This is a genomic window from Pseudomonas sp. L13 (assembly GCF_009935965.1).
In the GTDB taxonomy this organism is placed as follows: Bacteria; Pseudomonadota; Gammaproteobacteria; order Pseudomonadales; family Pseudomonadaceae; genus Aquipseudomonas; species Aquipseudomonas lactis.
On the sequence record NZ_QODJ01000046.1, the window covers coordinates 1 to 52,357 of the forward strand.

43 protein-coding genes and 5 pseudogenes are annotated in these 52,357 nt (G+C 60.5%); 18 read left to right on the forward strand and 30 right to left on the reverse strand.

What is annotated here, in order from left to right; translation table 11 throughout:
• Positions 1–324: pseudogene (locus DK871_RS28780) on the forward strand (IS4 family transposase); the annotation flags it as partial.
• Positions 325–331: 7 nt separating this feature from the next.
• Here the strand turns inward: DK871_RS28780 and DK871_RS20700 are convergent.
• A complete protein-coding gene (locus DK871_RS20700; RefSeq protein WP_218581485.1) occupies positions 332–562 on the reverse strand; it encodes a DUF6124 family protein in 231 nt (76 codons plus the stop codon).
• A gap of 458 nt (positions 563–1,020) precedes the next feature.
• Here DK871_RS20700 and DK871_RS29765 point away from each other — a divergent pair.
• A pseudogene (locus tag DK871_RS29765) lies at positions 1,021–1,125 on the forward strand (hypothetical protein); the annotation flags it as partial.
• A 206-nt stretch (positions 1,126–1,331) separates the two neighbouring features.
• On the opposite strand, the gene DK871_RS20710 reads toward DK871_RS29765, so the two are convergent.
• Both DK871_RS20710 and DK871_RS20715 read right to left on the reverse strand, forming a co-directional pair.
• Positions 1,332–1,886: a hypothetical protein gene (locus DK871_RS20710; protein WP_161906434.1), complete on the reverse strand. Its 555-nt coding sequence runs from the start codon at positions 1,884–1,886 to the stop codon at positions 1,332–1,334.
• An 80-nt stretch (positions 1,887–1,966) separates the two neighbouring features.
• Complete coding sequence (locus DK871_RS20715; RefSeq protein WP_056791376.1) at positions 1,967–3,355, reverse strand: lipid II-degrading bacteriocin; 1,389 nt, start codon at positions 3,353–3,355, stop codon at positions 1,967–1,969.
• Between the two features lie 319 nt (positions 3,356–3,674).
• Between DK871_RS20715 and DK871_RS20720 the strand changes: the two are divergent.
• Positions 3,675–4,415, forward strand: a pseudogene (locus DK871_RS20720) (helix-turn-helix transcriptional regulator).
• A gap of 226 nt (positions 4,416–4,641) precedes the next feature.
• Here DK871_RS20720 and DK871_RS29275 read toward each other — a convergent pair.
• Entirely contained in the window at positions 4,642–4,794 is a 153-nt protein-coding gene (locus DK871_RS29275; RefSeq protein WP_256677497.1) for a hypothetical protein, read from the reverse strand.
• A gap of 91 nt (positions 4,795–4,885) precedes the next feature.
• Between DK871_RS29275 and DK871_RS29280 the strand changes: the two are divergent.
• The 3 genes and pseudogenes from DK871_RS29280 to DK871_RS20735 form a co-directional block, all read left to right on the forward strand.
• Positions 4,886–5,395 (forward strand): annotated as a pseudogene (locus tag DK871_RS29280) (TolC family protein); the annotation flags it as partial.
• A gap of 130 nt (positions 5,396–5,525) precedes the next feature.
• Positions 5,526–6,833 (forward strand): annotated as a pseudogene (locus DK871_RS20730) (DHA2 family efflux MFS transporter permease subunit); the annotation flags it as partial.
• Positions 6,834–6,919: 86 nt separating this feature from the next.
• On the forward strand, positions 6,920–7,381 hold the full coding sequence (locus DK871_RS20735) for an SRPBCC family protein (RefSeq protein ID WP_161906435.1): 462 nt from the start codon (positions 6,920–6,922) through the stop codon (positions 7,379–7,381).
• 121 nt (positions 7,382–7,502) lie between these two features.
• Here DK871_RS20735 and DK871_RS20740 read toward each other — a convergent pair whose 3' ends face one another.
• Positions 7,503–12,458 carry a hemagglutinin repeat-containing protein gene (locus tag DK871_RS20740; protein WP_161906436.1) on the reverse strand — a complete coding sequence of 1,652 codons (4,956 nt, stop codon included), beginning with the start codon at positions 12,456–12,458 and terminating at the stop codon, positions 7,503–7,505.
• 106 nt (positions 12,459–12,564) lie between these two features.
• Positions 12,565–14,280 carry a ShlB/FhaC/HecB family hemolysin secretion/activation protein gene (locus tag DK871_RS20745; protein ID WP_161906437.1) on the reverse strand — a complete coding sequence of 572 codons (1,716 nt, stop codon included), beginning with the start codon at positions 14,278–14,280 and terminating at the stop codon, positions 12,565–12,567.
• A gap of 471 nt (positions 14,281–14,751) precedes the next feature.
• Between DK871_RS20745 and nadA the strand changes: the two genes are divergently transcribed.
• On the forward strand, positions 14,752–15,810 hold the full coding sequence (gene nadA / locus DK871_RS20750; RefSeq protein WP_161906438.1) for a quinolinate synthase NadA: 1,059 nt from the start codon (positions 14,752–14,754) through the stop codon (positions 15,808–15,810).
• Between the two features lie 156 nt (positions 15,811–15,966).
• Here the strand turns inward: nadA and DK871_RS20755 are convergent, their stop codons facing one another.
• The 12 genes from DK871_RS20755 to arcD (DK871_RS20810) form a co-directional block, all read right to left on the reverse strand.
• Positions 15,967–16,455 carry an RDD family protein gene (locus DK871_RS20755; RefSeq protein ID WP_003193838.1) on the reverse strand — a complete coding sequence of 163 codons (489 nt, stop codon included), beginning with the start codon at positions 16,453–16,455 and terminating at the stop codon, positions 15,967–15,969.
• A 95-nt stretch (positions 16,456–16,550) separates the two neighbouring features.
• Positions 16,551–16,763: a cold-shock protein gene (locus tag DK871_RS20760; RefSeq protein WP_027902257.1), complete on the reverse strand. Its 213-nt coding sequence runs from the start codon at positions 16,761–16,763 to the stop codon at positions 16,551–16,553.
• A gap of 393 nt (positions 16,764–17,156) precedes the next feature.
• Entirely contained in the window at positions 17,157–18,281 is a 1,125-nt protein-coding gene (gene gcvT, locus DK871_RS20765; RefSeq protein ID WP_161906439.1) for a glycine cleavage system aminomethyltransferase GcvT, read from the reverse strand.
• 39 nt (positions 18,282–18,320) lie between these two features.
• A complete protein-coding gene (locus tag DK871_RS20770; RefSeq protein WP_161906440.1) occupies positions 18,321–19,697 on the reverse strand; it encodes an L-serine ammonia-lyase in 1,377 nt (458 codons plus the stop codon).
• A gap of 114 nt (positions 19,698–19,811) precedes the next feature.
• A complete protein-coding gene (gcvP, locus tag DK871_RS20775; RefSeq protein WP_161906441.1) occupies positions 19,812–22,649 on the reverse strand; it encodes an aminomethyl-transferring glycine dehydrogenase in 2,838 nt (945 codons plus the stop codon).
• 10 nt (positions 22,650–22,659) lie between these two features.
• Complete coding sequence (gcvH, locus tag DK871_RS20780) at positions 22,660–23,043, reverse strand: glycine cleavage system protein GcvH (RefSeq protein ID WP_014719698.1); 384 nt, start codon at positions 23,041–23,043, stop codon at positions 22,660–22,662.
• Positions 23,044–23,447: 404 nt separating this feature from the next.
• Entirely contained in the window at positions 23,448–24,956 is a 1,509-nt protein-coding gene (locus DK871_RS20785) for a sigma-54-dependent transcriptional regulator (protein WP_161906442.1), read from the reverse strand.
• 172 nt (positions 24,957–25,128) lie between these two features.
• Positions 25,129–25,491 carry a DUF5064 family protein gene (locus DK871_RS20790; protein ID WP_161906443.1) on the reverse strand — a complete coding sequence of 121 codons (363 nt, stop codon included), beginning with the start codon at positions 25,489–25,491 and terminating at the stop codon, positions 25,129–25,131.
• Positions 25,492–25,509: 18 nt separating this feature from the next.
• The gene (gene arcC / locus DK871_RS20795) at positions 25,510–26,439 is read right to left on the reverse strand and encodes a carbamate kinase (RefSeq protein WP_161906444.1); all 930 of its coding nucleotides are present in this window, start codon (positions 26,437–26,439) and stop codon (positions 25,510–25,512) included.
• Positions 26,440–26,587: 148 nt separating this feature from the next.
• Positions 26,588–27,598: an ornithine carbamoyltransferase gene (locus DK871_RS20800; RefSeq protein ID WP_124412969.1), complete on the reverse strand. Its 1,011-nt coding sequence runs from the start codon at positions 27,596–27,598 to the stop codon at positions 26,588–26,590.
• Between the two features lie 12 nt (positions 27,599–27,610).
• Entirely contained in the window at positions 27,611–28,867 is a 1,257-nt protein-coding gene (arcA, locus tag DK871_RS20805) for an arginine deiminase (protein WP_014719694.1), read from the reverse strand.
• Between the two features lie 24 nt (positions 28,868–28,891).
• Complete coding sequence (arcD, locus tag DK871_RS20810) at positions 28,892–30,319, reverse strand: arginine-ornithine antiporter (protein WP_032895542.1); 1,428 nt, start codon at positions 30,317–30,319, stop codon at positions 28,892–28,894.
• A gap of 396 nt (positions 30,320–30,715) precedes the next feature.
• On the opposite strand from arcD (DK871_RS20810), the gene arcD (DK871_RS20815) reads away from it, so the two are divergent.
• Both arcD (DK871_RS20815) and DK871_RS20820 read left to right on the forward strand, forming a co-directional pair.
• Positions 30,716–32,143, forward strand: coding sequence for an arginine-ornithine antiporter (gene arcD / locus DK871_RS20815; RefSeq protein WP_161906445.1), 1,428 nt, complete (start codon positions 30,716–30,718; stop codon positions 32,141–32,143).
• Entirely contained in the window at positions 32,140–32,991 is an 852-nt protein-coding gene (locus DK871_RS20820) for a DNA-3-methyladenine glycosylase (protein WP_161906446.1), read from the forward strand. The genes arcD (DK871_RS20815) and DK871_RS20820 overlap by 4 nt, the downstream gene beginning before the upstream one ends.
• 98 nt (positions 32,992–33,089) lie before the next feature.
• Here DK871_RS20820 and DK871_RS20825 read toward each other — a convergent pair whose 3' ends face one another.
• From DK871_RS20825 to DK871_RS20850, 6 genes are all read right to left on the reverse strand, one after another.
• Complete coding sequence (locus DK871_RS20825; RefSeq protein WP_161906447.1) at positions 33,090–34,439, reverse strand: CoA transferase; 1,350 nt, start codon at positions 34,437–34,439, stop codon at positions 33,090–33,092.
• A 37-nt stretch (positions 34,440–34,476) separates the two neighbouring features.
• Positions 34,477–35,823 carry a HAMP domain-containing sensor histidine kinase gene (locus DK871_RS20830; RefSeq protein ID WP_161906448.1) on the reverse strand — a complete coding sequence of 449 codons (1,347 nt, stop codon included), beginning with the start codon at positions 35,821–35,823 and terminating at the stop codon, positions 34,477–34,479.
• A 65-nt stretch (positions 35,824–35,888) separates the two neighbouring features.
• A complete protein-coding gene (locus DK871_RS20835) occupies positions 35,889–36,347 on the reverse strand; it encodes an LTXXQ domain protein (protein ID WP_032895550.1) in 459 nt (152 codons plus the stop codon).
• 183 nt (positions 36,348–36,530) lie between these two features.
• Positions 36,531–37,208 carry a response regulator transcription factor gene (locus DK871_RS20840; RefSeq protein WP_003193803.1) on the reverse strand — a complete coding sequence of 226 codons (678 nt, stop codon included), beginning with the start codon at positions 37,206–37,208 and terminating at the stop codon, positions 36,531–36,533.
• Positions 37,209–37,308: 100 nt separating this feature from the next.
• Entirely contained in the window at positions 37,309–37,608 is a 300-nt protein-coding gene (locus tag DK871_RS20845; RefSeq protein ID WP_161906449.1) for a YciI family protein, read from the reverse strand.
• 1 nt (position 37,609) lies between these two features.
• Positions 37,610–38,206 (reverse strand): septation protein A, encoded by a 597-nt coding sequence (locus DK871_RS20850; RefSeq protein WP_161906450.1) that lies wholly within the window; start codon positions 38,204–38,206, stop codon positions 37,610–37,612.
• 87 nt (positions 38,207–38,293) lie between these two features.
• Between DK871_RS20850 and DK871_RS20855 the strand changes: the two genes are divergently transcribed.
• The 6 genes from DK871_RS20855 to rluB all read left to right on the forward strand — a co-directional run bounded on the left by DK871_RS20855 (position 38,294) and on the right by rluB (position 43,212).
• The gene (locus tag DK871_RS20855; RefSeq protein ID WP_161906451.1) at positions 38,294–39,157 is read left to right on the forward strand and encodes a PHP domain-containing protein; all 864 of its coding nucleotides are present in this window, start codon (positions 38,294–38,296) and stop codon (positions 39,155–39,157) included.
• Between the two features lie 13 nt (positions 39,158–39,170).
• Positions 39,171–39,800: an L-threonylcarbamoyladenylate synthase gene (locus DK871_RS20860; protein WP_003193796.1), complete on the forward strand. Its 630-nt coding sequence runs from the start codon at positions 39,171–39,173 to the stop codon at positions 39,798–39,800.
• Positions 39,801–39,920: 120 nt separating this feature from the next.
• Positions 39,921–40,619, forward strand: a complete 699-nt coding sequence (locus DK871_RS20865) for a ScpA family protein (RefSeq protein WP_164365898.1) — start codon at positions 39,921–39,923, stop codon at positions 40,617–40,619.
• Between the two features lie 12 nt (positions 40,620–40,631).
• Positions 40,632–41,552 carry an SMC-Scp complex subunit ScpB gene (scpB, locus tag DK871_RS20870; RefSeq protein ID WP_161906452.1) on the forward strand — a complete coding sequence of 307 codons (921 nt, stop codon included), beginning with the start codon at positions 40,632–40,634 and terminating at the stop codon, positions 41,550–41,552.
• A 121-nt stretch (positions 41,553–41,673) separates the two neighbouring features.
• On the forward strand, positions 41,674–41,865 hold the full coding sequence (locus tag DK871_RS20875; protein ID WP_034128540.1) for a DUF1289 domain-containing protein: 192 nt from the start codon (positions 41,674–41,676) through the stop codon (positions 41,863–41,865).
• Positions 41,866–42,009: 144 nt separating this feature from the next.
• A complete protein-coding gene (rluB, locus tag DK871_RS20880; protein ID WP_161906453.1) occupies positions 42,010–43,212 on the forward strand; it encodes a 23S rRNA pseudouridine(2605) synthase RluB in 1,203 nt (400 codons plus the stop codon).
• Positions 43,213–43,319: 107 nt separating this feature from the next.
• Here the strand turns inward: rluB and DK871_RS20885 are convergent, their stop codons facing one another.
• Positions 43,320–44,279 (reverse strand): leucyl aminopeptidase, encoded by a 960-nt coding sequence (locus DK871_RS20885; protein ID WP_161906454.1) that lies wholly within the window; start codon positions 44,277–44,279, stop codon positions 43,320–43,322.
• 73 nt (positions 44,280–44,352) lie between these two features.
• A complete protein-coding gene (locus DK871_RS28665) occupies positions 44,353–44,490 on the reverse strand; it encodes a hypothetical protein (RefSeq protein WP_003175756.1) in 138 nt (45 codons plus the stop codon).
• A 647-nt stretch (positions 44,491–45,137) separates the two neighbouring features.
• On the opposite strand from DK871_RS28665, the gene DK871_RS20890 reads away from it, so the two are divergent.
• Together DK871_RS20890 and arfB are read left to right on the forward strand one after the other, a co-directional pair.
• Positions 45,138–46,556, forward strand: coding sequence for an amino acid permease (locus DK871_RS20890; protein WP_161906455.1), 1,419 nt, complete (start codon positions 45,138–45,140; stop codon positions 46,554–46,556).
• Between the two features lie 205 nt (positions 46,557–46,761).
• Positions 46,762–47,175 (forward strand): alternative ribosome rescue aminoacyl-tRNA hydrolase ArfB, encoded by a 414-nt coding sequence (arfB, locus tag DK871_RS20895; RefSeq protein WP_161906456.1) that lies wholly within the window; start codon positions 46,762–46,764, stop codon positions 47,173–47,175.
• On the opposite strand, the gene DK871_RS20900 is transcribed toward arfB, so the two are convergent.
• The 3 genes from DK871_RS20900 to DK871_RS20910 form a co-directional block, all read right to left on the reverse strand.
• The gene (locus tag DK871_RS20900; RefSeq protein ID WP_047711654.1) at positions 47,172–48,368 is read right to left on the reverse strand and encodes an MFS transporter; all 1,197 of its coding nucleotides are present in this window, start codon (positions 48,366–48,368) and stop codon (positions 47,172–47,174) included. The two genes, arfB and DK871_RS20900, sit on opposite strands and share 4 nt — an antisense overlap.
• A 103-nt stretch (positions 48,369–48,471) precedes the next feature.
• Complete coding sequence (locus DK871_RS20905) at positions 48,472–48,654, reverse strand: hypothetical protein (protein WP_161906457.1); 183 nt, start codon at positions 48,652–48,654, stop codon at positions 48,472–48,474.
• A gap of 447 nt (positions 48,655–49,101) precedes the next feature.
• Positions 49,102–49,413 carry a DUF962 domain-containing protein gene (locus DK871_RS20910; RefSeq protein ID WP_161906461.1) on the reverse strand — a complete coding sequence of 104 codons (312 nt, stop codon included), beginning with the start codon at positions 49,411–49,413 and terminating at the stop codon, positions 49,102–49,104.
• 160 nt (positions 49,414–49,573) lie between these two features.
• Between DK871_RS20910 and DK871_RS20915 the strand changes: the two genes are divergently transcribed.
• Positions 49,574–50,632, forward strand: coding sequence for an AraC family transcriptional regulator (locus tag DK871_RS20915; RefSeq protein ID WP_161906458.1), 1,059 nt, complete (start codon positions 49,574–49,576; stop codon positions 50,630–50,632).
• Here the strand turns inward: DK871_RS20915 and DK871_RS20920 are convergent.
• Positions 50,589–52,043 carry a TrkH family potassium uptake protein gene (locus DK871_RS20920; protein ID WP_161906459.1) on the reverse strand — a complete coding sequence of 485 codons (1,455 nt, stop codon included), beginning with the start codon at positions 52,041–52,043 and terminating at the stop codon, positions 50,589–50,591. The genes DK871_RS20915 and DK871_RS20920 overlap by 44 nt on opposite strands.
• Positions 52,044–52,357 lie beyond the last annotated feature (314 nt).

The following is a 52,357-nucleotide window of genomic DNA, read 5'->3' on the forward strand; positions in this document are numbered from 1 at the left end:
TGGGTGTATCTGCTAGCGCATAATTTGATTCGGATGATCATGGCCCAATCAGCGCTGTTAGCGGATTGTTTGCCACGTGAGCTTAGCTTTAAACATAGCCTCCAATTATGCCTTGCGATGCAGCAGTACGGTGCCGACGAACAAGACGATGGGGTACCGAATTTACTCAGGTTGATCGCCAGGAAACGTGTCGGAAACCGGCCGGGACGGATTGAGCCTCGCGCCATAAAACGAAGGCCCAAGCCTTACCCGATGCTGATGCAGGCGCGCTCGGCGGCTAGGGCCGAGGTCAGGAGAAATGGACACCCGAAGAAGGTTAAGTAAGTGCCATTCAAATCTGTCCCCTTTTTTTGTTTACTAAAAGGTGCGCGCTTTCGATTAACTGGGCCAACCCGAAGGTTTGAAGCCGCTGTGATCCGCTTGAGGAAAACGCCTGTTCATTAGCCATGGCTGACGCCGAGGCCAAAAGCTCACTTGCATTCACTAACGCTTCTTCGGAGCTCAAGTCTGGCCTTACATTGAAAACGCTGGTAGGCAAATCATCATTCACTTGTGTTTTCATGAGCGACACTCCCATGTACCACACATTGAATTAGCGTTGACGGCAGAGGGCGAAAAACCCATCACGGTTTTTACTTCAATCTCTCGACAGTTTCGATTTGTAGAAGACATCCACTCGATCCTCAGACAGTTAAGGGACCACCACCTTCGTTGCGACACGAGTGGGTGGTGGACCGTGCGAGGGTCGCAAACCGGTGTCCGAGGGTACCGGCCGGGCAAAAGCCCGCCTCACACGGCCCACCATAGATGCGGTAAGCAGGCATAAAAAAGCGCCTGCTACAGAGCTATGGCGCTACCGCGCCTCAGACTACTTCAGGTTGCGACACCCGGCCACAGGATTTACTGCGACGGCGAATCCTAGCCAAGTTACTTCCTATGGCTCAACCTCGTCAGGTCGTGGGAAAAGTCCGAAGCTCGGGAATACGGCATTACGTCTTCAAAAATGATTCAAACAAGAACTCCCTCAACCTGCAACTGGGCGTGTCGCTGACCGCCGAACAAGTCGCGGCACTGACCCACGACATCGTGTGGATGGAGGAAGCCGAGGTCAACGGCCAGAAAGTCTACCCGCTGACTTTTAAATTGTCGCTCGTCGACCAGGTCGAAAAAGGTGAGCTGAGTTATAAAGAGGCTCAGGAACGCTATGGTATCCAAATGGCAGAACTGGCCGCAGATGTATCTGTTGATATTTAAGTTTTTGGCAAGGCCTTTTAGAGACAGTGAATGAGTCCCTGTAAAATAAAATAGTTTTTTTGCATAAGGGCGTGAAGCTAAAGTCCTTTATTTCTATTTATCAATATTTTTGGTATGTATAGGAGTGTGAAATATAAAATCAAAGTAATGAAGTAGGTAATGAATAGCATGCCCGAGGAAAAAAGCGCATAGGTAAGTATGTTTTTCCCGAATAACCCCCATTTCAAATTGTGAGCGGCTAGGTCGTGCGGGTAAAAATAGCTCACGGATACAATCATGTAGATAAAGCACAATAAAACTACTGAGCTGAATAGATATTTGGTGATTGTCATGGTTGCATATTGATCAGCATCGATGACCATCCCCTTGCGTACCTTCAAGAAAAAGATTGCCGCAAATATCGGGCCGAGCAAGCCAATGTAGTTTGTTATGACCTTGGAGCTGAAAGGGAAGTTAGACGACCAAAACCCTACCAGACCGAGCAGGTAGGTGTTTATGAAACTTTCAATCCTTGTGAAGGGCGCGGATGTAGCGTTTGCAGGAAAGAAAAAAGCTATGAGAAATATAGGTGCCATGGTTAGTGCAATGAACAAATAGGGCAGCGGTATGGATTGTTTGATTTTTTTGTTCATTTTTTGGAGTCCTGATGTACGATTTTTAATGCTAACACGCTTGGGTCCGGACAAGGCTCGGCCTGCCCGGACCCTTTGTTTTAGTTAAGAATCATGTTGTTGATCTCATCGACCTTGGCAGCATCAAAATAGGCAGCCGTTGCTGCCATCATCAAGGCAACCACGACGACTCCTGCGGCAGCCGACGCAAAAACGGGGAAAAAGAACGCCATGCTGGTGGCGACCAAAATTCCCGCACCGGTGCCGACCGCCATTGCTTCAAGCTCAAGCATGAGAGGCTTCCAGTCGCCGGTTTGAAAACCGGAGACGGTTTTTTCTCGGATGGCTTCTGCTTGTACTACTTTACCGACTACACCGAATGCTTTCCCCAAACGGGTGATGTTATCCGCGAACGTCGCTTTATCCAGAGCATTTAGCGCATCGACTACTGCTTGCGTGTCCAACGCATTCAATTTCATTCTGGGGTTGGCGCTGACTTTCTCAAAGGTGGCCATTGCCTCTGCATAACTTCTGATTTTCTTGCCAGAGATTTCAGCTTGCATGTCTTGGGCGACTTTGCTCAAGTTGGCACCATATTTTTGAAGCATGTGTTCATTGGCAGTCGATACGAAGCTGACAGCATCTGTATAGGCAGCCTTTTCGTCGGGTGTGAGTTCTTTTGTAACGGTAACTGCGGTTTCGCCTTTTATCACAACCTCAAAGGGCATAGCGCCATGAGCGTCCAGTACGCTTTGAAGCGTGTTAGCAGCCGCTTCGCCGATGGCCGCTTTAAAACCGGCAGGCATCGAATCGTACGTGTGGTTGGCTGCGGACACGGAGCCGGTAAATTGATAACTACCGTCCGGACTCTTATTGAGGGTGCCTTGCAAGGTCAGGGAAAGATTGTCTATCCATGTTGCAAGCTGCCAGGACGTAGCGTCTGGGGTAAAAGGAATGTTGCCAATGGAAATCGGCGACGTTCCAATTGGCGCTGTGGCTAGAACATCATTGAACACAGCACTTGAGATGCCCGGTGAGTTCAGCCCGAACAGGTTGATTGAGGTCTCGGTTGGAGTGCCTTTGCCATAAAGAAAATGTCCAACGGCTGCGACCGGAGTCAGGTCACCGCCCGATAGGCCTGGGGAGGAGGTTACGCCACCTGAATGGAAATATTGCTGGGCGTAATTGAGACCATGACCAGAAGTCAGACCCGGATTAAAGTAAAGGTAGCTGTCTGCAAACGGCACCGATTGCAAGTCATGGACGATCCCTGGCGCTGGCCCACCGGTCATCCCCCAAGTGACCTGCTCGTTGGCGATTTTGATTAGCATCTCGCGCCATAGCCCTTGGCGATAATAAGCAAAGCGTTCCAGCATCTGCCCTTGGAACACAACTGCCGGGTTCGGCGCAGGAAACGGCAGGCCTCCTGGATTGGCCGGGTAACCAGGCTCGGTGGCCGTGACGACGATTGGTGGAAGAACGATAGTCATGAGTCGATATCCTTATCGATATATATTTCGGTCAATGGTTGGGAATTACCCCTCTGATTCGGCCTCGCCGCGCTGCTCGTTGGTAGCGAATAATCGGCATAAGATGAAGCCTGCCAATACTGTGTATCCGTACAGTTTTATTTGCAAGGCGATTATATGCATTTATGCATTTTTCTGATGTGCGGTTTATTTTCCGTGCTCACGAACGCCCCGCGTACCCGGCGGTTTGTCCTAAAAAGGAGGAACGATACGATGCTCACAGCCTCTTCCTGCAATTTCCGACACTCACGACGAGCGAACGCTGCGGTGGCCTCCTGAGATGAACGCGCATACCCCCTTGGCAGCCCTCGCCGGTAACTATCTTCACGGCGACATCGTGCCTGCCCATCGACATGACGAGGGCCAATTGGTCTATGCCATCAACGGTGTGATGCTGGTGTCGGTGCAGCAGGCGACCTGGGTGTTGCCTTCCGGGCACGCCCTGTGGGTGCCACCGGCAATCGAGCATCAGATCCGTATGACCGGCGAGGTGCGTATGCGCACTTTGTTGATCTCGCCGGGGGCGCACGGTCGGTTGGCGCAGGCGTGTGAGGTGATCAGGGTTTCGCCCTTGCTGCGCGAGCTGATTGTGGCTGCGGGCGATGAGCATGGCAGCCAGGCGGTGTCGTTGCGTCATGTGCAGATTGTCGAGCTGATTTTCTCGGAGCTTGACCGCGCGCAGCGGGTGTTGGCGCATGTGCCGATTCCGGATGAGCCACGGCTAAAGGCGTTGTGCGCGGACTTTATCGACAACCCTTCCCAAGAGTCGAAACTGGAGTGTTGGGCGGCGCAACTGAATATGAGTTCGCGCACCTAGGCGCGGTTGTTTCAGAAAGAGCTGGGCATGAGTTATGGCGAGTGGCGCAAGCGCACGCGGTTGCTGCTCAGCATGCAGCGGCTGGCCAGTGGTGCCTCCATTTTGGAGGTGGCCTTGGAGCACGGTTACCAAAGCCCGAGTGCATTTACCGCGATGTTCAAGCGCACCCTGGGTTACACCCCGAGTCACTGTCGACTGGTCTGACTTGAGTCGGCGACAGGCTTCCCTTCTAGTCTCGGTCCAAATGTGGGGGCTTGCCCATGCCCGTGTAGGAGCGAGCTTGCTCGCGAAAAACCTGAGAGCGCTGCGTTATCGTTGACGTTTTTCGCGAGCAAGCTCGCTCCTACAGACCTGCACTTTGTCCCAATCAAAACGATGGTTGTCCAGAACTCGGGAGATGCGCACCCCGTTGCGCTTTTACCCTGCGTTTCTACTTGGCTTTCTGGATTTCTTCGATGGGTTCGCCTTCTTTTTTCCCACGGCATGGCCGTCTCTCGCTGCTCGGTGTGGCGGTGGCGTTGTTGGCAGGGTGTTCGTCGTGGATCGCCCATACACCGGCACAGCCACATCCGGAACGCATCAATGCCCTGAGTCGCCTGCCGCAAGGCGTGTCGGCCCAAGCATTGCCCGAGCGTTGGTGGCAGCTGTACAACGATCCGCAACTTGATGCGCTGGTGCAAAAGGCGTTGTTGCACAACCGCGACCTGGCAGCGGCCCAGGCCCATGTGCAGGCGATGCTGGCCGGCATCATGCAGGCCGATGCCGAGCGCTGGCCGTCTACCCAGGCGTCATTGGGCGCCGCTTACGGCAAGACCGCCGATGACCAGACTCTGGCCAAAGCCACCGACAGCCATGCGCCTTCAGAATGGGCGTTCAACCCAGGCTTCGAACTGGCTTATCAAGTGGATGTCTGGGGCCAGGTTCAGCGCACCATTGAACGGGCTCAGGTGCAAGCCGCGGCGGCGCAGGCTGCCGAAGATTTGCTGCGCATCACAGTCGCGGCCCAAACCACTCGCGCCTACGTGAATGCCTGCGCGCTGGGTGCGCGTGCCAAGGTCCAGCGCCACTCGCTGGAAGTGGTCGGGCGCAGCCTGGCATTGATTGATCGTCAGCGTCAGGCCGGTGTGGTGACCGACCTTGAATACAGCCGCATGCACGCCCTGCAAGGCGAAACCCAGGCGCTGTTGCCAATGCTGGAGGCGCGTCGACAAGCCGCGTTGTACGAGCTGGCAATGCTCACCGGCGTGGCTGATCTGGACCAGGGCACTGGCGCCGCGACTTGTGAAGGGGTGCCCCAACTCAATGCCGAGTTGCCGGTGGGTGATGGCTGGCTCGTTTGTGTTTCTGGTGGCGTCGATTGCCTGCTCCTGGGCGCCCAACCTGCAAGTGATGATCATCATTCGGGTGATCCAGGGCGCTGCGGGCGCAGTGCTGATCCCCTTGTCATTCCAGTTGATCATCACCGAGCTACCGCCCAGCAAGGTCGCGATGGGCATGGCCTTGTTCGCGCTGTCCAACAGCGTCGCCCAGGCCGCCGGGCCGTCCATTGGCGGCTGGCTGACCGATGCCTATTCCTGGCGCTGGATCTTTTACCTGCAGCTGGCTCCCGGCATTCTCTTGCTGCTGGCGGTGGCATGGTCGATCGATGCCAAACCCATGCAGTTGAGCCTGCTCAAACGCGGCGACTGGGGCGGGATCATCGCCATGATCGTCGGCCTGGGTGGCTTGCAGATCGTGCTGGAAGAGGGCGGCCGCAAGGACTGGTTCGGCTCCGATTTCATTGTGTGGATGTCACTGATTGCCGGTGTTGCCCTGGTGTACTTCGTGCTGTCGCAGTTGTATGGCAGCCGCTCCTTCATCAACCTGCGCCTGCTCAAGCGCTACAACTTCGGCGTGGCCAGCGCAGCGATGTTTATCTTCGGCGCGGCCACCTTCGGCCTGGTGTTCCTGGTGCCCAATTACCTGTCCCAATTGCAGGGCTACAACGCTCGGGAGATTGGCATCAGCCTGATCGCCTACGGCATGGTGCAACTGGTACTGGCGCCGTTCATACCGCGCCTGATGCAGTGGCTCAACCCGAAACTGATGGTCGCCAGTGGCTTTTTCATCATGGCCCTGGGGTGCTATCTCGGCGCGCACCTGGACGTGGACAGTGCCGCCAACGTGATTATTCCGTCCACCGTGGTACGGGGCATCGGCCAGCCGCTGATCATGGTGGCGCTTTCCGTACTGGCGGTGTCTGGCCTGGCCAAGGACGAAGCCGGCTCGGCCTCGGCCTTGTTCTCCATGCTGCGTAACCTGGGGGGCGCCGTGGGCACGGCAGGTCTGACGCAGATTGTGGCTATGCGCGAGCGCTTTCACTCTGAGCGGGTAGGGGAGTCGATCACGCTGTTTTCCCCGTCCTTGCAGGAACGCCTGCACGCCAGCATGGCTGACAGCGGGGCTTTCATCTTCAACCCGCTATTACCCGCTCAACAGCAGGTGATCGACGGCTTGATCCACACCGTGCGGCGCGAGGCGTACCTGATGGCCTACAGCGATGCGTTCTACGTGGCCTGTGTCGCGTTGATTGTGTGCGGTGTCGCGGCCCTGGCATTACGGCAGTCAGCCAAAAACGCATAACCACGCCAAGCAGGTGTTGAATGTGTACAGCTCACTGCGTTGGGTAGGAGCCCACTATCCGCCCCTCGGAAAAAAGGAGCTCTCTCATGCAACAACCCAATACTCTGGTCCGCAACCCGGTGGGCAGCCCCGTCGTCGCCAGCGTCAGCGTGAACGGCGATGCTCGCAGTGTGTGGAATGTGGTCGGCGATTTCGCCGGTTTTGCGAAGTTTATTCCTGCGTTGTCCCATATCGAAATGACCGGCGAGGGCGTGCGTTCGGTGCGCAAGAAGTTGTTCAAGGACGGCAATGTGGTGATTGAGCAACTCAACAGCCATGACGACCAAGCCATGACCATGACCTGGTCGCTGATTTACACCTCACTGAACATTGGCAACCTGTGGGCGCTGATGGAGGTGGTGCCACAAGGCCCGACCCAGAGCCTGGCGACCTGGACCATCATTGGCCAGCCCTACACGGGCGGCAAGGAAGACGTACCGGCGTTCGAAGCCTTCCTGCAAGGCTTTGCCGATGATGCGATGAAGAACGTACAGGCGCTCTTCAACTGATGTGTAGGAGCGAGCTTGCTCGCGAAAAACCAGAGGACGCCGCGTACTTTCAGCATGCCAGCGTCATCGTTGACGTTCTTCGCGAGCAAGCTCGCTCCTACAGTGGGGTGGGCATTACCCTTTAGTTGATGGCCTGATCAATCCCCGCCTGCAAGGCCTGGCTTTCACTGTGCCCACCCGCGCGCAGCGGGCCCAGGTTGAAGGCTTGGTCCTTGCGCGTGGCGTCGTCGTGTTTCTGGGTCAGTTCGTCCTTGGCACCCAGGGCCAGGTTGACCGGTGACTTCGAAACGTTCAGCCCGACATCGGCACGGTAGTCGCTGCCGGCCAGTGTGGTTGCGGTCACCTTGGAGCCACCCAGCTCGACCTTGCCATTGGGCGCACTGATCCGCGCGCCCGTGAGCTGCGTATCACCCTTGACCTGCAGGTTGACGCCCTGGCTTGCGCGAATGCCTGACGCCTGGGTGACGCTGTCTTTGACCACATGACTGACATCCAGATACAAGGTCGGCGTGTAGCTGGTGTTGCCGCTCTTGTCACCGAACAACACGTTCTCGGCAGTATTGGCCACCGTGCTGCCGGTGGTGTCTTTGCCACTGACGGTGTAGCTGTCGCTGGTTTTTGGCCAGACCTTATCCTTGAAGCCAGACAAGCGCGTGCCCAGGGCATCGGTCTTGTCTGCCAGGTAAGCCTTGGCCTTGTCCACGCGAGTGCCGAAGGCGCCACGGGGCTCTGGGTTCACGTCGTAGCTGCCACTGCGGGTGAGTTTTTCGCCCAGGCGCTCCTTGGCATTGACCACGCTGTTGACCACGCTGTCCTTGGCCGAAGCCAGGTGCCCGGTGCCCTTGTCGACGACGTTCTCCAGCTTGTCGCGATGCTTGTCGAACGCGCCTTCAGCCTTGGCTTGTACCTTGTCCTTGAGCGGGCCGGTGGTTTTGGCCAGTTTATCGACCACCCCCGGCTGGTTCTTCTCGACATCCAGCCTGGCGTCGACATTCACCTGGGTGCTGTTGACGTGGTCCTTACGGCTTTCGACGACGAGGTCGCCGCCCACCGTGCCGTGCACCTTGTCGGCGTCGATACGCGCTCCGGCCAGATGGGTATCGCCGGCACTGTTGAGGGTGACGTCACCCGCTGTGATCAGGCTGTTGTGCTGGGTGGTGCCTTGCAGGTGATCCACATCGACCGTGGCCCGCGCATTGATGCCGCGCTGGGTTTTGGGTGTCTCATGTTCACCGACGTCGGCCAAGGTGGTTTTGCCGATGCTGGCGCCTGCGCCCAGGGTGACGCCCCAGTTGTTATGGGTTTGGGTCGATTGTGCGGACTCTTGCAGGATGCCGCCGTTTTGCGCGTCCAGGCTAACGCTGGCTGCGCTGACCTGAGTGCCCTGCAAGTGGATGGCATCGGTTGCCTCAGCACCGCTGGTGAGGCTGACCTTGCCTGTGCTGTGCAACTGCCCGACGATGGCGCTCTGGTCGTTTTCCGCCACTTTGCCGATGTTGAAATTGGCGCTGAGGCTGCCGGTCTTGCTGCTGCTTTCGGCGCTGCTGGTCTTGCCGGCACCGAGGGTCAGGCCGCCGCCCAGGTTGCTGCCGTTGCTGACGTGGCTGTCGGTGGCGGCTTGCAGGTCCAGCTTGCCACCGGCATTGAGGCTGATATCGCCAGCCTTCGCGCCCGTGCTGCCGATCTGCGTGCCCTGCAGGGTCATGTCAGCGCCGCTGCTGAGCTGTACGGGGCCGCTGCCCTGAATCGTGGCGACACGGGCCTGGCTGTCCTGGGTATCCAGGCGCTTGTTATCCAGCTGCACGCCGGCACCGAGGTTGACGTTGCTGCCATTGGCGCCGGGCGCGGTGCCCACCGTCAGTGAGCCGTTGCCGCGCAGCGTGCTGCTGTTTTTGCTCTGGGTGTTGGTGGCCTGATTGAGCGCCAGCTCACCGCCGGCCTTGAGGTTGACCCCGGCCTGGCCGCCGTCGAACTGGCTGCCTTCATAACGGGCATCGCCCTTGGCCTCGATGCTCACGCCTTGGCTGGCCACATAGCTGCCGACCACCGCCGTGCTGGTGGACTCGCGCACATCGCTGCTGCCGCCCAGGCCGCTGCCGCGCACATTCACGTCTTCACCGGTGGTGGTATAGACCCGCACGCCAGCCTTGGCGTCCACGCCTTGCTCGCTGCTGCTGTGGGTGTTGGCCGCTGCCGTGGCAAGGTGCTCGCCCGCCTTGATGTTCAGGCCGCCCTCGGTGGCGCGGTACTGGGTGCCCTCGTCCTGCAACGTGCCGGCTGCATTGACCTGTACCGTGGCGCCACTGAACTGGCTGACCACGGCGGTGCTGTCCTGCGTTGTACCGGTTTTGTTCGTGTGGCCGACTTCCACATCCAGGCCGACATTGGGTTGCTCGAACGCGTCCAGCAAACCGGGCTGATGAAACTTGGCCTGGGCCACGCCCTCGACGGCTTTTTCGATCGGGCGGGTAATGCCTTTGTATTCCACATTGGCGCCAACATCGGCGGTCCAGCCGTTTTCCTTGTGGGTGCTGGTCTCGGTGGAATGGGCAGCCTGGTTGTTGATCTGGCCCGCGTTGACCTGCAGCTCGGCGCCGGCCTTGGCCTGTGCACCCTCGCTGGTGAAGGTGTCGCCAGCGTTGATGGTCAGCTTGCCGGTCGCGGCCACGGTGCTGGTGTGCGCGGTGGTTTTTTCAGCGGTGTCTTGGCTGCTTTGGTGGCTGAACTGCGCGCCACTGCCTGCGCGATCGATGCCGCCGGTGTAGTAGAAACTGCCGCCGCTGGTGGTTTTGTCGACGGCTTCGGTGCGCTTGTCGTGGGCGGCCAACAGCTCGACGTTCTTGCCGCTGACGGTGGCATCGCCTGCGGTTGCCTTGAGGCCCGAACCCTGGATGCTCACATCGCCACCGGCCTTCACCACGACACTGCCGCCCTTGAGGCTGGAAGCCTGCTGCTCGGTGGTGTCGGTCGTGCGGGTTTGCTGCTGGTCTTCATAGCTCAACCCCGCACGGTACTGGCGGCTGACACCCTCGGTTTCCTTGGCGTAGCCATCGAAGCCGCGAGTATGGGTGCCGGTGGTGTCATGGGTGGTGTTCTCGGCGGCAACGACCTTGACATCGCCTTTGGCATCCGCCTGCAGTTCACCGCCAGCCGACACCTGGGAGCCACTGACGCGGATGTCCTGGGCACTTTGCAGCTTGAGGTTGCTGTCCGAGCGCAGGTCGCTGGCAACCACGGTGCTGTCCTTGAGGTTCTTGCGGCTTTCATCCTTGGAGATGCCGAAGAACTTGCTGTCGTTGCTGTAGCGGTTGTCGTGGGAGGTGTCCTGCACGCCGTCGATCACCAGCGAGCCTTTGTCGCTGATGACACTGGCCTGCTTGCCGCCACGGGCCTGGCTGCCGCTGATGCGCACGTCGTCGGCCTTGACGATCAGCTTGCCGTCGGCGTTGACCTTGCTACCGGTGTTCAAGGTCTTGCCTTGGTTGCCGTCGCCGTTCTTGCCGAAGAAGCTGCCACCGGTGAGGTCGCCGGAGTAGGCGTTGTCGCGGCTGCTTTGGGTACGGCTGGCGCTGGTGATTTCCACGTGCCGGGCGGCCAGTTGAATATCGCCGGGGGTTTTCAGCTCGGCGCCTTGCAATTGCAGCTTCTGTTGGCTGGTCAGCTCCAGTGCCTTTCCGGCCTTGAGGCTGCTGGTGATGCTGCGTTGTTCGCTGCTGGACCGATCCCAGTTGGCTTTCCACAGGTGCTTGCGATGGTTGCCTTGGTCGTGGGTTTCATGGGTTTCGGTGGCGGCGTTAACGTGCAGGTCGGCGCCGCTGTCGACGCGCAGGGTGTTGCCCGCTTCCACATGGCTGGCTTTGATCTCGGTGTTGGCGCCGGAAGACAGCGCCGCATCCTGTTGCGCCACGACCTGGTTGCCGTGCTGGCGCGAGTCTTTGTCGGTGGTGGTGCGGTCGTAGGTTTCGTAGGTGAACAGGAAGTTGCTGTTGTTCCACTGCTCACGCTTTTCCTGGAGCTTGCGGCTTTCCAGGCTGCTGAGGGTCAGGTTGCGGCTGGCGTCGAGTTTGACGTTGCGCCCGCTGACGTCGGTGGCGGCCAGGTTCAAATCCTTGGCGCTGTGCAAGTCGATATCGCCCTGGCGGCTGTGCACGCCAGCGCGGGTGGCGTCGAGGCTGTCCGCACGCACTTGGCCGCTGATATCGAGGTCGCCTGCCGAACTGATCTTCACCCCGTCAGTGCCTTGCACCTGCACGCCACCCACGCGCACTCCGGCGCCGTCGGCGGTGCTGATGATGTTGATGCGCCCGGCCTGCATGGCGCCGAACAGGCGGGCGTCGATGCGTTGGTCCTGGGTCTTGCTGGCCGGGTCCACCTGGCGCACTTGCCCGCTGGCGAAGTCGACCTGATTGCGGCCCACCGTGAGGTTCAGTTGATCGCGAGCGCTAAGGCGACCTTCGCTGTCGATACGCGGCGCGATCAGGTTGATGGAGCCTTCACGGTTTTGCAGGCCCTGGCCTTGCACTGTCAGTTGGCCGTTGGCATCGCGGGTGCTCAAGGCTTGCAGCTTGCCGTCGTTGAGTTCAGGGCGGCCCACCACTAGGTTGGCATTGGGCGTGTTGATGAAGCTGCCGCCATTCACCGAAATGCCGTTAGGGTTGGCCAGCACGTAATCGGCCGCCTGGCCGAAAATCTCCTGGGCGCCGTTGAGGGTCGAGGCGTTGCGGCTGATCACTTCATTGAGGATCACGCTCGCCGCCTGGCCCTGGAACTGCGGGTTGGCCGCCAGCTGCCCGGCAAGTTGGGATTGGCCGGCCTGCAAGGCGTTGTTCAACACCACACCCTGGCGGTCGACGTTGTAGTCCAAAAACTGGTTATGGGACAGGCCACCGGCATTCGGCGCGACGATGTTGACGATGGGCACGCCACCCTGGTTTTGCAGCTGCGGCGTGCCGCCAGGGCCTTCGACGACGGTCAAGCCTGCGGCGAGCGCGAGCTGCGGCAGCAGGAACAGGCTGGCAATGGCCCAGCGCAGTTTGCCCTGGGGTGAAAGGTGGAAGCTGTGTGGAGTAGTCGGCATAAATAATCTCGCTCTGTGTTGGCTGATCCACAACGCGCGTTGTGCGTTGCAACGCTGCTGGGGTGGTCAGGTACGGCGGTGACTCAGGCTAAAAACGGGTGTGGGCTCATATCTGCACGCTAAGGCGCGTCAGCCAGACCTCCGGCTCCTGGCGAAAACCTGTGGGGGTGTTGAGGTTGCGTTGGTAATCGACGTCGAGCTGCACGTTCTTCCAGCTCAGGTTGAGCCCTGCGCTGGCGCCGCTCAGGCGTTGGCTCTGGGCGCCGTGTTCGTGCTTGACCCAGCCGTTGTCCAGGCCCAGGCGCGGGGTGAGTTTCACCGGCAAGTCAGTGTTGAGCGGCAGGCGCAAGGTGTTGCGCCATATGGCGCCAATGGCACCGGAACTACTGTTTTCGCGGTAGCCGCGCACGGCCGAGTCATCGGTAATCAGCAGTTGTTCGATGGCGGGCAATGCATCCGGGCTGTACTGCACCGACAGCTGGCTTTGCCATTGCCACGGTCGTGCTGCCCATTGGCCGTTGCGCCATTGGGTGAGGTTGGCGCGGTACTTGTGGAACTGCGCCTTGGGCCGGTTTTTCTGCACTTGGTCGGCATCGCGATCGGCGCCGAACCAGGTCAGGCCCTGGGCGTAGTTGACGTCCAGGTTCCACACCGCGCTGTTGAGCCAGAACAGGTTCAGGCCCGCTTCGGCCACAGTCAGCGTCGGGCTCTGGATATCCAGGTGTACCTTCTGCAGGTAGCTGTCGACGTCTTTGTAGGCCAGTTGCAGGTTGGCGCTCAGTTGGTGGCCCTGGTCGCGCCACAGCACGCGGTCGCTGCGCAGGCTGACTTGATCGGTGCGGCCACTGTTGTAAAACGTGGTGCGGCTGAGCTTGAACGGCGAGCGGTATTCGGCATGGCTGGCGAACAGGCTGTAGGTCCAGTAACCGTAGGGGATGGAATAAAACAGGCTGTGGCTGCGGCTGTAGCGCGGCCCATGGTTGAGCGTGTCGCTGAAGCTCAGGTTGAGCGAGTCGTTTATTTGCAGCGGGCTGTCCAGGCTCAAGTTGATGGCATTGCGATCACGCCCGGTGCCGGCGCTGCCGAGGTTATCCACCCCCAGGCCCAGGGCCCAGCGTGAGGCACTGCTGCGCGAGCGCAGGATGATGCGCGACGCGCCCGCTGTGCTGCCTGGGGCGATGTCGGCGGTGAGGTCCACCGAGCGCAGGCGGTTGAGCTGGTCCAGGCCCTGTTCCAGGTCTCGCAGGTTCAGGGGTTTGCCGAGCATCTCGGGGAATGCCCCGCCTAATGAAACGGGCAGGCTCTGGTCGGCCAGTTCGATGGCTTCCAGGTAGCCTTCTTCGACGTGAATATCCAGCGGTTGCCCGGCGGCGGGCGCACTGATCAGGTAGGGGCGGCTGGCGATATAACCGGCCTCGACATACAGCCGGGTAATCTCGGCCAGCAGGCGGTTGATCTGGATGACGCCCATGCAAGGCGCCACGTAGGGCTCGATATGTTTGTCCAGCTCGGCACGGCTGAACAGCGTGACTCCGGCCAGGCGCGTACCGCTCAAGGGCCAGCAGCGTTCGTCCTTGGCGATGTCCGTTGGCAGGGCGGGTGTGGCCGCGGGTGTACCAAAGCTGCCACGTTGCATCTGGCGTTGACGCTGCTCCAGTTGTAATTGCTGCAGGTCGCGTTGCTGTTGTTGCTGCAAGCGCAGGGCTTCCTGGCCTGGCTGCGGCGCCTCGGCGCCAGCCACGGGCAGCGCCCACAAGCAGAGCAGGGCGATGCCCAGGTTCCGGGTACAACACAAGTGTCCGGTTGAGAGCAGATTTGGCACTCGACATCCTTAACGTAGAAATACACACGATCCATTCCGTCTGAGCCAGCGTTGAACTCAGCGGTAATTGCCCTACTTGAGTGAGTGGTCGACGGTTTGTTACATCGTTGTAGGATTTATTACACAAGACGTAAGAAAAATCGCGTAATTCAGTGCATAAATGCACAAATTTAGTGCGTGCCGGGGAGAGGGGGCCTGATATTCCTGATTTTTCAGAGGCGGGAGAGGGGAAGGGACGGTTTTGATTGTTGTGCGGGTTTCACCTAATCGGGGTGTCACGTCCAGGGATTGAGCAATTGTTGGGTCACCAGATTAGGCTTTTGAATCCATTGGATATTCTGTAGCCTTGCGCAGCTTTAAGCTTTACCCGTGCTTGATGAACAAAAACACTTCGTCCGGCGGCGCCCGAAGGGCTCCGGAGCCGGTGGTACACTCGACTTTCGCGCTACTGCGCCTGCAGGTCTTGCGAACATGACGCACATTTCCGAACGCCTACTGGTTCAAGCTCACCTGGATGCCAAGCAGCCCAAGGTGCTCAGCGCTGCCGAAGAGGCGAGCCTGCGAACCGCCATTGCCGCCGAGCTCAAGGCTCAGGACGCGGTGCTGGTTGCCCACTTTTATTGCGACCCGGTGATTCAGGCCCTGGCCGAAGAAACCGGTGGCTGTGTTTCCGACTCCCTGGAGATGGCGCGCTTTGGCGCCGCCCACCCGGCCAAGACCGTACTGGTTGCCGGCGTGCGCTTCATGGGCGAGACCGCCAAGATCCTCACCCCGGAAAAACGCATCCTGATGCCGACCCTGGAAGCCACCTGCTCCCTGGACCTGGGTTGCCCGGTGGATGAGTTTTCTGCGTTCTGCGATCAGCACCCCGAGCGCACCGTGGTGGTGTACGCCAACACCTCGGCAGCCGTCAAAGCCCGGGCGGATTGGGTGGTGACTTCCAGCTGCGCGCTGGAAATCGTCGAAAGCCTGATGGACAACGGCGAGACCATTATCTGGGGCCCGGACAAACACCTGGGCACCTACATCCAGCGCCAGACCGGTGCCGACATGCTGCTGTGGGACGGTGCCTGCATCGTCCACGAAGAGTTCAAGTCCAAGCAGCTTGAAGACATGAAAGCGCTGTACCCGGATGCGGCGATCCTGGTGCACCCGGAGTCACCGACCTCGGTGATCGAACTGGCGGACGCAGTGGGTTCCACCAGCCAACTGATCGCTGCGGCGCAACGCTTGCCGAACAAGACCTTTATCGTCGCCACCGACCGCGGCATCTTCTACAAGATGCAGCAGCTGTGCCCGGACAAAGTCTTCGTCGAAGCACCTACCGCCGGTAACGGTGCAGCCTGCCGCAGTTGCGCGCACTGCCCGTGGATGGCGATGAACACGCTGGAGCGTACGTTGCAGTGTTTGCGTGAGGGCAGCAATGAGATCTTCGTGGAACCGACGGTGATTCCGCAGGCGGTACGGCCGCTCAAGCGCATGCTCGACTTTACCCAGGCTGCACGGTTGAAACTGGCCGGCAACGCCTGAACACAAATCAAAATGTGGGAACTGGCTTGCCTGCTGTAGGAGCGAGCTTGCTCGCGAAAAACGTCAACGATAACGCGTGCTTGCGGAATGAACGCGGCGCCTTTGAATTTTTCGCGAGCAAGCTCGCTCCTACAGTTGATCTGTGATGCGCTTGAGTTACTTCTTTGGCTTCGGGATCCGCACCAGTTGCGTATCCGAATAGATGTCATGCCAGCTGCGTTTGTGTTTATCGAACAACGACCAGATAAACCCCAACCCCACACACAGCCATGACGCTATCGACACCACAAAACGCAGCAGTGCCTGCCACAGGCTGATCCGCGAGCCGTCAGCGTTTTGCACGCGCACGCCCCATACCTGCATGCCCAGGGTTTGCCCCGAATGGGTCCAGAATTTGGCGAAGAACCCGAACAGCACGAACAGCAGGATCGTCGACAGCAACGGGTCACCGTCCAGCGCGCCGGATTCGGTGAGTGTGCGCATCTTCGCTTCGCCCACGAAGGCGATCCACACCAGCTTGTAGATAAACGCGGTGACGATCAGCAAGGCGGTGCACAACAGGAAGTCGTAGAACATCGCTGCCAGGCGGCGGCCCAGGCCAACGGCGGGGAATTCGCCCTGGGGGCTCAACAGGGGTTTGGACATGGCAGGGCTCTCTGGAGAAAGCACGCAGTTTACGCAATGGCGCCCATAAAAAAGCCCCTGATGTCATATCAGGGGCTTTTTGTCGCAGGTACGGATCAGGCTTCTGCTTGGACTTCGTCAGCCTGCATGCCTTTCTGGCCCTGCACAGCAACGAAAGTCACTTTCTGGCCTTCCTTCAGGCTTTTGAAGCCATTGCCTTGAATGGCGCGGAAATGCACGAACAGATCCGGGCCGCTTTCAGGGGTGATAAAACCAAAGCCTTTTTCGTCGTTGAACCACTTGACGGTACCGCTCTGACGCTCAGCCATTTTCTTCTTTCCTTTGACGCTAAAAATTAATGACAGCCCCTTTCACACGAAAGAGTACTGGGCTGGGTTGCAGGAAAGTTAAGAGACGTCGAACGGGTTGTAGCAACTACTTCAGCTACTGCCCAGGTCCAGGTTCCAAGCGACCCATGCAAACACAGTGGGCAAACTCTACGCCAACTAAGATGAAAAAAACAAGCCCTGGGGGAGGCCTTGATTTTACTGGGTCTCATGACACTTTGTTGAATGTTCTGGTACCGGCTTATTCGATAGAGTTGCTCACTTGTTATAGAGCGTTAGCTATAAAAAAGCCTATCGTGAGTGCACTGTTTTATGGCGGTTGCGTTACAGTTTAGTGCGCGTTAACGCAACCGCGTTACTTATAGAAACAGTCAATCAGCCGCGGTAGTAACGTTGCGGAACGAATGGCATTTTACTTACACGCAGTGGCACCTTTTTCCCACGGACCATTGCGCAAACTTCGGTATCCAATGCGACAAATGCGCTGTCCAGGTAACCCATCGCCAGCGGGCCGCCCAAGGTGGGGCCAAAGCCGCCGCTGCAGACGCTGCCGATCAGGGTGCCCTGGGCATCGACGATTTCTGCGCCTTCACGCACCGGGGTACGCTCCTGCGGCAGCAGGCCTACGCGTTTGCGCGCCACACCGGTTTGCTGCTGAGTGAAGATGCGGTCGGCACCAGGGAAGCCGCCGGCCCGTGCGCCATCGGCACGCCGAGCCTTGGAAATCGCCCACAGCAGGCTGGCTTCGATTGGCGTGGTGTCGGTGTCCATGTCGTGGCCGTACAAACACAGGCCGGCTTCCAGGCGTAGCGAATCGCGAGCGCCCAGGCCGATGGCCTGCACTTCGGTTTCGGCCAGCAGGCTGCGGGCCAGGCTCTCGGCATTGGCCGCCGGCACGGAAATTTCAAAGCCGTCTTCACCGGTGTAGCCGGAGCGGCTGACGTAGCAGTCCACGCCCAGCAAACGCAGGGTGGCGAATTGCATGAAGGTCATCTGGGTGACTTCAGGGGCCAGGCGCGCCAAAACCTTCACCGCTGCCGGGCCTTGCAGGGCCAACAGGGCGCGTTCTTCGAACAGCGGTTCGATGGTGCATTGGTCGCCGATATGTGTGCGCAGGTGCGCCAGGTCCTGGTCCTTGCAGGCGGCGTTGACCACCAGGAACAGCTCGTCGTTACCCAGGTTGGCGACCATCAGGTCGTCGAGGATGCCGCCTTGCTCATTGGTGAACATCGCATAGCGCTGCATGCCCACCGGCAGGTCGATTATGTCCACAGGTACCAGGGTTTCCAGGGCCTTGGCGGCATTCGCGCCGGTGAGGCGGATCTGGCCCATGTGTGAAACGTCGAACAACCCGGCCTGTTCACGGGTGTGCAGGTGTTCTTTCATCACGCCCAAGGGGTACTGCACCGGCATGTCGTAGCCGGCGAAGGGCACCATGCGTGCGCCCAGTTCCAGGTGCAAGGCATGCAATGGGGTTTTCAACAGGGTTTCGGTGGACATATTCAGCTCCTGAAAAACGTGCCGACGCGCTTGTGGGCGTCAGCATTCGATAATGTTGACCGCCAAACCGCCACGGGCGGTTTCCTTGTATTTGCTTTTCATGTCGGCGCCAGTCTGGCGCATGGTGCGGATGACCTTGTCGAGGGACACAAAGTGCTGCCCGTCGCCACGCAGGGCCATGCGCACGGCATTGATCGCCTTTACCGAGCCCATGGCATTGCGCTCGATGCACGGCACCTGCACCAGCCCGCCAATCGGGTCGCAGGTCAGGCCTAGGTTGTGTTCCATGCCGATCTCGGCGGCGTTTTCCACTTGGGACACGCTGCCGCCCAGCACTTCGCAGAGTGCGCCTGCGGCCATGGAACAGGCCACGCCGACTTCGCCTTGGCACCCTACTTCGGCACCTGAGATCGAGGCGTTTTCCTTGTACAAAATGCCGATGGCGGCGGCGGTGAGCAAAAAGCGCACCACGCCGTCTTCATTCGCGCCGGGGATAAAACGCATGTAGTAATGCAGCACGGCGGGAATGATCCCGGCCGCACCGTTGGTGGGCGCGGTGACCACGCGCCCGCCATTGGCGTTTTCTTCGTTGACTGCCAGCGCATACAGGTTGACCCAATCGAGTACCGACAGCGGGTCGCGCAGGGCCGATTCCGGGTTCTTGCACAACTGCCGGTGCAAGGCCGCTGCCCGGCGCTTGACCTTCAAGCCTCCGGGCAAGATGCCTTCGTTGCGACAGCCGGCATCGACGCAGTCCTGCATGACCTGCCAGATCTTCAACAACCCGCTGCGGGTTTCGGCTTCGGGGCGCCAGGCGCTTTCATTGGTCAGCATCACCTGGCTGATAGACAGGCCATAGGTGGTGCAATGGCCAAGCAAGTCCTTGGCGTGTTTGAACGGGAAGGTCAGGGGTGTGGCGTCTTCGACAATACGGTCGGCGCCCGCCGCGTCTTCATCCACCACGAAACCGCCACCGACCGAGTAATACTCGCGGCTGCGGATCTGGATGCCGGCGGCGTCAAAGGCACGAAAAATCATGCCGTTGGGATGATAGGCAAGGGGCTTGCGAATCATCGCCAGGTGTTCTTTCTCGTTGAACGCAATGCTGTGTTCGCCGAGCAGGTTGAGGCGCCCGTCACTGCGCATCTGCGCCAGGCGTGCAACCACGGTTTCGGTATTCACGGTGTCCGGGTGTTCGCCTTCCAGGCCCAGCAACACAGCCTTGTCGCTGCCGTGGCCTTTGCCGGTGGCGCCCAGCGACCCGTAGAGTTCCACCTTGATGCCGGTGGTGGCCTCCAGCAGGTTGTCACGCTTGAGCCCCTCGACGAATCGAGCGGCGGCACGCATCGGGCCGACGGTGTGGGAACTGGAGGGGCCGATGCCAATCTTGAACAGGTCGAACACGCTAAGGGACATGGTTGTTCTCCGGTTTCTTGTTATAGGAGCAGCGGCAAGCTCCAAGCCACAAGCTGCAAGAAAGAGCCATTCGGCTTTTAACTTGCAGCTTGTAGCTTGCCGCTTACAACTGCTTTAGGCATAAAGCTCGATCGAAGGGCACGCACACACAAGGTTGCGATCACCAAACACGTTGTCGACCCGGCCAACCGGCGGCCAGTACTTGCCTTCGATCAACGACGCCACCGGGTACACCGCTTGTTCACGGCTGTAAGGGTGGCTCCATTCGCCCACCAGTTCCGCTGCCGTGTGCGGCGCGTTCTTGAGGGGGTTGTCGTCTTTGTCGAGGGTGCCGTTTTCCACCGCGCGGATTTCTTCGCGGATGGCGATCATGGCGTCGCAGAAGCGGTCCAGTTCTTCCTTGGATTCACTTTCGGTCGGCTCGATCATCAAGGTGCCGGCCACCGGGAATGACATGGTCGGCGCGTGGAAACCAAAGTCGATCAGGCGCTTGGCCACGTCGTCCACGCTGATGCCGCTGCTGTCTTTCAACGGGCGCAGGTCCAGGATGCATTCGTGGGCCACCAGGCCGTTGCTGCCGGTGTACAGCACCGGGTAGTGCTCTTCCAGGCGGCGGGAAATGTAGTTGGCATTCAGGATCGCCAACTGCGACGCACGCTTGAGGCCGGCGCCACCCATCATGCTGATGTACATCCAGGTGATCGGCAAAATGCTCGCGCTGCCGAACGGCGCGGCGCACACCGCGCCTTCCTTGCGTTCCATGGCGGCATGGCCGGGCAGGAACGGTGTGAGGTGCGACTTGACGCCAATCGGGCCAACGCCCGGGCCGCCACCGCCGTGGGGGATGCAGAAGGTTTTGTGCAGGTTCAGGTGGGACACATCGCCGCCGAACTTGCCCGGTGCGCACAGGCCGACCATGGCGTTCATGTTGGCGCCGTCGATGTACACCTGGCCGCCGTTGTCGTGAATGATCCCGCAGATTTCGCGGATACCTTCCTCGAACACGCCGTGGGTGGACGGGTAAGTGATCATCAGTGCGGCGAGGTGCTCGCGGTGCTCGATGGCCTTGGCGCGCAGGTCTTCGATGTCTACGTTGCCGCGTGCATCGCAAGCAGTGACCACCACGCGCATGCCGGCCATGTTGGCGGTGGCCGGGTTGGTACCGTGGGCCGACGACGGGATCAGGCAGATGTCGCGACGTTCTTCGCCACGGCTCTGGTGATAGGCGCGGATCGCCAAGAGGCCGGCGTATTCACCCTGGGAACCGGCGTTTGGTTGCAGGGAGATTGCGTCGTAACCGGTGGCCGCGCAGAGCATGGCTTCCAGTTCGCGGGTCAGTTGCTGGTAGCCGGCGCTTTGCGCGGCAGGGGCGAACGGGTGCAGGGCACCGAACTCGGCCCAGGTCACCGGGATCATTTCGCTGGCGGCGTTGAGCTTCATGGTGCACGAGCCCAGCGGGATCATGGTGCGGTCCAGGGCCAGGTCTTTGTCGGCCAGCTTGCGCAGGTAGCGCATCAGCTCGGTTTCCGAGTGATAGCGGTTGAACACCGGGTGGCTGAGGATCGGCGACTGGCGCAGCAATGCGCTCGGCAGGGTGCTGTCGGTGGCAGCAAAGGCAGGCAGGGTTTTGCCGTCGGCGAAGATGGCCCACAAGGCTTGGATATCGGCCTGGGTGGTGGTTTCGTCGACCGACAGGCCAACGCGTGCGTCATCTACCACACGCAGGTTGATGCGCTGGGCGCGGGCCTTGTCGTGCAGGGCAGCGGTGTGGGCGCCGGTGTGGATTGTCAGGGTGTCGAAGAAGTGTGCCTGCTCGACGTTCTGGCCCAGGGCCGTCAAGCCCTTGGCCAGGATCGCGGTCAACTGGTGAATGCGCTGGGCAATCTGGGTCAGGCCTTTGGGGCCGTGGTACACGGCGTACATGCTGGCGATGTTGGCTAGCAGCACTTGGGCGGTGCAGATGTTGCTGGTGGCTTTCTCGCGGCGGATATGTTGCTCGCGGGTCTGCATGGCCAGGCGCAGGGCCGGCTTGCCGAAGCGGTCGACGGAAACACCGACCAGACGGCCTGGCATATCGCGCTTGAACGCATCCTTGGTGGAGAAGTACGCCGCGTGTGGGCCACCGAAGCCCAGTGGCACGCCAAAGCGTTGTGCGCTGCCAATGGCCACGTCGGCGCCGAATTCGCCCGGCGGCGTCAGCAGGGTCAGGGCCATCAGGTCGGCGGCCACGGCGACCAGTGCGTTGGCGGCGTGGAAGCGTTCGGTCAGTTCGCGGTAGTCGAACACGTCGCCGTTGCTGGCCGGGTATTGCAGCAGGGCGCCGAAGAACGGGCTGACATCGGTCAGTTCGCGCTCATCGCCCACCACCACATCGATGCCCAGTGGCTCGGCACGGGTGCGCAGCACGTCGAGGGTTTGCGGGTGGCTGTGCACCGACGCGAAGAACGCGTGGCTGCCTTTGTTTTTGCTCAGGCGCTTGCAGAAGGTCATGGCTTCAGCGGCGGCGGTGGCTTCGTCGAGCAGGGAGGCGTTGGCGATCGGCAGGCCGGTGAGGTCGCTGATCAGGGTCTGAAAGTTCAGCAGGGCTTCCAGGCGGCCTTGGGAAATCTCCGGCTGGTAGGGCGTGTAGGCGGTGTACCAGGCCGGGTTTTCCAACAGGTTGCGCAGGATTGGCGACGGCGTGTGGCAGTTGTAGTAGCCCTGGCCGATGTAGGTCTTGAACAGTTGGTTCTGGCTGGCGATGGCCTTGATCTTGGCCAGGGCCTCGGCTTCGCTCAAGCCGTCTTCCAGGCCGAGCACGCTGGTGCCCTTGATGCTTTCCGGGATCACGCTGGCGCTCAGCGCTTCGAGGGAATCAAACCCCAGGCTGGCGAGCATCTGCTGCTCATCTTCCTGGCGCGGGCCGATGTGGCGGGCGATGAATTCGTTGGCGGTGGTCAGATTAACGGTCATGGCGCGCTCCTCAAGCTTCAGCGTTGGCTTTGATCAGACGGTCGTACGCATCCTGATCCAACAGCTTAGCCACTGCATCGGCATCGGCGGGTTTAAAGCGGAAGAACCAGCCTTCGCCCATCGGGTCTTCGTTGACCAGTTCCGGGCTGCCATCGAGCTTGTCGTTGACTTCCAGGACTTCACCGTCCAACGGCATGTACACACCGCTGGCGGCCTTGACCGACTCGACGGTGGAGGCTTCGGCGCCCTTGGTATAAGCCTGCAACTCCGGCAGTTGCACGAAAACCACATCACCCAGCGCGTTCTGCGCAAACGCGGTGATACCCACGGTGACGCTGCCATCGGCTTCGGCGCGCAGCCATTCGTGATCTTCAGTGAAACGCAACTCGCTCATGGAAACTCCTCAGGGCCAGAATCGTCTGGTGGACGGGATTGGAATAATGGGGAGTTGCTTAGCAATATTGCGGCCAACGTTATTAAATCGTTATAGATCAATGGGTTAATAAATTTCGCGAGAAGGTTGGTTGAGTACGCTGTAGTGATTTCGCTACAGTTGGGCGCAGGAAAAAAAGCCTATGCGGATCAAAGCCTTGCATGGCGCGCAAAAAACAGGGTTGTAGCGATATCGTTACGCTGTAGCGCTTTCAGTACACTGAATGTCGTTCTCAGACCAAATACCCACTGTAGGAGCGAGCTTGCTCGCGAAAATCGTCAACGATGACGCGGGAAGCCTGGATGAACCTAGCGCCCTCGGGTTTTTCGCGAGCAAGCTCGCTCCTACAGTGGAGAGAACATTGCTCAGGGTTTGTTGGGAATGCCGTATTTGCGCAGGCGGTGGGCGATCGCCGTGTGGGAGGTTTGCAAGCGGCTGGCCAGTTGGCGGGTCGAGGGGTAGCGGCTGTAGAGGCTTTCCAGCAGGCTGCGCTCGAAATCTTCCACGGCCTGTTCCAGGCTGTCGACTTCACCATCGTTCTGGCGCGCCACGGAGGTGCCAGCGATGTCCAGGTCGCCGATGTCCACCAGGCTGCTTTCGCAGATGGCGGCAGCGCGGAAGATCACGTTTTGCAACTGCCGCACGTTGCCCGGCCAATGGTTGCCCAGCAGGGCTGGATAGGTACCCGGTGCCAGGCGGCAGACCGGGCGCTGGATCTGCGCGCACGCTTGTTGCATGAAGTAGCGCGCCAGCAGCAGGATGTCCTGGCCGCGTTCACGCAAGGGCGGTACGGCGACATTGAGCACGTTGAGGCGGTAGAACAAGTCTTCGCGAAAAGTGCCTTCGCTGACCATCTTTTCCAGGTCGCGGTGAGTGGCGCTGAGGATGCGCACATTGACCTTCACTTCGCGGTCGCCGCCCACGCGACGAAAGCTGCCGTCATTCAGAAAACGCAGCAGTTTGGCTTGCAGGTACGGGGACATCTCACCGATCTCATCGAGGAACACCGTGCCCTGGTTGGCCAGCTCCATCAGCCCCGGTTTGCCACCGCGTTGCGCGCCGGTAAAGGCGCCAGGCGCATAGCCGAACAATTCGCTTTCGGCGAGGTTTTCCGGCAGCGCCGCGCAGTTCAGTGCCAGAAACGGCGCACTGTGACGCGTACTGATGGCGTGGCAGGCGCGGGCCACCAGTTCTTTGCCGGTACCGGTTTCGCCCTGGATCAGCAGCGGTGCATCCAGCGCCGCCACCCGCTGCGCCCGCGCTTTGAGCGTGCGGATCGCCGGGGATTCGCCCAGCAGTGCATCAAACCCTTCGGCGTGGTCATGGTGCAGCGCCGACAGTTGTTCGCCGATGCGGTTGGGCTGGTAAAGGGTGAGCAGGGCGCCAGCGTCGGTGATCGGCGTGGCGCCCAGCAGCAAGGTCTGGCCGTTCACGCTGATCTCGCGCAGCGGCAATCGAAAGCCTTGCTCTAGCAGGGTCTCCAGCAATGCCGGATCATCGAACAGCTCGGCGATGCTTTCGCCGGCCGGTTCACGGCCGTACAAGGCGATCAATGCCGGGTTGGCCAGCAGGATCTTGCCAGCGCTGTCCAGCGCCAGCACCGGGTCGGTCATGGCCGCCAGCAGGGCGTCGAGTTGCAAGTGGCGACGCTGGCCGGGAAGAATGTCGACCACCTTCACCGCCTGCACGCCGTGCACGCTGAACAACGCGTCGCGCAGTTCTTCGAGCACTTCGGGGCTGAGGGTCGGCGCGTCGATATAGACGTTGGGCGGCACCATCTCCACCGCATCCAGATTGAGATTGCGCCCACCGAGCAAGGCCAGGACTTCCTGGGTGATGCCGACGCGGTCGATGAAGCTGACGTGGATACGCATGGGGCGGATCTTGATCTGGAATGCTGAGGGTGGCCAGTATGCCTTGGAGCCGGTGGAGATCAAAATGTGGGAGCTGGCTTGCCTGCGATGGCGGTGGGTCAGTCACCGAAAATAGCGTCTGACAGGTCGCTATCGCAGGCAAGCCAGCTCCCACATTCGATTGGGGGGCAGGTTATTCCAGGTGCTCGGGTTTGACCGGGTCGCCGGATTTCATACCCAACTGCTGGCGCACATCCTCGAACATCTGATCGTAATACTTGTGCTGCGAACCGACGCTGCTATGGGTCTTGGGAATGCCATACCTTTCGACAATCTTGGTCACATTGCTGGCGAAGTTGTAGGCCTGGTCCTTGGGCAGGAAAAAGGTTTCCTTCATGTCCTTGCCCTGAATGCTCCCATGCAGGGTGAACTGCATGCCTTTGCCTTCGCGCTCATCCGTGACCACTTCATAGTCCAGGCACAGGTCGTAGCTGACATCGTCCTTGTTCAGCGCGTGTCGCTCGATATGCAGGTGGCCGGGTTCAAAGATAGCCATAGGCGTTTCTCCTCAACTTCACAGGTAGGTGATGCCAGGTTTTGCCGTGCTGATGCGGGTGCCGGCGCTGCCCTGGACGATGGCTTCGATGTCCGAGAGTGAACCGATCACCGCGGTTTTGCCAGTCTGGCGGGCGAACTCGCAGGCGGCTTGGACCTTGGGGCCCATGGAGCCGGCGGCGAAGCCGAGTTTTTCCATGTCGTCCGGGTGGGCCTGGCCGATGGCCTTCTGGGTGGGCTTGCCGAAGTCGATAAAGGCGGCGTTGACGTCGGTGGCGATGACCAGCAAATCGGCCTCCAGTTGCGTGGCCAGTAAGGAGGAGCACAAATCTTTGTCGATCACCGCCTCGATGCCCTTGAGCTTGCCGTCTTCGCCATACATCGTTGGGATGCCGCCGCCACCGGCGCAGATCACGATGGCTTTTTTCTCCAGCAGCCATTTGATCGGGCGAATTTCAAAGATGCGTTTGGGACGCGGGCTGGCGACCACGCGGCGGTATTTGTCGCCGTCGGGCGCGATGGCCCAGCCTTTCTCGGCGGCGAGTTTCTCGGCTTCGGCTTTGGCATACACCGGGCCGATGGGCTTGGTGGGGTTCTGGAAGGCCGGGTCCTTGGCGTCTACTTCCACTTGGGTGAGCAGGGTGGCGAATGGCACTTCGAAGTCCAGCAGGTTGCCCAGTTCCTGTTCGATGATGTAGCCGATCATGCCCTCGGTCTCGGCGCCCAGCACGTCCAGCGGGTAAGGCGAGACGCTGGTGTAGGCCGCCGCCTGCAATGACAGCAGGCCCACTTGCGGGCCATTGCCGTGGGCAATCACCAGTTCGTTGCCGGGGTGGATCTTGGCGATCTGTTCGGTGGCGATACGGATGTTGGCCCGTTGATTGTCTGCGGTCATGGGTTCACCACGACGCAGGAGGGCGTTGCCGCCCAGGGCTACGACGATGCGCATAATGCAATCCTTCTAGAGCTCGCAATCCGGTGTAGGAGCGAGCTTGCTCGCGAAGGCGGTCAACGATAACGCGCCCATTCTGGATGAACGCGGTGCCCTTGAGTTTTTCGCGAGCAAGCTCGCTCCTACAGTGGGATCGCGGCAGGGTTTAGATATCTGCCAACGCCGACACCAGGATCGCCTTGATGGTATGCATGCGGTTTTCCGCCTGCTCGAAGGCGATATTGGCCGGCGACTCGAACACCTCTTCGGTCACTTCCACACCGTTGGCCAGGTGCGGATAGCGCGCTGCGATGTCCTTGCCGACCTTGGTTTCACTGTTGTGGAACGCCGGCAGGCAATGCATGAATTTCACCCGAGGGTTGCCCGAGGCTTTCATCATCTTGGCGTTGACCTGGTACGGCAGCAGTTGCTCGATGCGCTCGTCCCACGCTTCCACCGGTTCGCCCATGGACACCCAGATATCGGTGTGGATGAAGTCCACGCCCTTCACGGCCTCTGCAGGGTCTTCGGTGATGGTGATGCGTGCGCCGCTTTCCTCGGCAAAGGCCTGGCACTGCTTGATGAAATCTTCATGGGGCCACAGTGCTTTCGGCGCGCCGATGCGCACGTCCATGCCGAGCTTGGCGCCGATCATCAGCAGCGAGTTGCCCATGTTGTAGCGGGCGTCCCCGAGATAGGCGTAGCTGATGTCATGCAGCGGCTTGTCGCTGTGTTCGCGCATGGTCAGGGTGTCGGCGATCATCTGGGTTGGGTGGAATTCAGCGGTGAGGCCGTTGAACACCGGCACACCGGCGAACTTGGCCAGTTCTTCGACGATTTCCTGTTCAAAGCCACGGTACTCGATGGCATCGAACATCCGGCCCAATACGCGGGCGGTGTCTTTCATGCTTTCTTTGTGGCCGATCTGCGACGACACCGGGTCGATATAGGTGACGTGGGCGCCTTGGTCATGGGCCGCGACTTCAAAGGCACAACGGGTGCGGGTCGAGGTTTTTTCGAAGATCAGCGCGATGTTCTTGCCCTGTAAGTGCGGACGCTCGGTGCCGGTGTATTTGGCGCGCTTGAGGTCGCGGGACAGGTCCAGCAGGTAATGCAGCTCGCGAGTGGTGTGGTGCATCAGCGACAGCAGGCTGCGGTTGCGCATATTGAAAGCCATGATGGAATCTCCTTAATAGTCGATAGGGTCGCGGATGATCGGGCAGGTCATGCAGTGGCCGCCGCCACGGCCGCGGCCGAGTTCACCGGCGCTGATGGTGATGACTTCCACACCGGCCTTGCGCAGCAAGGTGTTGGTGTAGGTGTTGCGGTCGTAGCCAATCACCACGCCCGGTTCCACGGCCACCACGTTGTTGCCGTCATCCCATTGCTCGCGTTCGGCGGCGAAGCTGTTGCCGCCGGTCTCGACCACGCGCAGGGCCTTGAGGTTGAGCGCTGCAGCCACGGTTTCGAGGAAGTTGGTTTTCTCGCGCTGGATATCGATGCCGTGGGGCTTGCTCTCGTCAGGGCGCAGGGTGAACGGCACGATCTGGTTGACCACTTCGGGGAAGACGGTGACCAGGTCGCGGTCGCAGAAGCTGAACACGGTGTCCAGGTGCATCGCCGCGCGGGATTTGGGCAGGCCGGCAACGATGACGCGCTCCACGGCTTTGTTCTGGAACAGGTTGCGCGCCAGTTGGCCGATGGCTTGGTGAGATGAGCGTTCGCCCATGCCGATCAACACCACGCCGTTGCCAATCGGCATCACGTCGCCGCCTTCGAGCGTCGCGGCGCCATGTTCCTGGTCGGGGTCGCCGTACCAGATCTGGAAGTCCGCGTTGGTGAACTCGGGGTGGAATTTATAGATAGCGCTGGTCAGCAGGGTTTCCTGACGTCGCGCCGGCCAGTACATCGGGTTGAGCGTCACGCCGCCGTAGATCCAGCAGGTGGTGTCGCGGGTGAACTGGGTGTTGGGCAGCGGCGGCAGGATGAAACTGGCGTGGCCGAGAAAATCGCGGAACATCTCGATGGTCTTGCCACCGAAGCTGCTCGGCAGGTCGTCGGCCGACACGCCGCCAATCAGGTACTCGCTGATTTTGCGCGGCTCCAGGCTGCGCAGCCACGAGCCGACTTCATCGACCAGCCCCAGGCCGACCGTGTTGGCGGTGATCTTGCGCTCCAGGATCCAGTCCAGCGCTTCGGGGTTGGCGACGATGTCGGTGAGCAGGTTGTGCATTTCCAGCACATCAATGTCCCGCTCGCGCATCTTGGTGACGAAGTCGAAGTGGTCGCGCTTGGCCTGGGCCACCCACAGCACGTCATCGAACAGCAGCTCGTCGCAGTTGTTGGGGGTCAGCCGCTGGTGGGCCAAACCTGGGGAACACACCATGACTTTGCGCAGTTTGCCGGCTTCGGAATGTACGCCGTACTTCACTTTTTCCGTGGTCATTACAGATCCTCCAGTGAACAACAATTACAGGGTCAGGAAGCCGTCGTAGAGCCCATAGGCCGCCACCAGGGCGCCAATGACCACTGCGGCGAAAATCAGCTTCTCGACGGGGGTGAAAATCGGTTTGCCCAGTTCACGCTTGGCCTTGGCGAACAGGATCGCGCCGGGGGCGTAGAGCAGGGCGGAGAGCAGCAGGTATTTGGTGCCGCCGGCATACAGCAGCCAGATCGCATAGATCAGGGCGATGGCGCCGATGAACAGGTCTTTCTTGCGCTCTTTGAGGGCGTTCTCGTAGGTCTCGCCGCGCACCGCCAGCAGCAGGGCGTAGGCCGCCGACCACAGGTAAGGCACCAGGATCATCGAGGTGGCGAGGTAGATCAGCGACAGGTAAGTGCTGGCGGAAAACAGCGTGATCACCAAGAATATCTGCACCATTGCGTTGGTCAGCCACAGTGCGTTGACCGGCACATGGTTGGCGTTTTCCTTGCGCAGGAACTCGGGCATGGTGTGATCTTTGGCGGCGGCGAACATGATCTCCGCACACAGCAGCACCCAGGACAGCAGCGCGCCGAGCAGGGAGATGATCAAGCCCACGCTGATCAGCACCGCGCCCCAGTGGCCCACCACATGCTCCAGCACGGCGGCCATCGACGGGTTCTGCAGCTTTGCCAGTTCCGGTTGGGTCATGATCCCCAGGGACAGCACGTTCACCAGCATCAGGAACAGCAGCACGGTAATAAAGCCGATCACGGTGGCTTTGCCCACGTCGCTGCGTTTTTCGGCACGGGACGAGAAGATGCTCGCGCCTTCGATGCCGATAAACACCCACACGGTGACCAGCATCATGTTGCGCACCTGGTTCATCACACTGCCCAGGTCAGGGTTTTTCACGCCCCAGATGTCAGCGGTGAAGATGTCCAGCTTGAACGCGAACAGCGCGATGAGCACGAACAGCAGCAGCGGCACCACCTTGGCGACGGTGGTCACCAGGTTGATGAACGCCGCTTCCTTGATCCCGCGCAGTACCAGAAAATGCACGGCCCACAACAGCACTGACGCAGCGATCACCGCCGTCGGGGTGTTGCCCTCGCCAAACACCGGGAAGAAGTAGCCCAGGGTGCTGAACAGCAAGACGAAGTAGCCGACGTTGCCCAGCCAGGCGCTGATCCAGTAACCCCAGGCGGATGAAAAGCCCATGTAGTCGCCGAAACCGGCCTTGGCGTAGGCGTATACCCCGCCGTCGAGGTCGGGCTTGCGGTTGGCGAGGGTCTGGAACACGAAGGCGAGGGTCAACATGCCGATGGCAGTAATCACCCAGCCAATCAACACCGCACCGACATCGGCGCTGGCGGCCATGTTTTGCGGCAATGAAAAGATGCCGCCGCCAATCATCGAACCGACGACAAGTGCGACCAGGGCGCCTAATCGAAGTTTTCCGGGAGTTTCAGACATTGCGTGACTCCAATGCAGGAGAAGAGAGACCACAGAATAATTCCGTGCGCTAATCAAACAGCTGACTCAGATCACTTCATTGGCACATTCCATTGTGAATTAACGACTTAGGGTTAGGTTTTGCGGGCGAAAAAGTCCCGCAAAGGCGCTTTCTAGAGCGCTATCTGCTTTGTGGTTAATCATTTGGTCGAGGGCATGGGTGTTGACGCTAGTTCTTATTTGCGAATGTGCAACTTTTTTGTACGTTGTTTGACTATCGCTTCATAATTGACGTATTTAAATTCTAAATAAGCCTAAACTTCGCGCCTTTACATATCCTTATGTTATGACAGCGTCATTAATTTGAATTACTTGTGTGCGCAGTTGTCGCCCAACCGTTTATTTTGAGGAGCCTGCATGTCCCAACCTGCCCAGAAACTTCGGCTCAGTGCCCTGATCGCCCTGGTGGTGGGCTCGATGATTGGCGGCGGCATCTTTTCATTGCCGCAGAACATGGCGGCCCGTGCCGAGGTGGGCGCCATACTGATCGGCTGGGCAATCACCGCTATCGGCATGCTGACCCTGGCCTTTGTGTTCCAGACGTTGGCGAACCGTAAGCCCGAACTGGATTCCGGGGTGTATGCGTATGCCAAGGCGGGGTTCGGCGACTACATGGGCTTTTCATCCGCCTGGGGTTACTGGATCAGTGCGTGGATGGGCAACGTCGGTTATTTCGTCTTGCTGTTCAGCACCCTCGGCTACTTTTTCCCGGCGTTCGGCCAGGGCAATACACCGCTCGCCATCGGCTGCGCGTCGCTGTTGCTGTGGGCCGTACATTTTCTGGTGATGCGCGGGATCAAAGAGGCAGCGTTCATCAATCAGGTGACGACGGTGGCGAAGATCGTGCCGCTGCTGATGTTTATCGTGATCGCCGGCGTTGCGTTCAAGGCGGATATTTTTACTCGCGATATCTGGGGCCTGGGTAACCCGCAGATGGGCAGCGTGGTCGAGCAGGTGCGCCACATGATGCTGGTCACGGTGTTTGTCTTTATCGGCATCGAAGGCGCCAGTGTGTACTCGGCACGGGCACAGAAACGTTCGGACGTGGGGCGCGCCACGGTGATTGGTTTCGTGGGCGTGCTGGCCTTGCTGGTGCTGGTGAATGTGCTGTCTCTGGGCATCATGAGCCAGCCGGAACTGGCGCAATTACAGAACCCCTCCCTGGCGGGGGTGTTGGAGCATATCGTCGGGCCTTGGGGCGCGGTATTGATCAGCCTCGGCCTGGCGGTTTCGTTGCTCGGGGCGTTGCTCTCCTGGGCGCTGCTGTGCGCGGAAATCCTCTATGCCACCGCTCAGGACAAGACCATGCCGGCCTTCCTGAAGAAGGAAAACGCCAATCAGGTGCCGGTCAATGCCTTATGGCTGACCAACGTGATGATCCAGGCATTCCTGGTGATCACGCTGTTTTCCGCCAGCACCTACACCACCCTGATCTACCTGGCGTCGTCGATGATCCTGGTGCCTTATTTGTGGTCGGCGGCCTATGCGGTGCTGCTGAGCGCGCGCGGCGAAACCTATGCCGGCTGGCAGCGCCGCCGTATGAAAGATCTGCTGGTGGGGCTGATTGCTCTCGGCTACGCGATTTGGTTGCTGTATGCGGGGGGCTTGAAATACCTGCTGCTGTCGGCGCTGCTGTACGCGCCGGGTGTAATCCTGTTTGCCCTGGCCAAGCGCGAGCAGGGCCAACCCTTGTTTACCACCGTGGAAAAAGGCATTTTCGGCGGCGTGATCGCGGGCGCCGGGTTGGCCGCGTATGGGCTGTATAGCGGGGTATTGTCACTGTGAGATTAGCGTATCTACCGCCCTACGACTGGGCGGCGATGGTGGGGTTTTTATCGGCGCGGGCGATTACCGGGTTGGAAACCGTGGTCGCCGGTGTGTATCGACGCAGCATCAGTGTGGCGGGGCGACATGGCTGGGTCAGCGTCGAACCGGGGGCGGGGGATTGGCTGGAGGTGACGGTCGACTTTCCCGAGCCTGGCGCCATGCCTGAGATCGAGCGGCGCTTGCGCAGGATGTTTGATCTGGATGCTGAGCCTGAGGTAATCAACGCGCAATTGGCGCAGGACCCCCTGATGGCGCAACTGGTTGCGGCCCGTCCTGGCCTGCGGTTGCCTGGCACCTGGGATGGGTTGGAATTGGCGATTCGTGCAGTGCTGGGCCAGCAGATCACCGTGGTGGCGGCGATTCGTCTGGCGGGCAAGTTGGTGACGCAGTATGGCCGGGCGCTGCAAACCCCGCACGCGGGTATCACCCACCTGTTTCCGACACCTGAAGTGCTGGCGGCGGCGGACCTGGCCACCCTGGGCATGCCCAAGGCGCGGGGGCGTACCTTGTCCGGTGTGGCTCAGGCGCTGTTGGATGATCCTCAGCTTTTCGAACCCAAGGCCAGCCTCAAGGACGGCGTTGCACGGTTAGTGGCGTTGCCGGGGATCGGAGAGTGGACCGCGCAGTACATCGCCATGCGCCAGTTGCGCGAGGTGGATGCATTTGCGTCGGGGGATATCGGGCTGATCAATGCTTTGGCAGCCTTGGAAGGTGGGCCGGTGTCGGCGCGGCAGTTATTGGCGCGGGCCGAGGCGTGGCGGCCGTTGAGGGCGTATGCGGCGCAGCATTTGTGGACAACTCTGTAGGAGCGAGCTTGCTCGCGAAAAACCTGAGAACGCCGCTGTGTATCAGGTTTCCCGCGTTATCGTTGGAGACCTTCGCGAGCAAGCTCGCTCCTACAGGATTACCATTGCGGCCGGTGCGAGCCCAGTTCCACCGCCGGCAAATCCCACTGCAACGGCGTGCCACTGATGCTCAGCGGCGCCAGTAGCCGATGGGCCTGGCCCCAGGCTGTCTGCTCCACCACCAGGCCTTGGTCATTGATATCCTCCTCACGCAATGCCGCTTGCTGTGGCACTGGCCCGGCCTCTACCAGTAACTTCGCCGTGCGCGCCAACGACAAACGCGCAGACCCGCCGCGTCCGGACTCCAGCCGCTCGGTCAATGCCCGGATCGCACTGGCGGCCATCAAGTAGCCGGTGGCGTGATCCAGGGCCTGCACCGGTAGCGGCAGTGGCTTATCCGCTTGTTTCCAGGCCATGCCGGCTTCGGCAATCCCGCTGCTCATCTGCACCAGGCTGTCAAAGCCACGACGATTACGCCATGGGCCGCTCCAGCCGTAGGCGTTGAGGCTGACGTCGATCAGGCCGGGGGCGATGTGTTGCCGTTCGCCAAGGGTATAACCCAGTTGTTCCAGGGCATCGGCGCGGTAACCGTGGAACAGAATGTCGGCGTCCTTGAGCAACGCTTCGAACACCTGTCGGCCTTCCTGGCTCTTTAGGTCAAGGCGGGCGCAGCGTTTGCCCAGGGTCATTTCCGGGACCACGCCGGGTTCGTTCCAGCTCGGCGAGTCGATGCGCAGTACATCGGCGCCCAAGCCTGCGAGGAAACGACTGGCCACCGGGCCGGCTAGCACCCGGGTCAAATCCAGCACCTTGATGCCGGCCAGTGGGCGAGCGGCTGAGCCGAGCCAGGGTTTGTCGATGCCGGGTGCGAAGACCTGGCGCTGAATCAACGCCTCGGCGTTCACTGCCAAGCCCTGGGGATGCTGCTGCCAGGCTTGCCAGCTACGCATCTGCGCCGCACAACCGCCCGCATCCACAATCGCCTGTTCCAGTTCGGCGGCTTTCCAGGTCGCGACTCTACTTGCCATTGCTGCGCGATCAGCGGCAGGTCCCAATACCCGCTCGGCCGCTGCGCGATGATGGGGCGCGTTGGTGTGCAAGCGAATCCAGCCATCGACGCTGGCGTAATCCCCGGCCACTGGGTCCCACAAAGGCGGCACTTGCCAACCCGCGGGGCGAATCGACGAGGAGAACCACAACGAGGCCAGGCGCCGATCCACGCTGACGCTGGGCAGGCGCCCGGTTTGTTGCTCAATCAACTGGGCGACGGCCTGGCCGGCAGCGCCGATGCTGGCAGCCGCCAGGTCAGTGACGGCGAAGGTCGAGGGCAAGGCGCCGGCCTGGGTCTGGGGCAATGGGGCGTGCGGTAAAGCGAGCGCGGCTTGGATGGGAGTCAGCAGGTCAGTCATCAAAGGCCCTCCGTAAGAGAAGGGCCACTATAGAAGATCATCCCACTGGTGTGGCAACCCCAGGGATCAAGGGCAGTTCGATGCTGGCGATAAAACCGCCCTCGGGATGGTTGGCCAGGATCAGGTTGCCGCCATGGCGCTCGGCGGCGCGACGGGCGATGGCCAGGCCCAGGCCATGGCCTTGGGCGGTTTGGCCGGGCGCACGGTAGAACGGCTCGCCCAATTGGCTCAGGTGCTCGGCTTCAACGCCGGGGCCATGGTCGCGCACGCTGATCAGAATGCGCCCGCCTTGATGCTGGGCCTGCAATTCAATCGGCTCGCCCACCGGGTTGAAGCGCTGGGCATTGCGCAGCAGGTTGTCCACGGCGCGTTCGATCATGGTCGGCCAGCCTTTGAGCTGCAAATCATTGGCAGTCGTCAGTTGCACCACTTGCTCGGGGGCACTGAGTTGGGCGTCCTTTTGCAGCGTTTTAAGCAACGGGTTGAGGTCGATGTCTTCGGCGCTGGCGTTGTCGGCGTCGACCCGTGCCAATACCAAGATCTCGCTGATCAAGGCTTCCAGGCGATCGCATTCGCGGGTCAGGCGTGGCCAGAGTTTTTCCCGTTCTTCGGGGCTGGCGCGCTCGGCCAGGGCCAGGGCGATACGCAAGCGCGCCAGGGGTGAGCGCAGTTCGTGGGAGACGTCACGCAGCAACTGGCGCTGGCTGCCGATCAGGCTTTGCAGGCGTGCGCCCATGCGGTTGAAGTCGTTGGCCAGCACGCCAAACTCGTCGCGCCGATTGGCCAGTTGCGCCAGGCTGTTCTGTTGATAGGTGGTTTGCCCCAGGTCATGCACCGCGCCGCGCAGACGGCTGAGCGGGCGGGTAATGGACAAGGTCACCAGCAGGCTGAACAGGGTCAGCACCACCAGGGTAATCGCCAATGCACTGAGGGGCCACAGCAGGCTGCTGCGGTGCCAGGCGTCCAGCTCCGGGTGAGGAATACGGTAGATCAGCAGATAGGTATCGCCGGTTTTGGCGCTGGTGTACTCGGCGGTCAGGCGCCGCCAGGGCAGACGGCCGTCCTGGCTGTCGTTCTGGCGGGCTTCGAAGGCGGCGGCGCGGCGCGGGAAGGTGCCGCGCACCACCGGGTCGCCGCTTTCGTTAAGCACTTGCACGTCGATGTGGTACTGGCGTTTGCGCTGCTGCAACAAGTCCTGGGCAGCGTCTTCACCCTGGGTTTCGTAGAGCTGCGTCCACTCCTGGGCCAGGTTGTTGAGCCCAGGGTGGCGGCTGAGAATCCAGGCGTCCTGGTTGAGCATGTGCCCAAGCAGGATCGATAACCCGGCAACCAGGGCGATGGCCAGCCAGAAACTCGCCAGGATACGCCAGAACAATGAACGCACAGGAAACCCTCAAACAGGAAAAGCCCAGCGGCGCGAACCACTGGGCTGGGGATGAAGCTAGGCCATTATTGCGCTTTTTGCGCTTGCTGGGCTTTCCAGGCCTGGAACTCTTTCCATTCGGCGCGGCGCTCGGCTTGCTTCTTGACGATATCGTCGTACTTCTTCTGCTGGTCGGGCTTGAGCACGGCACGGATATCGGCCTGGGTTTTCTGCTTGCCGGCGGCGATTTCGTCCTGCATGGCCTTCTGGTCAGCGGCCGGAAGTTTGTCCAGGTACTTTTGGGTCAGGTCTTTGCGGGCGTGCCATTGGTCACCCATCAGCTTGCGGATCTGCTCACGCTGTTCCTTGCTCAAGTCCAGCTGGCTGAACGGGCCGCCTTTGCCACGCGGGCCGTGTTCACCGTGGCCTGGGCCACCCATCATGCGGCTTTCAGGGCCACCCATCGGGCCTGGGCCTTCCGGCATTGCCATGGCAACGGTGGGCAGGGCAGTGGCGAACATCAAAGCGATAAGGGTCTTGCGCATGGTGATTCTCCTGTCTCTATTCCGGTGAGTCCGGATGTGAGTAGGTTACGCAGAGCAAGGTCAGCCGCCGTCAGGAGAGGGTAAAGATTTGGTAAGGGGCGGCGGCAGCTACAAGTTTTTAGCTGCAAGCGGCAAGTAACAGCTTTTCACTTGCCGCTTGTAGCTTGCCACTTATAGCTGCCTCTAAAGGCTGTAATAGTAACCACGACTACGCAACGCCACGATCCGTGGCCGGCCATCGGGGTGTGGGCCGATCTTTTTGCGCAGGTTGCTGACGTGCATGTCCAGGCTGCGGTCATACAGGGTCAGCTTGCGGCCCAGGGCGATCTGCGCCAGTTCCTGTTTGTCCAGGGGCTCGCCGGGTTGGCGCAGCAGGGCTTCGAGCAGGCGGCTTTCGGAGACGGTGAGGGCGAACTCCTGTTCATCGATGCTGACCACGCCGCGCACCGGGCTGAAGCACAGGTCGCCCAGTTCCAGCTGGGTGGACACCGCGGCTGGGTGGCTGCGGCGTAATACGGCGCGCAGGCGCGCCGTCAGCTCACGCGGGTCGCAGGGCTTGGCCAAATAGTCGTCGGCGCCCAGTTCCAGGCCGAGGATGCGGTCCAGGGGTTCGCCCCGGGCCGAGAGCATCAGCACCGGCAGCTCCGGGTGGTCGTTGCGCAATTGCTTGAGCAGCTCCAGGCCGCTGCCATCGGGCAACATCACGTCGAGCACCACGGCCGCCGGCGCACTGTCGGCCAAGGCTTTACGGGCGCTCAAGCCGTCGTGGCAGGCGCGCACCTGGAAACCTTCCTGGCTCAGCCAACTGGTCAGCAGCTCACAGAGCTCCTGGTCATCATCTATCAGTAACAGCTCGCTCATGACTCACTCAATTTAGCCATTGTCGGCGGCGAAGGCCCCACCGGTGACGCCGTGAGCCATTAGGAGTACGCCGAAACAATTAGGTTCGACGCAGCCGGGCTCAAGGCAAGACTTGCTTGAACGGCTTGATCACTACACCGGCGTAGACACCTGCTGCAACGTAAGGGTCTGCCTTGGCCCAGGCCTCGGCATCGGCCAGGGAAGCGAACTCGGCCACGATCAGGCTTCCGGTGAAACCGGCGTCGCCCGGGTCATTGCTGTCGACGGCCGGGTGCGGGCCGGCCAGTACGATGCGGCCTTCGGCTTGCAGCTGTTTGAGGCGCTCGACGTGGGCCGGGCGTACGCTCAGGCGTTTTTCCAGGGAGTTGGCAACGTCGGTAGCAATGATGGCGTAGAGCATGTCAGTCCTCGGTTTTTGGTGTGGTAGCTGCGGTGTCATGCAGGTGGCGCGACAGGTAGATACCCTGGCCGATCAAAAACAATACGGTCATGCCCAGGCTGCCGAACACTTTGAAGTCGACCCAGTAGTCCTGGAAGGTAAACGCCACGAACAGGTTGGCGGCGCCGCAGAACAGGAAAAACACGATCCAGGCCACGTTCAGGCGTACCCACACCGGCTCCGGCAAGGTCAGTGCATGGCCCATGATCCGCTTGATCAGCAGGCGGTCACCAATGAAGTGGCTGCCGATGAACACCAGGGCGAACAGCCAGTTCACCACCGGGGCTTTCCATTTAAGGAAGGTTTCGCTGTGGAAGGCCAGGGTCAGGCCGCCGAATACCAGGCAGGCAATAAGCGTGAGCCATTGGCTTTTTTCCAGCTTGCGCTGGGAGATGAAGATGGCGCCGTAGACCACGATGGAGCTGACGATCAGTACGGCGGTGGCGCTGTAGATGCCCCCGAACGACAGCGGGTGGCCGGCGATTTCGATGACCCTGGGGTCGAGTTTGGTAACGATGAAAAACAGCAACAGCGGGATGAAGTCGATGAATTGTTTCACAGTAAGAGCCAGAAGCTGGATGTGGCGGCATAATAACAAACATCCTTGGTTGCGATAGCGCCAGCTGACTTGAGGTTACACACTCCCGTGAATGTTGATTTGCACTGCCACAGCACGGCCTCCGACGGCGCCCTGGCGCCCGCGGTACTGGTTGCGCGTGCGTTTGAAAAAGGCGTGCGAGTTTTGGCATTGACCGACCACGACACCCTCGAAGGCCTCGATGAAGCCCGCCAGGCCGCGCAGTCCCTGGGCATGCAGCTGGTCAATGGCGTGGAATTGTCCTGCACCTGGGGCGGCGCCACCATCCATGTGCTGGGCTACGGTTTTGATCAAAAGGCCCCGCCCCTGGTGGCGGCGATTGCCCAATTGCACGATGGCCGCTGGCTGCGGTCCGAAGAAATAAGCCGCAAGCTCAGCCTTAAAGGCATGCCGGGTGCCTTAGGCGGCGCCCGTGCCATCCAGCAAGCGCTGGGCGACAGCGGCAACGCACCGGCCCGTCCGCACTTTGCCGACTGGATGGTGCGTGAGGGCTATGTGAAGGATCGCGCCGAAGCCTTTCGCAAATGGCTGGGCGCCGGCAAGTTGGGCGATGTGAAGCTGCACTGGCCGACCCTGGAAGACACCGTCCAGACCCTGCGGGCCTCCGGGGCCTGGGTCAGCCTGGCGCATCCCTGGCATTACGATTTCACCCGCAGCAAGCGCCGCAAGCTGATCAGCGACTATATTGGAGCGGGTGGTCACGCCATCGAGGTGGTGAACGGGCATCAACCCGCCGAACAGGTTGGCAGCCTGGCGATCCTTGCCCGCGAATTTGGTCTGCTGGTCAGTGCCGGCAGTGACTTTCATGGCCCAGGCGGCTGGTCCGAGATTGGCGAGTATCGCCAGGTCCCGGAAGATCTGCCGCTGTTGTGGGGGCGATTCAAGCATGACCCCATTATTGCCACCGTCTGAACAGGTAGAGTACGTGAGCCAATTCTTCCAGATTCATCCGGAAAACCCTCAGGCGCGCCTGATCAAGCAGGCCGTGGAGATCATCCGTGCCGGCGGGGTAGTGATCTACCCGACGGATTCTTCCTATGCCATTGGCTGCCAGATCGGCGACAAGGGCGCAGTCGAGCGGGTAAGACGCTTGCGCCAGCTGGACGACAAGCACAACTTTGCGCTGATCTGCAGCGACTTGTCCCAGCTCGGGCTGTTCGCCAAGGTCGACACTGGTACCTTCCGCCTGCTCAAGGCCCACACGCCGGGGCCCTACACCTTCATCCTCAACGCCACCCGCGAAGTGCCGCGCCTGTTGCTGCACCCGAAAAAACGCACCATCGGCCTGCGCGTGCCGGAACACCCGATCGCGCTGGCGCTGCTGGCCGAGTTGGGCGAACCGCTGATGAGCGTGTCGTTGATCCTGCCCGGCGAAACCGAGCCGTTGTACGACCCTTATGAAATGCGCCGTTTGCTGGAGAAACACGTCGACCTGATCATCGACGGCGGCTACGGCGGCAACAAGGCCTCCACGGTGATCAACCTGGCCGACGGCGAGCCAGAAGTGGTGCGTGTGGGTTGTGGTGACCCGGCTCCGTTCATGGTCGAGGCCTGAATGTCGGCCGTGGAAACCGCTGATCCCCAGGCCGGCGCCCAGCAGGAACTGCCGTTTGCCATGGTGTACGGCCAGGCGGTCATGGAAATGCCCCTGGACCTGTACATCCCGCCAGACGCCCTGGAGGTGTTCCTTGAAGCCTTCGAAGGCCCGCTGGACTTGCTGCTGTACCTGATCCGCAAGCAGAACATCAATATTCTCGACATCCCGGTGGCGGAAATCACCCGCCAGTACATGGGCTATGTCGAGCTGATGCAGTCGGTGCGCCTGGAACTGGCCGCCGAGTACCTGGTGATGGCGGCCATGCTCGCCGAGATCAAGTCGCGCATGCTGCTGCCGCGCTCGGAGACGGTGGAGGCCGAAGAGGATGACCCACGCGCTGAGCTGATCCGCCGCCTGCAAGAGTACGAACGCTTCAAGGCTGCCGCCGAAGGCATCGATGGCCTGAGCCGTGTGGGCCGTGATGTGGTGGTGCCCAAGCTCGACGCCCCCGAGGCGCGCGCGCGCAAGTTGCTGCCGGACGTGAGCCTGGAAGAATTGCTGATGTCCATGGCCGAAGTACTGCGCCGTGGCGATATGTTTGAGAGCCACCAGGTCAGCCGTGAAGCGCTGTCCACCCGCGAGCGCATGAGCGATGTGCTGGAGCGCCTCAAGGGCGGTGGGTTTGTGCCCTTTGTCGAGTTGTTCACCGCCGAAGAAGGGCGCCTGGGCGTGGTGGTGACCTTTATGGCGATCCTTGAGCTGGTCAAGGAGTCCTTGGTCGAGCTGGTGCAGAATGAGCCTTTTGCGGCTATCCACGTGCGGGCGCGAGCCGAATAACGAGCTGAATCGATGAATCTGACTGAACCCCGCGAACTGGCCCCTTTGCTGGAGGCCTTTCTCCTGGCCTCGGGTAAACCGCAATCTTTGGAGCGCCTGTTCGAGCTTTTTGAAGAAGCCGAACGCCCGGAGCCGCCGGTCTTCAAGAAGGCCTTGGAGATCCTGCGCAAGTCCTGCGAGGGCCGTGCCTTTGAACTGCGCGAAGTGGCGTCGGGTTACCGCCTGCAGATCCGTGAGAAGTTTTCGCCGTGGGTCGGGCGTTTGTGGGAAGAACGCCCGCAGCGCTACTCCCGGGCGATGCTGGAGACCATGGCGCTGATCGCCTATCGCCAGCCCATCACCCGCGGCGAGATCGAGGACGTGCGTGGCGTGGCGGTCAACAGCCATATCGTCAAGACCCTGCTGGAGCGCGAGTGGATCCGCATCGTCGGCTACCGCGACGTGCCGGGCAAACCGGCCATGTTCGCCACCACCAAGGTATTCCTCGATCACTTCAACCTGAAAAACCTCGACGATTTGCCGCCCCTGGCCGAACTGCGGGAAATGGAAGCCGAGCCGGTGCTCGACTTCGACGACGCGCCGGTGCCGCAAAGCCTGCAGGAACTGGCCGACGCCAGCGCCGAACCGGAGGAACCGAAGGACGAGACCAGTTTCCACACGCTGTTGCTGGAGCTGGACGACATGGAGCAGGGCATCAAGACCGACTTCGACGATTTGCTGCGTGATGGTGCGGCGGAGTCGCAAACCCAGGTGAACGTTGAATCCGAGCCTGAGGTCCAAATCGAGGAAGATATTCTCGGCGTGGCCGAGGCCCGGGAAAAACTCCTGGCCGCTGTTGCTGCTCTTGAACAGCCGCCCCTGAGCGACGAAGAAGACGAAGCTCGGGCGCTGGCTGAAGCCATCGAAAACGAACGCCGCCAACTCGAAGACTGACCGACTTCTCACCGCATAACCCATGTGGGAGCTGGCTTGCCTGCGATGCAGACACCTCGGTCCTTCAGATGCAAGGAGGGGATGCCATCGCAGGCAAGCCAGCTCCCACAGAGGATCGACCATGAGTGCTATGAAAGACCCGTGCATCAGCATCTGCAAATTCAACGACGACATCTGCGTCGGCTGTGGCCGCAGCAAGCGTGAAATCCGCGCCTGGAAGAAACTCGACAAAGCCGACAAGCGCACGGTGTTGGCCGAAGCCGAGCTGCGATTGCTGGCCCTGGGGGCCACCGGTCGGCGGAAAAGCAAATGAGCTGGGCGTTATCGGCTAGTCTGTGATGCGCAACACGCGCCATGCGCGTATGATTCGCGACCCCTTGCCGACCTATTCGGCCAAGGCCCCGCTTTCAATACCCTTCAGGCCACGCCTGAATCGACCCACCGGGAGGTGCTTACGATGAATGACCAAGACCAGAAAGACCAGGAAATCGGCCCAGCAGGCGAAAAACTGCAAAAGGTGCTGGCGCGTATCGGCGTGGGCTCGCGCCGCGACGTCGAAGCCTGGATCACTCAGAAGCGTATCAAGGTCAACGGCGTCGAGGCTACCCTCGGCCAGCGCGTCGACCTGCACGATGCAATCACTATTGATGGCAAGGTCATCAAGCGTGAAGAGGCCGCCGAATCGGTGCGCCGCGTGATCATGTACAACAAGCCCGACGGCGAGATCTGCACCCGTGACGACCCGGAAGGCCGTCCGACCGTGTTCGACAAGATGCCCAAGCCTAAAGAAGGCCGCTGGATCAACATCGGCCGTCTGGACATCAACACCACCGGCTTGCTGATGTTCACCACCGACGGTGAGTTGGCCAACCGCCTGATGCACCCGTCCTACGAGATGGACCGTGAATACGCCGTGCGTGTACGCGGTGAAGTCGATGACGAGATGATCGAACGCCTCAAGGCGGGCGTGGTGCTCGAAGACGGCCCGGCCAAGTTCACCGACATCAAGCAGGCGCCAGGTGGCGAAGGTTTCAACCACTGGTACCACTGCGTGGTGATGGAAGGCCGTAACCGTGAAGTGCGTCGCCTGTGGGAGTCCCAGGGCCTGGTGGTCAGCCGCCTCAAGCGCGTGCGTTTCGGTCCGGTGTTCCTGAACTCCGACCTGCCGATGGGCCGCTGGCGCGAAATGAGCCAGTACGAGGTCGACATCCTCAGCGCCGAAGTGGGCCTGGCGCCGGTTGCCATGCCGCAGATGAACGCCAAGAGCAAAGACAAGCTTGAGCGTATGCAGCGTAAATCGTCGCGCCCGGTGCCACGTACCGAACGTGTTACCCGCACCCTGCGCCCTGCGTTGGATGCACCGGCCACCGGCGGCCGTATCTCGCGTCAGCCGCACATTGAAGGCGAGCGTCGCCCCACCGCGCCATCGCGTCAGGAAGGCGAGCGTGCGCCACGTACGCCGCGCCCTGCGCCGGCGGGTGGTCGCAGCAACCGTGGTGAGGATCGCCCGGCCGATAACGCCAGCACCAAGCGCCCAGCCAAGCCAGCGGCGAACAAGCGCCCTGGCCCGAAATTGGTAGCCGATGAGCCGTCGGGCAAGCGCCGTGGCGCACCGGCCGGTTCCGGCCAGCGCCCTGGTTTTGGTCGCAAGAAGCCTTAAGAGCAGCGGCAAGTTTTTAGCTTCAAGCTGCAAGAGAAAAGCGCCGGCCTTCACAGGTTGGCGCTTTTTTTTGCTTGAAGCTTTCAGCTCGCGACTTGTAGCTGGCCCTAAAACGCAAATCGACCATCGAAAACCGGTTTATCGTCCAGGGCCAAAGTCCCACTGGCGAAGATCAGGTCCAGGTGATGGCTGCCCTTCTGCCCGCCACCCAAGCCCAGGTGCAACCCGCAATGGCGCTCTTCAAACCCGGCATTGCGCGCATACAGGTCCTTGACCCCTTCATTGGTACCAATCCCCAACTCCTCCACACGACGGTTGGACGGGTTGGCATTCAGGTACTTGTTGAAATCATCCGCCAGCCCCGGCACATCACTGGCCACGCTGCAAACGGTGGAGTTTTCGATCCATAACTCCAGCGGCGATTGCAGCACGCCGTATTTGCGCGCAAAGGGGATGGTGCTGAGGAAGGTGCCGACAAACCGCACCTGGCCGTTGATGGCTTCGCTGTGGGTGGCGATTTCGCCGGGGGCCAGGTCGTGGTTGCCGACGCCGTTGATATTGGTCCACTTCTTGATGCTGCTCATCGGCGTTTCCAGGCGCGAACCGTGCTTGTCAGTAAAGCTCAGCACGTTGGCCTGGGCCATGCGCCGGATCAGCGTGGCGTTGAGGTCGGCGATGCGTTGGGGCTCGACGCTGAAGGTGTCGTAGAAATAGTCGCCGTAATCCTTGAACAGCAGGGATTTTTTCCAGTGCTCGGCCATCACATCTTGCAGGGCGCGGATAAAGTCCGGGCCTTCGGCGCGTGGGTTGGGCAGCGTGGAGGAATCATAGAGAAACAGGTACAGGTCGCAGGTTTGAATGGCCTGGGCCAGGGTGTCGCTGGGCGCCAGGTCCAGGCGTTGCAGTTGGAAGTTGAAGCGGGCGGCGCTGCCGTGGGTGATCGCCTGGGCAATGGCGTCATAGCGCTCGGTATGGCCCAGCAACACGGTAGGGCGGTTCAGGCCGTTGAGGGCCGGGTGGTGCGCAAGGTAGTAGAGAAAGTGTTCGACGGCGCGGGCCTTGTCCATGACGGGTGTCCTTCTGTGCCTTGGGTAAGGGGGCAGGCGCCGTGCACAGCGCCTGCCGGATGCCTGCCGGGTATTAGAAAGGCCACATCGCGGTGCCAAAAGGCACAACGGCATCGGCTTGCATCATTTCAACGGCGGCCTCATGGGTCGGCGCTTCAAACCAATCGTCGAGTTGCAGTTCGGTTTCCAGGTCGTTTTCCAGTGCTTGCATGGTGTATCTCCTAGAGGACGTTGATTGAGAACGGCTCACCCACGGGCTTCGTGGGCAAGTGCAAAGAACCTAGAAGAGAGTGTTTCGAAATGCAAAAAATTTATTGACACGGTTTCATTTGGATTTTTTCTTCTGTTTTTTGGCGATTTTTTTTATTTAGGCAAAACAGTGAATTGGCTGAAGCGATTCTTCAGACGTTGCCTACTGACAGAATTCCGTTGAAGCCTGCCAAAGTCTGGCTGTAACGTAGATTTTCCGGGGTGTAACGACAGATTTACGCAACTGCCCTGGCTTTGTTGGACGTTGCGCTGATGTAAGCATTAGCTGACAGAATCGGCTGTGCACTTTCCCGGTGCGTGCCGAAGCTGTCGAGCGGTGTACAATGCGCCGCGTTTTACTGTGACGCCCCTTGCGTACCCACGCAAAAGGCCAAGACCTCAGGGTTTGATCCCCCTGATCACTCCGCCTGGCCACGAGCCGGACGGGTTCGATTTCGTCACAGATAAAAACAAACAGGTGACGCATGACCATTAGAAAGACGCTGTACTCCTGGTGCCTGCGCTGGGGTTTGAGCGGCGCTGCTTGAGTCGGTAATTCACGGCAGCAACCTGCATTCACCTCTTCAAACCTTGCGTGAGACCCTTTTCATGAGTGGACCCCATTCTTCTTCAGGCGAGCTGAAACGCGGCCTGAAAAACCGGCATATCCAGTTGATCGCCCTCGGTGGCGCCATCGGCACCGGCCTGTTCCTGGGCTCGGCCGGGGTGCTCAAATCCGCCGGCCCGTCGATGATCCTGGGCTATGCCATCTGCGGCTTTATCGCCTTCATGATCATGCGCCAGCTTGGCGAAATGATTGTCGAGGAGCCGGTTGCCGGCTCTTTCAGCCACTTCGCCCACAAGTACTGGGGCGGTTTCGCCGGCTTTTTGTCGGGCTGGAACTGCTGGATTCTGTACATTCTGGTGGGTATGTCGGAGTTGACGGCCGTCGGCAAGTACGTGCACTACTGGTGGCCCGAGATCCCGACCTGGGTCTCGGCGGCGGCGTTCTTCGTGCTGATCAACGCGATCAACCTGGCCAACGTCAAAGTCTTCGGTGAGGCCGAGTTCTGGTTTGCCATCATCAAGGTGGTGGCGATCGTCGGCATGATTGCCCTGGGCAGCTACCTGCTGGTCAGCGGCAGCGGCGGCCCGCAAGCCTCGGTCAGCAACCTGTGGGAGCATGGGGGGTTCTTCCCCCATGGCGTCGGCGGCTTGGTGATGGCCATGGCGATCATCATGTTCTCCTTTGGCGGCCTGGAAATGCTCGGCTTTACCGCTGCCGAAGCCGACCAGCCACGTACCGTGATCCCCAAGGCGATCAATCAGGTGATCTACCGCATCCTGATTTTCTACATCGGTGCCTTGGTGGTACTGCTGTCGCTCACCCCGTGGGACAGCCTCTTGGCGACCCTCAACGCCTCCGGCGATGCGTACAGCGGTAGCCCGTTCGTGCAGGTGTTCTCGATGCTGGGCAGTAACACCGCCGCGCATATCCTCAACTTCGTGGTGCTGACGGCCGCGCTGTCGGTGTACAACAGCGGCACCTACTGCAACAGCCGCATGCTCTTGGGCATGGCCGAGCAAGGCGATGCGCCCAAGGCCCTGGCGAAGATCGACAAGCGCGGCGTGCCGGTGCGTTCGATCCTGGCCTCGGCGGCGATCACCCTGGTGGCGGTGTTGATGAACTACCTGATGCCCCATGACGCGCTGGAACTGTTGATGTCGCTGGTGGTGGCCACGTTGGTGATCAACTGGGCGATGATCAGCTTCTCCCACTTCAAATTCCGCCAGCACATGAATCGCACCGGCCAGGTGCCGTTGTTCAAGGCGTTGTGGTACCCGTATGGCAACATCATCTGTGTAGCGTTTGTGGTGTTTATTTTGGGCACCATGTTGATGATTCCGGGCATTGACCGCTCGGTGTACGCGATCCCGGTGTGGGTTGCGTTCATGGGTGTGTGTTATTGGGTCAAGAACAAGCGTGCGCAGCAGTCCGTCGCAGTCCAAGCATTGACGGCGAAGTAAGGCCGTATACTGCGCTAAATGTGGGAGCGGGCTTGTGTGGGAGCTGGCTTGCCTGCGATAGCATCACCGCGGTGTACCTGTTACACCTCGGTGCCTGCATCGCGGGCAAGCCCGACTCCCACACAAGCCCGCTCCCACATTTTTTTGACCGCGTGCGGCTTGCAGCGCGTATCGTTAAGCCCTTCTGTCAAGGCCCACATTTTCCATGCTGGTGATTTCCAACAAGGTACACTTGCCCGATGCCGAGATCGAGCTGACCGCTATTCGTGCCCAAGGTGCAGGTGGGCAGAACGTCAATAAAGTGTCGAGTGCGGTGCACCTGCGGTTTGATATCCCGGCGTCGTCGTTGCCGGAGTTCTACAAGGAGCGCCTGCTGGCGCTGCGTGACAGCCGGATCACCAGCGAAGGCGTGCTGGTGCTCAAGGCCCAGCAATATCGCACCCAGGAGCAGAACCGCGCCGATGCGCTGGAGCGCTTGGTGGAGTTGATCCAGAGCGCCACCAAGGTCGAGAAAAAGCGCCGTCCGACCAAGCCTACCCTGGGCTCGAAGAAACGCCGCCTGGAGTCCAAGACCAAGCGCGGCAGCATCAAGGCCGGGCGCGGCAAGGTCGACTTCTAGGCATCGCGTGTTTCGCGGGCCTTGGGTGCCTGGCGGTACAGGTAGACGCTCAGCAGCAAACCGGCGAAAGCGGCGAGGGCGGCGAACAGGAAGATCGAGGCAAAGCCAAAACCTGCCGCCACGGCGCCCGCCAGCGGCCCGGTGATGCCCAGGGACAAGTCGATAAACAGCGAATAGGCGCCTACCGCCGAGCCACGGCTGGAAGCCGGCACCAGGTTGACCGCCTCTACCCCCAACGCTGGGAACACCAGGGAAAAGCCGAAACCGCTCAACGCCGCACCCGCTAACGCCAGCTGGGCATCCGGCGCCAGCCACAGCAACAGCAGTCCTAGCACTTCCACCGACAGGCAAGCGATGGCGACGCGAAACCCGCCAATGCGGTTGATCAAATTACCAAACAGCAAGCGCGCGCCGATAAAGCTGGCACCGAACAGGCTCAAGGCCCACACCGCGTTATCCCAGTGCTGGGTGCTGTAATACAGCGTGATAAAGGTGGCGATGGTGCCAAAGCCGATAGAGCCCAATGCCAGCGCGCAACCATGGGGGAGCACGCGGCCCAGCACATTCATGAACGGCAAACGGATGCCGGGGACAATCGGCGCGGCTTGTTTTTTCCAGGCCAACAACACACCCAGCACGGCCAACAGAATGATGCTGACGCCCATGCTCCACAGTCCCAACTGGCTGACCAGCAGCACCCCCAACGGCGCACCGACTGCCAGCGCGCCGTAGCTGGCGATGCCGTTCCAGGAAATAACCTTGGCCGTGTTCGCCGCGCCGACACGGCCAATGCCCCAGCCAATCGCGCCCGAACCCACCAGGCTTTCAGCGCTGCCCAGCACCAGCCGCCCGATCAGCAGACAGCCGAGGCTGAAGGCCGGCAGGCTGGAAAACCACGCCGCCAGTAACATGAACACGCCGCTCAAACCGCAGCCCACCAGGCCGATCAGCACGGCGCGCTTGCTGCCCAGGTTGTCGATGATCTTGCCGGCATAGGGGCGGCTCAGCAGGGTTGCCAGGTATTGCACGCTGATTACCAGCCCGGCGATGACGGCGCCATAGCCAAGCTGGCTATGCACATAACCGGGCAATACGGCCAGGGGGATGCCGATATTCAAGTAGCCGATGAAGGTAAACAGCACGATGGAAACAACTTGCAGCGTGACCGCCATGGGGCGCTGGGTATCTGGCATGGGAGAGATCCACTGTCGCAGCAGGTAAAGATAGGCTGCTAATGATACCGGCGCGCAGGCCGGGCAGGGCGGCAAAAATGTAAAACGTCAGAACTAAAGCCGATCAAACTTGGGCGGGGGCCAGCAATTGGGTGGTCACCAGGGCCGCCAGGGCGTTTTCCTGAGTGCCAAAGCGCTTGAGCAGTGCCGCTTGCTTGTCGGCACTGAGGCGGTTCCAGACTTCGACCATCTGCAAGGCAGCGTCGAGTACAGCGGCGTCCGGCGTGTCGGAAGGGGAAGTGGTCATAGTGAAGGTCTCGGATGATTCAGGCAGTGTGGAAAGCGCTCAAAGGCGCGCTTTCCACTCGGTCTGGTACGGCGTCAGTCCCGGCTTTCGCGCTCGACTGGTTTTGCTTCTTTGGCCTCAGGCTGCTTGTCGCTGGCCTGCTGCGGTGTTGGCTGCTCAGTTGGGTGCAGGCTTGGGAAGGGGAGATTAGGTATCTCGTGCATCGTGGTCGCTCCTCGCAAGGTCTGTTTTTTCAATCGCAGGTGATTCCGCGCTCTCAAAAAGCCTTGGCAGGATACAGCACCGTAAATGACAAAAAGACTTTTATCTCGCCTGTCTCGCCCATTTTTCTCTTAAAAGACTGTAGGCGCGAGCTTGCTCGCGAAAAGCGTCAACGATAACGCAGTGCGTCAGGTAGCCAGCGGTGTCTGTGGGGGCTTCGCGAGCGAGCTCGCTCCTACAAGGGATTTAGAACGGCACCTTGCCGAGGATCATGTCGCGGTACATCACAAAATCCCCAAGCAAGCTGTAAAACGGGTGCTGAAAGGTGGCGGGGCGGTTCTTTTCGAAGAAGAAGTGGCCTATCCAGGCAAAGCTGTAGCCCGCGAGCGGCAAGGCCAGCAGCAGGGCCAATGAGCCTCTGCCGATGGCGTACGCGAGAATGCCGATTACCAGGGTGGTGCCGATAAAGTGCAGGCGTCGACAGGTGCTGTTGCCATGTTCGCTCAGGTAGTACGGGTAGAACTCGGCAAAACTGTTGAATTTCTTGATGTTTTCCACGGTCACCGGCCCTCTGGTTGTTGTGCCGCCAACGGGTGCGCGGCGGGGAGCTTATTTGAGTCTAGAGTGAACAGTGCTAACAGCCAGTGACAATAGATGCCACTTTAGTATCCTTGGCTTCCTGGCTGCCGTTTGAGCCTGCTTTCAATAAGAAGACGCCATGAGCGAACGAACAACTTCTGCAAGCTGGGCGATGGGCATCGTCAAGGCGCTGGAAATGGATGGCCTGGATTGCAGGGCCTTGTTCAAGCAGTTGGGCCTGGATTATGCGTCCCTCACTGACCCCGATGCGCGCTTCCCGCAAGACGCCATGACCCGCCTGTGGCAACGCGCGGTGGAGGTGTCGGGCAACCCGGCGATTGGCCTGAACATGGGCAAGGTGGTGCGGCCTGCCTCGTTTCATGTTGCCGGTTATGCGTTGATGTCCAGCAACACCCTGGCCGAAGGCTTTATGCGCTTGGTGCGCTACCAGCGCATCATCGCCGAAAGCGCTGACTTGAGTTTCCGACTTTTACCCGAAGGCTATGCGTTGATTCTGACGGTGCATGGCGATCACCTGCCGCCCACCCGCCAAAGCGCCGAGGCTTCGCTGGCCAGCGCGTTGGCCCTGTGCGGCTGGCTCACCGGGCGCACCCTGCAACCGCGCAAAGTGCTGCTGCAAGGCGAGCAGCCGGCGGACTTGGCGCCCTACCAACACGCCTTCCACGCGCCTTTGCAATTCAATGCACCTTATGACGCACTGATTTTCGAGCAGGCCGACATGGAGGCGCCGCTGCCCACAGCCAATGAAGCCATGGCGCTGTTGCATGATCGCTTTGCCGGTGAATACCTGGCGCGTTTTTCCGAAAGCCGCGTGACCCACAAGGCGCGTCAGGTGCTGTGCCGCCTGCTGCCTCAGGGCGAACCCAAGCGCGAAGCGGTGGCCCAGACGTTGCACCTGTCCCAGCGCACCTTGCAGCGGCGGCTGCAGGAGGAGGGCACCAGCTTCCAGGCCTTGCTCGATGACACCCGGCGCGAACTGGCCGAGCAGTACCTGGCACAACCCAACATGACCTTGCTGGAAATCGCCTACCTGCTGGGGTTTGCCGACCCGAGTAATTTTTTCCGCGCCTTTCGCCGCTGGTTCGATGCCACGCCCGGCGAATACCGGGCGCGGTTGCAGCAAATGTCGACCCTCAGTGACGCCAGAACGCCGGAATGCACAACACAAACACGGTAATGATCTCCAGACGCCCCAGCAACATGCCCAGGGACAGGATCCACTTGGCGGCATCCGGCAGGGTGGCGAAGTTGCCGGCCGGGCCGATGGTTTCGCCCAGGCCGGGGCCCACGCCGGATACAGTACTGGCGGCGCCGGTCAACGCGGTCATCCAGTCCACGCCCAGCAGTGACAGCGCCAGGGCGATCATGCAGATGGTGATGGCGAAGAAAAACGAAAAGGTCAGGATCGAGCGCACGATTTCTTCATCGAGGCGATGGCCGTTGTACTTCTGCTTGATCACCGCGCGCGGATGAATCAACTGATTCAAGTTGGCCTTGAGCAGGATGTACGCCACCTGGAAACGGAAGATCTTGATACCGCCGGCGGTGGAGCCCGAGCAGCCGCCGATAAAGCCCAGGTAGAAAAACAGCATCAGTGAGAAGTTGCCCCACAGGCTGTAATCCCCCAGTGCAAAGCCGGTGGTGGTTACCACCGATGTCACGTTCAGCGCCACATGGCGCAAGGCATCGAGCCAATGCAGGTCGGTGGTCCACCAGTACCAGGTGCCAAGTACCAGCCAGGTCACCAGCAGCAGGCCGAGCAAGCCTTGCACTTGCTGGTCCTTGATCAACGCCCGACGGTTGCCGCGCAACGTGGCCACATACAGGGCGAACGGCAAGCTGCCCAGGATCATCACCACCACCGCGACCCAGTGCACCGCTGGTTGTTTCCAGTGGGCCAGGGACTCGTCCGAGGTAGAAAACCCGCCCGTGGAGATTGCCGACATCGCATGGTTGATCGCATCGAACACGCCCATTCCGGCCCACCAGAAGGCCAGGCTGCCGAAGATGGTGATGCCCACATACGCCGCCACGATCAGGCGCGCCACCATGTGCGAGCGAGGCATGACCTTTTCCGAGCGGTCCGAGGATTCGGTCTGGAACAGACGCATGCCACCAATGCGCAGCAGCGGCAGGATCGCCACGGCCATGCCGATAAAGCCGATACCGCCGAGCCAGTGCAGCAGCGAACGCCACATCAAAATGCCCGGCGACATGCTGTCCAGGCCGCTCAACACGGTGGAGCCCGTGGCGGTGATGCCGGACATGCTTTCAAAGAACGAGTCGGTGTAGCTGATGTGCTGGGTCAGCAAAAAGGGCAGGGCGGCGAAGATGCACACCACTACCCAGCTGCTGACCGTGAGCAGGTACATGTCTCTGGGGCGCAGGTGCACATGCTCGGGGCGGCCAGGGATGACCAGCGCCAACCCGGCGATAAAGGTGATCAGGCTGGCCCACAGGAACGAGGGCAGGTCGCTGGTGCGTTCGAAGATCACCAGGGTCGCCATCGGGATCACCATGGCGACCGCAAGGGTGATCAGGAAGATGCCGATGATGAAACCGATGATACGCAGGGTCGGCAACGCCATGAAGTTCGCTCGGGTGATTGGGCAGAGGCGCCATTCTACCTGCGGTGCAGGTCTTGTAAACCAAGGGCTGCGGTGGCTTGGTGTCTACACAACTTCGCGGCGACGCTGAACCTGTGGCGAGGGAGCTTGCTCCCGTGACAACCTACCAACCGACGCAGATCTTCCTGACACACCACGATCCAACTGTGGGAGCTGGCTTGCCTGCGAAGGCGGCCTGGCAGTCAACACAGTTGGATTGCGTACATATCCATTGCTGCGGTAACGGCCACTTAGGGTTCCGCTCTGACAGCGGGTCACTTTTGGAAGGACCCAAA

Bases quoted from the DNA above. Each gene is read 5' to 3' on its own strand.
- DK871_RS20700 (WP_218581485.1), bottom strand. From the start codon at position 562: ATGAAAACACAAGTGAATGATGATTTGCCTACCAGCGTTTTCAATGTA.
- DK871_RS20710 (WP_161906434.1), bottom strand. From the start codon at position 1,886: ATGAACAAAAAAATCAAACAATCCATACCGCTGCCCTATTTGTTCATT.
- DK871_RS20715 (WP_056791376.1), bottom strand. From the start codon at position 3,355: ATGACTATCGTTCTTCCACCAATCGTCGTCACGGCCACCGAGCCTGGT.
- DK871_RS20735 (WP_161906435.1), top strand. From the start codon at position 6,920: ATGCAACAACCCAATACTCTGGTCCGCAACCCGGTGGGCAGCCCCGTC.
- DK871_RS20740 (WP_161906436.1), bottom strand. From the start codon at position 12,458: ATGCCGACTACTCCACACAGCTTCCACCTTTCACCCCAGGGCAAACTG.
- nadA (WP_161906438.1), top strand. From the start codon at position 14,752: ATGACGCACATTTCCGAACGCCTACTGGTTCAAGCTCACCTGGATGCC.
- DK871_RS20755 (WP_003193838.1), bottom strand. From the start codon at position 16,455: ATGTCCAAACCCCTGTTGAGCCCCCAGGGCGAATTCCCCGCCGTTGGC.
- DK871_RS20760 (WP_027902257.1), bottom strand. From the start codon at position 16,763: ATGGCTGAGCGTCAGAGCGGTACCGTCAAGTGGTTCAACGACGAAAAA.
- gcvT (WP_161906439.1), bottom strand. From the start codon at position 18,281: ATGTCCACCGAAACCCTGTTGAAAACCCCATTGCATGCCTTGCACCTG.
- DK871_RS20770 (WP_161906440.1), bottom strand. From the start codon at position 19,697: ATGTCCCTTAGCGTGTTCGACCTGTTCAAGATTGGCATCGGCCCCTCC.
- gcvP (WP_161906441.1), bottom strand. From the start codon at position 22,649: ATGACCGTTAATCTGACCACCGCCAACGAATTCATCGCCCGCCACATC.
- gcvH (WP_014719698.1), bottom strand. From the start codon at position 23,043: ATGAGCGAGTTGCGTTTCACTGAAGATCACGAATGGCTGCGCGCCGAA.
- DK871_RS20785 (WP_161906442.1), bottom strand. From the start codon at position 24,956: ATGCGTATCCACGTCAGCTTCATCGACCGCGTCGGCATCACCCAGGAA.
- DK871_RS20790 (WP_161906443.1), bottom strand. From the start codon at position 25,491: ATGGCTATCTTTGAACCCGGCCACCTGCATATCGAGCGACACGCGCTG.
- arcC (WP_161906444.1), bottom strand. From the start codon at position 26,439: ATGCGCATCGTCGTAGCCCTGGGCGGCAACGCCCTCCTGCGTCGTGGT.
- DK871_RS20800 (WP_124412969.1), bottom strand. From the start codon at position 27,598: ATGGCTTTCAATATGCGCAACCGCAGCCTGCTGTCGCTGATGCACCAC.
- arcA (WP_014719694.1), bottom strand. From the start codon at position 28,867: ATGACCACGGAAAAAGTGAAGTACGGCGTACATTCCGAAGCCGGCAAA.
- arcD (WP_032895542.1), bottom strand. From the start codon at position 30,319: ATGTCTGAAACTCCCGGAAAACTTCGATTAGGCGCCCTGGTCGCACTT.
- arcD (WP_161906445.1), top strand. From the start codon at position 30,716: ATGTCCCAACCTGCCCAGAAACTTCGGCTCAGTGCCCTGATCGCCCTG.
- DK871_RS20825 (WP_161906447.1), bottom strand. From the start codon at position 34,439: ATGACTGACCTGCTGACTCCCATCCAAGCCGCGCTCGCTTTACCGCAC.
- DK871_RS20835 (WP_032895550.1), bottom strand. From the start codon at position 36,347: ATGCGCAAGACCCTTATCGCTTTGATGTTCGCCACTGCCCTGCCCACC.
- DK871_RS20840 (WP_003193803.1), bottom strand. From the start codon at position 37,208: ATGAGCGAGCTGTTACTGATAGATGATGACCAGGAGCTCTGTGAGCTG.
- DK871_RS20845 (WP_161906449.1), bottom strand. From the start codon at position 37,608: ATGCTCTACGCCATCATTGCTACCGACGTTGCCAACTCCCTGGAAAAA.
- scpB (WP_161906452.1), top strand. From the start codon at position 40,632: ATGAATCTGACTGAACCCCGCGAACTGGCCCCTTTGCTGGAGGCCTTT.
- DK871_RS20875 (WP_034128540.1), top strand. From the start codon at position 41,674: ATGAGTGCTATGAAAGACCCGTGCATCAGCATCTGCAAATTCAACGAC.
- rluB (WP_161906453.1), top strand. From the start codon at position 42,010: ATGAATGACCAAGACCAGAAAGACCAGGAAATCGGCCCAGCAGGCGAA.
- DK871_RS20885 (WP_161906454.1), bottom strand. From the start codon at position 44,279: ATGGACAAGGCCCGCGCCGTCGAACACTTTCTCTACTACCTTGCGCAC.
- DK871_RS28665 (WP_003175756.1), bottom strand. From the start codon at position 44,490: ATGCAAGCACTGGAAAACGACCTGGAAACCGAACTGCAACTCGACGAT.
- DK871_RS20890 (WP_161906455.1), top strand. From the start codon at position 45,138: ATGAGTGGACCCCATTCTTCTTCAGGCGAGCTGAAACGCGGCCTGAAA.
- arfB (WP_161906456.1), top strand. From the start codon at position 46,762: ATGCTGGTGATTTCCAACAAGGTACACTTGCCCGATGCCGAGATCGAG.
- DK871_RS20900 (WP_047711654.1), bottom strand. From the start codon at position 48,368: ATGCCAGATACCCAGCGCCCCATGGCGGTCACGCTGCAAGTTGTTTCC.
- DK871_RS20905 (WP_161906457.1), bottom strand. From the start codon at position 48,654: ATGACCACTTCCCCTTCCGACACGCCGGACGCCGCTGTACTCGACGCT.
- DK871_RS20915 (WP_161906458.1), top strand. From the start codon at position 49,574: ATGAGCGAACGAACAACTTCTGCAAGCTGGGCGATGGGCATCGTCAAG.
- DK871_RS20920 (WP_161906459.1), bottom strand. From the start codon at position 52,043: ATGGCGTTGCCGACCCTGCGTATCATCGGTTTCATCATCGGCATCTTC.